The 56,673-nt window shown below is 69.2% G+C and carries 57 protein-coding genes and 1 pseudogene (2 of these 58 only partly in view); 39 read left to right on the plus strand and 19 right to left on the minus strand.

Translation table 11 applies throughout. The annotated features are described in order from the left end of the window. The 3 genes from FN821_RS04245 to nusA form a co-directional block, all read left to right on the plus strand. Positions 1-181: the 3' end of a sulfite exporter TauE/SafE family protein gene (locus tag FN821_RS04245; RefSeq protein WP_131171298.1), read on the plus strand. 611 nt of this gene lie to the left of the window's left edge; the window shows 181 of its 792 coding nt (coding positions 612-792); its start codon lies beyond the left edge, outside the window; the stop codon is at positions 179-181. A 131-nt stretch (positions 182-312) separates the two neighbouring features. Continuing rightward, positions 313-831 (plus strand): ribosome maturation factor RimP, encoded by a 519-nt coding sequence (gene rimP / locus FN821_RS04250; RefSeq protein WP_131171297.1) that lies wholly within the window; start codon positions 313-315, stop codon positions 829-831. A gap of 1 nt (position 832) precedes the next feature. Next, on the plus strand, positions 833-1,804 hold the full coding sequence (gene nusA, locus FN821_RS04255) for a transcription termination factor NusA (protein ID WP_131171296.1): 972 nt from the start codon (positions 833-835) through the stop codon (positions 1,802-1,804). Between the two features lie 206 nt (positions 1,805-2,010). Here the strand turns inward: nusA and FN821_RS04260 are convergent, their stop codons facing one another. Both FN821_RS04260 and FN821_RS04265 read right to left on the minus strand, forming a co-directional pair. Then, on the minus strand, positions 2,011-3,627 hold the full coding sequence (locus FN821_RS04260) for a solute symporter family protein (protein ID WP_131171295.1): 1,617 nt from the start codon (positions 3,625-3,627) through the stop codon (positions 2,011-2,013). After that, a complete protein-coding gene (locus FN821_RS04265; protein WP_131171294.1) occupies positions 3,624-4,094 on the minus strand; it encodes a DUF485 domain-containing protein in 471 nt (156 codons plus the stop codon). Before FN821_RS04265 ends, FN821_RS04260 begins: the two co-directional genes overlap by 4 nt. 149 nt (positions 4,095-4,243) lie before the next feature. Here FN821_RS04265 and FN821_RS04270 point away from each other — a divergent pair, with 149 nt between their 5' ends. From FN821_RS04270 to FN821_RS04300, 7 genes are all read left to right on the plus strand, one after another. Further along, positions 4,244-4,498, plus strand: coding sequence for a YlxR family protein (locus tag FN821_RS04270; protein ID WP_131171293.1), 255 nt, complete (start codon positions 4,244-4,246; stop codon positions 4,496-4,498). Between the two features lie 172 nt (positions 4,499-4,670). Beyond that, positions 4,671-7,553, plus strand: a complete 2,883-nt coding sequence (infB, locus tag FN821_RS04275) for a translation initiation factor IF-2 (RefSeq protein ID WP_131171408.1) — start codon at positions 4,671-4,673, stop codon at positions 7,551-7,553. A gap of 207 nt (positions 7,554-7,760) precedes the next feature. Continuing rightward, positions 7,761-8,207 (plus strand): 30S ribosome-binding factor RbfA, encoded by a 447-nt coding sequence (gene rbfA / locus FN821_RS04280; protein ID WP_131171292.1) that lies wholly within the window; start codon positions 7,761-7,763, stop codon positions 8,205-8,207. Continuing rightward, positions 8,204-9,100 (plus strand): tRNA pseudouridine(55) synthase TruB, encoded by an 897-nt coding sequence (gene truB / locus FN821_RS04285; protein WP_131171291.1) that lies wholly within the window; start codon positions 8,204-8,206, stop codon positions 9,098-9,100. The genes rbfA and truB overlap by 4 nt, the downstream gene beginning before the upstream one ends. A gap of 228 nt (positions 9,101-9,328) precedes the next feature. After that, on the plus strand, positions 9,329-9,664 hold the full coding sequence (locus FN821_RS04290; protein WP_131171290.1) for a DUF2029 domain-containing protein: 336 nt from the start codon (positions 9,329-9,331) through the stop codon (positions 9,662-9,664). After that, positions 9,661-10,584 carry a bifunctional riboflavin kinase/FAD synthetase gene (locus FN821_RS04295; protein ID WP_131171289.1) on the plus strand — a complete coding sequence of 308 codons (924 nt, stop codon included), beginning with the start codon at positions 9,661-9,663 and terminating at the stop codon, positions 10,582-10,584. The genes FN821_RS04290 and FN821_RS04295 overlap by 4 nt, the downstream gene beginning before the upstream one ends. A gap of 145 nt (positions 10,585-10,729) precedes the next feature. Next, the gene (locus FN821_RS04300; protein ID WP_131171288.1) at positions 10,730-11,194 is read left to right on the plus strand and encodes a hypothetical protein; all 465 of its coding nucleotides are present in this window, start codon (positions 10,730-10,732) and stop codon (positions 11,192-11,194) included. Here FN821_RS04300 and FN821_RS04305 read toward each other — a convergent pair. The 3 genes from FN821_RS04305 to FN821_RS04315 all read right to left on the minus strand — a co-directional run bounded on the left by FN821_RS04305 (position 11,174) and on the right by FN821_RS04315 (position 14,849). Next, positions 11,174-11,644, minus strand: a complete 471-nt coding sequence (locus FN821_RS04305) for a GNAT family N-acetyltransferase (protein ID WP_131171287.1) — start codon at positions 11,642-11,644, stop codon at positions 11,174-11,176. The genes FN821_RS04300 and FN821_RS04305 overlap by 21 nt on opposite strands. Positions 11,645-11,816: 172 nt before the next feature. Further along, positions 11,817-13,292 (minus strand): Re/Si-specific NAD(P)(+) transhydrogenase subunit beta, encoded by a 1,476-nt coding sequence (gene pntB / locus FN821_RS04310; RefSeq protein WP_131171286.1) that lies wholly within the window; start codon positions 13,290-13,292, stop codon positions 11,817-11,819. Positions 13,293-13,295: 3 nt separating this feature from the next. Then, positions 13,296-14,849, minus strand: a complete 1,554-nt coding sequence (locus tag FN821_RS04315) for a Re/Si-specific NAD(P)(+) transhydrogenase subunit alpha (protein WP_131171285.1) — start codon at positions 14,847-14,849, stop codon at positions 13,296-13,298. A 280-nt stretch (positions 14,850-15,129) separates the two neighbouring features. Between FN821_RS04315 and rpsO the strand changes: the two genes are divergently transcribed. Then, positions 15,130-15,393, plus strand: coding sequence for a 30S ribosomal protein S15 (gene rpsO / locus FN821_RS04320; protein WP_131171284.1), 264 nt, complete (start codon positions 15,130-15,132; stop codon positions 15,391-15,393). 241 nt (positions 15,394-15,634) lie between these two features. Then, a pseudogene (locus tag FN821_RS04325) lies at positions 15,635-17,815 on the plus strand (polyribonucleotide nucleotidyltransferase); the annotation flags it as partial. Between the two features lie 181 nt (positions 17,816-17,996). Here the strand turns inward: FN821_RS04325 and FN821_RS04330 are convergent. Together FN821_RS04330 and FN821_RS04335 are read right to left on the minus strand one after the other, a co-directional pair. Further along, the gene (locus FN821_RS04330; protein ID WP_131171283.1) at positions 17,997-18,779 is read right to left on the minus strand and encodes an HAD-IIA family hydrolase; all 783 of its coding nucleotides are present in this window, start codon (positions 18,777-18,779) and stop codon (positions 17,997-17,999) included. 105 nt (positions 18,780-18,884) lie between these two features. Beyond that, a complete protein-coding gene (locus FN821_RS04335) occupies positions 18,885-19,178 on the minus strand; it encodes a hypothetical protein (protein ID WP_131171282.1) in 294 nt (97 codons plus the stop codon). 129 nt (positions 19,179-19,307) lie between these two features. Here FN821_RS04335 and dapB point away from each other — a divergent pair, with 129 nt between their 5' ends. After that, positions 19,308-20,042 carry a 4-hydroxy-tetrahydrodipicolinate reductase gene (gene dapB, locus FN821_RS04340; RefSeq protein ID WP_131171281.1) on the plus strand — a complete coding sequence of 245 codons (735 nt, stop codon included), beginning with the start codon at positions 19,308-19,310 and terminating at the stop codon, positions 20,040-20,042. 182 nt (positions 20,043-20,224) lie between these two features. Here the strand turns inward: dapB and FN821_RS04345 are convergent, their stop codons facing one another. The 6 genes from FN821_RS04345 to FN821_RS04370 are packed head-to-tail and all read right to left on the minus strand — an operon-like array spanning position 20,225 to position 27,049. Further along, positions 20,225-21,472 (minus strand): saccharopine dehydrogenase family protein, encoded by a 1,248-nt coding sequence (locus FN821_RS04345; protein WP_131171280.1) that lies wholly within the window; start codon positions 21,470-21,472, stop codon positions 20,225-20,227. 1 nt (position 21,473) lies between these two features. Beyond that, positions 21,474-22,292, minus strand: coding sequence for an ABC transporter permease (locus FN821_RS04350; RefSeq protein ID WP_221929109.1), 819 nt, complete (start codon positions 22,290-22,292; stop codon positions 21,474-21,476). Further along, positions 22,289-23,218, minus strand: a complete 930-nt coding sequence (locus tag FN821_RS04355) for an ABC transporter permease (protein ID WP_241660087.1) — start codon at positions 23,216-23,218, stop codon at positions 22,289-22,291. The genes FN821_RS04350 and FN821_RS04355 overlap by 4 nt, the downstream gene beginning before the upstream one ends. Continuing rightward, entirely contained in the window at positions 23,215-24,357 is a 1,143-nt protein-coding gene (locus FN821_RS04360; protein WP_241660086.1) for an ABC transporter ATP-binding protein, read from the minus strand. The genes FN821_RS04355 and FN821_RS04360 overlap by 4 nt, the downstream gene beginning before the upstream one ends. Further along, positions 24,357-25,589, minus strand: coding sequence for a polyamine ABC transporter substrate-binding protein (locus FN821_RS04365; protein ID WP_131171279.1), 1,233 nt, complete (start codon positions 25,587-25,589; stop codon positions 24,357-24,359). The genes FN821_RS04360 and FN821_RS04365 overlap by 1 nt, the downstream gene beginning before the upstream one ends. 14 nt (positions 25,590-25,603) lie before the next feature. Beyond that, positions 25,604-27,049 (minus strand): gamma-aminobutyraldehyde dehydrogenase, encoded by a 1,446-nt coding sequence (locus FN821_RS04370; protein WP_131171278.1) that lies wholly within the window; start codon positions 27,047-27,049, stop codon positions 25,604-25,606. A gap of 201 nt (positions 27,050-27,250) precedes the next feature. Here FN821_RS04370 and FN821_RS04375 point away from each other — a divergent pair, with 201 nt between their 5' ends. From FN821_RS04375 to gabT, 4 genes are all read left to right on the plus strand, one after another. Continuing rightward, positions 27,251-27,745, plus strand: coding sequence for an Lrp/AsnC family transcriptional regulator (locus FN821_RS04375; protein ID WP_131171277.1), 495 nt, complete (start codon positions 27,251-27,253; stop codon positions 27,743-27,745). Continuing rightward, on the plus strand, positions 27,742-29,160 hold the full coding sequence (locus FN821_RS04380; protein WP_131171276.1) for an aspartate aminotransferase family protein: 1,419 nt from the start codon (positions 27,742-27,744) through the stop codon (positions 29,158-29,160). Before FN821_RS04375 ends, FN821_RS04380 begins: the two co-directional genes overlap by 4 nt. After that, positions 29,160-30,632 (plus strand): NAD-dependent succinate-semialdehyde dehydrogenase, encoded by a 1,473-nt coding sequence (locus FN821_RS04385; protein WP_131171275.1) that lies wholly within the window; start codon positions 29,160-29,162, stop codon positions 30,630-30,632. The genes FN821_RS04380 and FN821_RS04385 overlap by 1 nt, the downstream gene beginning before the upstream one ends. Before the next feature lie 70 nt (positions 30,633-30,702). Beyond that, positions 30,703-32,037, plus strand: a complete 1,335-nt coding sequence (gene gabT / locus FN821_RS04390) for a 4-aminobutyrate--2-oxoglutarate transaminase (RefSeq protein ID WP_206661985.1) — start codon at positions 30,703-30,705, stop codon at positions 32,035-32,037. An 86-nt stretch (positions 32,038-32,123) separates the two neighbouring features. Here gabT and FN821_RS04395 read toward each other — a convergent pair whose 3' ends face one another. From FN821_RS04395 to FN821_RS04405, 3 genes are read right to left on the minus strand one after another with little or no spacing between them, the layout of a single operon-like run. After that, complete coding sequence (locus FN821_RS04395) at positions 32,124-32,654, minus strand: GNAT family N-acetyltransferase (protein WP_131171274.1); 531 nt, start codon at positions 32,652-32,654, stop codon at positions 32,124-32,126. After that, positions 32,651-33,817: a DUF480 domain-containing protein gene (locus FN821_RS04400; RefSeq protein WP_131171273.1), complete on the minus strand. Its 1,167-nt coding sequence runs from the start codon at positions 33,815-33,817 to the stop codon at positions 32,651-32,653. The genes FN821_RS04395 and FN821_RS04400 overlap by 4 nt, the downstream gene beginning before the upstream one ends. Positions 33,818-33,839: 22 nt before the next feature. Continuing rightward, positions 33,840-34,454, minus strand: a complete 615-nt coding sequence (locus tag FN821_RS04405) for an NAD(P)-dependent oxidoreductase (RefSeq protein WP_131171272.1) — start codon at positions 34,452-34,454, stop codon at positions 33,840-33,842. 82 nt (positions 34,455-34,536) lie between these two features. Here FN821_RS04405 and FN821_RS04410 point away from each other — a divergent pair, with 82 nt between their 5' ends. Next, positions 34,537-36,219 (plus strand): ribonuclease J, encoded by a 1,683-nt coding sequence (locus FN821_RS04410; protein WP_206661984.1) that lies wholly within the window; start codon positions 34,537-34,539, stop codon positions 36,217-36,219. Here FN821_RS04410 and FN821_RS04415 read toward each other — a convergent pair. Beyond that, positions 36,206-36,649, minus strand: coding sequence for a hypothetical protein (locus tag FN821_RS04415; RefSeq protein ID WP_131171271.1), 444 nt, complete (start codon positions 36,647-36,649; stop codon positions 36,206-36,208). The two genes, FN821_RS04410 and FN821_RS04415, sit on opposite strands and share 14 nt — an antisense overlap. 214 nt (positions 36,650-36,863) lie before the next feature. On the opposite strand from FN821_RS04415, the gene rpmB reads away from it, so the two are divergent. Further along, the gene (rpmB, locus tag FN821_RS04420; RefSeq protein ID WP_131171270.1) at positions 36,864-37,049 is read left to right on the plus strand and encodes a 50S ribosomal protein L28; all 186 of its coding nucleotides are present in this window, start codon (positions 36,864-36,866) and stop codon (positions 37,047-37,049) included. Between the two features lie 238 nt (positions 37,050-37,287). Further along, positions 37,288-39,483, plus strand: coding sequence for an ATP-dependent DNA helicase RecG (locus tag FN821_RS04425; protein WP_131171269.1), 2,196 nt, complete (start codon positions 37,288-37,290; stop codon positions 39,481-39,483). Positions 39,484-39,486: 3 nt separating this feature from the next. Here the strand turns inward: FN821_RS04425 and FN821_RS04430 are convergent, their stop codons facing one another. After that, positions 39,487-39,927: a pyridoxamine 5'-phosphate oxidase family protein gene (locus FN821_RS04430; RefSeq protein ID WP_131171268.1), complete on the minus strand. Its 441-nt coding sequence runs from the start codon at positions 39,925-39,927 to the stop codon at positions 39,487-39,489. Between the two features lie 61 nt (positions 39,928-39,988). Here FN821_RS04430 and FN821_RS04435 point away from each other — a divergent pair, with 61 nt between their 5' ends. From FN821_RS04435 to FN821_RS04505, 14 genes are all read left to right on the plus strand, one after another. Continuing rightward, positions 39,989-40,576 carry an RsmD family RNA methyltransferase gene (locus FN821_RS04435; RefSeq protein ID WP_131171267.1) on the plus strand — a complete coding sequence of 196 codons (588 nt, stop codon included), beginning with the start codon at positions 39,989-39,991 and terminating at the stop codon, positions 40,574-40,576. After that, positions 40,573-41,064, plus strand: coding sequence for a pantetheine-phosphate adenylyltransferase (gene coaD / locus FN821_RS04440; protein WP_131171266.1), 492 nt, complete (start codon positions 40,573-40,575; stop codon positions 41,062-41,064). Before FN821_RS04435 ends, coaD begins: the two co-directional genes overlap by 4 nt. Further along, a complete protein-coding gene (locus tag FN821_RS14170; protein ID WP_165489234.1) occupies positions 41,061-41,531 on the plus strand; it encodes a hypothetical protein in 471 nt (156 codons plus the stop codon). The genes coaD and FN821_RS14170 overlap by 4 nt, the downstream gene beginning before the upstream one ends. Positions 41,532-41,665: 134 nt before the next feature. Further along, complete coding sequence (locus FN821_RS04450) at positions 41,666-42,154, plus strand: YceD family protein (RefSeq protein WP_131171265.1); 489 nt, start codon at positions 41,666-41,668, stop codon at positions 42,152-42,154. A 42-nt stretch (positions 42,155-42,196) separates the two neighbouring features. Further along, positions 42,197-42,388: a 50S ribosomal protein L32 gene (rpmF, locus tag FN821_RS04455; RefSeq protein ID WP_131171264.1), complete on the plus strand. Its 192-nt coding sequence runs from the start codon at positions 42,197-42,199 to the stop codon at positions 42,386-42,388. Continuing rightward, the gene (gene rnc, locus FN821_RS04460; RefSeq protein ID WP_206661983.1) at positions 42,385-43,140 is read left to right on the plus strand and encodes a ribonuclease III; all 756 of its coding nucleotides are present in this window, start codon (positions 42,385-42,387) and stop codon (positions 43,138-43,140) included. The genes rpmF and rnc overlap by 4 nt, the downstream gene beginning before the upstream one ends. Then, complete coding sequence (mutM, locus tag FN821_RS04465) at positions 43,140-43,988, plus strand: bifunctional DNA-formamidopyrimidine glycosylase/DNA-(apurinic or apyrimidinic site) lyase (RefSeq protein WP_131171263.1); 849 nt, start codon at positions 43,140-43,142, stop codon at positions 43,986-43,988. Before rnc ends, mutM begins: the two co-directional genes overlap by 1 nt. 302 nt (positions 43,989-44,290) lie before the next feature. Beyond that, positions 44,291-44,803: a GtrA family protein gene (locus FN821_RS04475; RefSeq protein ID WP_241660085.1), complete on the plus strand. Its 513-nt coding sequence runs from the start codon at positions 44,291-44,293 to the stop codon at positions 44,801-44,803. 27 nt (positions 44,804-44,830) lie between these two features. Beyond that, positions 44,831-48,394, plus strand: coding sequence for a chromosome segregation protein SMC (gene smc, locus FN821_RS04480; protein ID WP_131171262.1), 3,564 nt, complete (start codon positions 44,831-44,833; stop codon positions 48,392-48,394). Between the two features lie 43 nt (positions 48,395-48,437). Further along, the gene (locus FN821_RS04485) at positions 48,438-48,956 is read left to right on the plus strand and encodes a hypothetical protein (RefSeq protein WP_131171261.1); all 519 of its coding nucleotides are present in this window, start codon (positions 48,438-48,440) and stop codon (positions 48,954-48,956) included. Between the two features lie 48 nt (positions 48,957-49,004). Further along, entirely contained in the window at positions 49,005-50,159 is a 1,155-nt protein-coding gene (ftsY, locus tag FN821_RS04490; protein WP_131171260.1) for a signal recognition particle-docking protein FtsY, read from the plus strand. Beyond that, complete coding sequence (locus tag FN821_RS04495; protein ID WP_131171259.1) at positions 50,156-50,671, plus strand: GNAT family N-acetyltransferase; 516 nt, start codon at positions 50,156-50,158, stop codon at positions 50,669-50,671. The genes ftsY and FN821_RS04495 overlap by 4 nt, the downstream gene beginning before the upstream one ends. A 146-nt stretch (positions 50,672-50,817) precedes the next feature. Next, on the plus strand, positions 50,818-52,416 hold the full coding sequence (gene ffh, locus FN821_RS04500) for a signal recognition particle protein (protein ID WP_131171258.1): 1,599 nt from the start codon (positions 50,818-50,820) through the stop codon (positions 52,414-52,416). Between the two features lie 59 nt (positions 52,417-52,475). Beyond that, entirely contained in the window at positions 52,476-53,663 is a 1,188-nt protein-coding gene (locus FN821_RS04505; protein ID WP_131171257.1) for an amidohydrolase family protein, read from the plus strand. Between the two features lie 9 nt (positions 53,664-53,672). On the opposite strand, the gene FN821_RS14175 is transcribed toward FN821_RS04505, so the two are convergent. Then, entirely contained in the window at positions 53,673-53,828 is a 156-nt protein-coding gene (locus tag FN821_RS14175) for a hypothetical protein (protein WP_165489233.1), read from the minus strand. A 384-nt stretch (positions 53,829-54,212) separates the two neighbouring features. On the opposite strand from FN821_RS14175, the gene rpsP reads away from it, so the two are divergent. From rpsP to FN821_RS04530, 5 genes are all read left to right on the plus strand, one after another. Further along, a complete protein-coding gene (gene rpsP / locus FN821_RS04510; protein ID WP_131171256.1) occupies positions 54,213-54,650 on the plus strand; it encodes a 30S ribosomal protein S16 in 438 nt (145 codons plus the stop codon). Between the two features lies 1 nt (position 54,651). After that, positions 54,652-54,906, plus strand: a complete 255-nt coding sequence (locus FN821_RS04515) for an RNA-binding protein (protein ID WP_131171255.1) — start codon at positions 54,652-54,654, stop codon at positions 54,904-54,906. Positions 54,907-54,988: 82 nt separating this feature from the next. Continuing rightward, positions 54,989-55,519 carry a ribosome maturation factor RimM gene (gene rimM / locus FN821_RS04520; protein ID WP_131171254.1) on the plus strand — a complete coding sequence of 177 codons (531 nt, stop codon included), beginning with the start codon at positions 54,989-54,991 and terminating at the stop codon, positions 55,517-55,519. Continuing rightward, on the plus strand, positions 55,519-56,268 hold the full coding sequence (trmD, locus tag FN821_RS04525) for a tRNA (guanosine(37)-N1)-methyltransferase TrmD (RefSeq protein WP_131171253.1): 750 nt from the start codon (positions 55,519-55,521) through the stop codon (positions 56,266-56,268). The genes rimM and trmD overlap by 1 nt, the downstream gene beginning before the upstream one ends. Before the next feature lie 89 nt (positions 56,269-56,357). Then, positions 56,358-56,673, plus strand: partial view of a succinate dehydrogenase cytochrome b subunit gene (locus tag FN821_RS04530; RefSeq protein WP_221929110.1) — the start only. 410 nt of this gene lie beyond the right edge of the window; only the first 316 of its 726 coding nucleotides appear in the window; it begins with the start codon at positions 56,358-56,360; its stop codon lies off the right edge, out of view.

Below are 56,673 nucleotides of genomic sequence, written 5' to 3' on the forward strand. Positions count from 1 at the left end.
GTCGGGCAACATCCTGTGGGGCCTGGCCCTGTGCATGGGCGTCGCCAACCTCACCGGCGGCTTCCTCGGCTCGCGGACGGCCCTGCGCAACGGCAACGCCTTCGTCCGCAAGGTGTTCCTGGCGATGATCGTGATCCTGGGCGCCAAGCTGGCGTGGGACACGATCGCGCAATTCGTCTGACACACCAGACCGGCTTGGGGTTGCCCTGGCCGCCCGATATGCTGCGCTGATCGTCCGCCAGGATGGTTTTGAAAACTGCACCGCACAACTGGATCCCCTTCGCGGCGGTGCCGTCATCGAAGGAGTGGGTCATGCGCGTTGCCGACATCGAAGACGTGATCGCGGCCGCTGCCGCCGCGTCCGAGCTGGAGATCGATCGCATCGAGACCGCTGCCGCCGGACGCCGCACGGTGCTGCGGATCTTCCTCGACGGTGACGGTCCGGACGGCCGCGGGCCCAGCCTCGACCAGATCGCCCAGGCCACCCGCGCGATCTCGGCGGCCCTCGACGAGTCCCCGAAGGTCGGCGATGCGCCCTACGTGCTGGAGGTCTCCTCCCGCGGCGCGACCCGGCCCCTGACCGATCCGAAGCACTTCCGCCGCAACCTCGGACGCCTCGTCGAGCTGTCACTGGCCGACCACAGCAAGGCGAGTGGCCGCATCAAGGCAGCCGACGCCGACGGCGTCCGGCTCGACGTGGCCGGCGCCGAGCGTGACGTGCCCTTCGCCGACATCACCAAGGCGGTCGTTCAACTCGAACTGACCAAGCTCCCCGACGAGGACGAGTCCGACGTCTTCGACGACGACACTGACGACACAGAAGAGGTGTGACGTGGACATCGACATGACGGCCCTCCGCAGCCTGGAACGCGACAAGGACATCCCGCTCGACGTGCTGGTGGACGCCCTGGAGGACGCCATCCTCAACGCGTACGCCAAGAGCACCAACCCCGTGAAGGGAGCCCGCGTCTCGCTCGACCGCAAGTCGGGCAAGGTGACCGTCTGGGCGCCGGAGCTTGACGACGAGGGCAACGCCATCGGCGAGTACGAAGACACCCCCGAGGGCTTCGGACGCGTCGCCGCCGCGACCGCCCGCCAGGTGATCTTCCAGCGCCTGCGCGAAGCCGAGGACGAGCAGAAGTTCGGGCACTTCTCGGCCAAGGAGGGCGACATCCTGATGGGTGTCATCCAGGCCGACCGCGACAGCCGCACGGTCCGGGTCGACCTGGGTCCGCTCGAGGCGATCATGCCGCTGGCCGAGCAGGTGCCGACCGAGGATTACGCCCACGGCAAGCGCCTGCGCGTCTACGTGGTGTCGGTCCGGCGCGAGCCCAAGGGGCCGGTCGTCGTCGTCTCCCGGACGCACCCCAACCTGGTGCAGCGGCTGTTCAAGATGGAGGTCCCCGAGATCGAGACGGGCGTCGTCGAGATCAAGGCCGTCGCTCGCGAGGCCGGACACCGCACCAAGATCGCCGTCGTCTCGAACGACAACAACGTCTCGGCCAAGGGCGCCTGCATCGGCCCGATGGGGCAGCGGGTGCGCGCGGTCATGAACGAGCTGAACGGCGAGAAGATCGACATCATCGACTGGTCGGCCGACGGCGCGACGTTCGTCCGCGAGGCGCTCTCGCCGGCGAAGGTGGCGTCGGTGACGGTCACCGATCAGTTCGCCAAGGCCGCCCGCGTCATCGTCCCCGATTACCAGCTGTCGCTCGCCATCGGACGCGAAGGCCAGAACGCCCGCCTCGCCGCGCGCCTCACTGGCTGGCGTATCGACATCCGTCCTGACACCGCTCAGGACTGACGCCGACAGGCCCAGAGCCGCCCTTCGACAAGCTCAGGGATCGTTGGCTGGGCTTGTCGAAGCCCTCTGGCCCCGCCGTTGGCTGAGCTTGTCGAAGCCCTCCGCCGCCGTCTGGCCCCTGCGGCGTTCGATCTCGATCGTGGACGCCGACGCGAACGAAACCGGCCGCCTCCTGACGGGGACGGCCGGTTCGTTGTTGGTCGAGGCTAGTGCGCGATCGCCTTGCCGGCGCCGGCGCCGGTCATGGACCGGACCTCCATCTCCTTGGCGAGTTCCTCGTCGCCGCGGACCTTGCTGGTGAGGGTCCCGATGTAGCCGGCCAGGAAGGCCAGCGGGATGCTGACCAGGGCCGGGTTGTCCAGCGGGAACCACGCGAAGTTGATGCCGTCGCCCAGCATGGCCGTCTTCGCGCCCGAGATGGCGGGGGAGAAGACGATCAACACGACGGCCGAGATCAGGCCGGTGTAGATGCTCCACACCGAGCCGCGGGTGTTGAACCGTGGCCAGTAGAGCGTGTAGAGGATCGAGGGCAGGTTCGCGGACGCCGCCACGGCGAACGCCAGCGAGATCAGGAACGCGATGTTTTGGCCGTTGGCGAAGATGCCACCGACGATCGCCAGGACGCCGATCACGACGCTGGTGATACGCGCGACCTTCACCTCCTGCTCGGGATCGGCCTTGCCGTCTTTCAGGATCGAGTTGTACACGTCATGGGCGAACGACGCGGACGCCGTGATGGTGAGCCCGGCGACGACGGCCAGGATCGTGGCGAAGGCCACGCCCGAGATCACGCCCATGAAGACCTCGCCGCCCAGGTTGAGCGCCAGCAGCGGGGCCGCCGCGTTCGCGCCGCCCGGAGCCGCCATGATCGTCTTCTGACCGACCAACTGGGCAGCGCCCATGCCAAGGATGAGCGTCAGCAGGAAGAAGACGCCGACCAGGATGATCGCCCAGACCGCCGAGCGGCGGGCCTCCTTGGCCGTGGGGACGGTGTAGAAGCGCATGAGCACGTGCGGCAGACCGGACGGGCCAGCGATGAGCGCGAGGGAGAGCGACAGGAAGGAGAGCTTCGTCCAGTCGGTCGTGCCGTACTTCATCATGGGCGACAGGATGTCCTTGCCAAGACCGGTGTTCTTGTCGAGGCCAGCGGTCTGAGCGGAGACCAGCAGGTGGTCGAGGCTGAATCCGTTGTGGAACATGACCAGCGCGGCCATGATCACGGCGCCGCTGATGAGCATCACGGCCTTGATCATCTGCACCCAGGTCGTGCCCTTCATGCCGCCGATGAGCACGTACGTGATCATCAAGACTCCGACCAGCCCGATCACCAACGATTGCATGTTCTTGTCAGAGACGCCGAGGAGAAGGGCGACCAGGCCGCCCGCGCCGGCCATCTGGGCGAGCAAGTACACGAACGAGATCACGAGGGTGGACGTGGCTGCAGCGGTTCGGACCGGCTTTTGCTGCATCCGGAAGCTCAAAACGTCGGCCATCGTGTACTTGCCGGTGTTTCGCATCGGCTCAGCCACGAGGTACAACGCCAACAGCAGGGCGACGAAGAAGCCGACCGAGTAGAGCATGCCGTCGTAGCCGGAGATCGCGATAGCGCCGGTCACTCCGAGGAAGGCGGCCGCCGAGAGGTAATCGCCCGTGATCGCGAGGCCGTTTTGGCGTCCGGAGAAGGCTGCTCCGCCGGTGTAGAAGTCGGACGCCTTGGACTTTTGCCGCGTGACGATGATGACGATGGCCATCGTGGCCACGACGAACAAGGCGAAGACGATGATGTTGATCGTCGGATTGCCGTAGGTGGCGAGCGGGGTCATGCCGCGGCTCCCTTCTCGAGCTTGGTGCGGAGGGCGGACGATGCCTTGTCGAGCTTGGTGTTGGCGAAGCGGACGTAGAGCCAGGTCCACAGCCAGACGACGACGTACTGGACGAGACCGAAGGCGAACCCGACGGTCAGGCCCTTCATGCCGAAGAACGGCTGCTTCATGAAGCCGACGGCGTAGATGGAGAGCACGACGTAGGTGAAGTAGACGACCAGGGCGGCGATCGTCATGGGGAAGGCGAAGTTGCGGAAGGTGCTGCGCAGCTTGGCGAACTCGGGCGAGCCGTGCACCGCGACGAACTGCGACGTGGACGGCTCCGCGTGCGGGGCGTCCAGGTGGACCAGCGCCGGCAGCGGCCAGTGGTCGGCGGGCAGGTGGAACTCGGTGCCGTCCTCGGCGTAACCGCCGCCGGGATGGTAGGGCTGCGAGGCGTGCGCCTCGTCGGTGCGTTGATCCTGCATGGGACCCCCTCGTTGGGATGTAGGACTGCATGGATGCGCCCCCGGAGATGGTGCTGGGTGAGGGGCTCAGGCAGGAGGCTATTGTCTCGACGTCAAGATTGACTAGATCGAGAGATATCGGGTTGATCACGTTCCGTTAAGCTGAACGGATGCCGACCAGGACGTGCGTCGGCTGCCGCGTAGCAGCCGAGCAGGACGAGTTGACCCGCATCGTCGTCAGCGACGGGGTCTTCATCGTGGACGCCGCACGTCGCCTCCCCGGACGCGGGGCCTACGTCCACCCGGGCTGCGTCGCGCAAGCGATCCGCAGCCGCGGCGTCCAACGAACCCTCAAGGTGGCGGCGGTTCCGTCCGACCAGCTGGACGAGCTGCTCCGAGGCCTGGCGGCCGGTTCGGCCGTTTAGGCCAAACGGCGTCCGTCGCCTTAGACTTGGCCCGCGCTTCGCACGCTCAGGTGTGAACACAACCGACGAAAGTGAGCTCCGCTCATGAACGCTCGATGAGTACCCAGAAATGAGCACAAACTAAACCGGTCCGCGCACTGACGCGGACCTGAAGGGAACATACCTCGTGGCCGTGTCCAAGGTCCGCGTTCACGAGCTCGCCAAAGAGCTCGGGATCGAGAGCAAAGTCCTACTCGCCGACATTCAGGCGATGGGCGAGTACGTGAAGTCAGCGTCCTCCACGATCGAAGCGCCGGTCGTCCGGCGCGTCACCGACAAGTACAAGGCTGCGCGCGCCGCGGCCGAAGCCGCCGCTGCGCCCGCACCCGCGGCGCCCGCCGCTCCGGCCCAGCCGCAGCGACCCGCCGCGCAGCCGGCGGCACCGTCCGCCCCTGCCGCGCCTGCTGCGTCGACCCCCGCGCCGTCCGCTGCGCCTGTGACAGCGCCCGCGCCGACGGCCCTCGCGGCGCCGCGCGTTGCTGCGCCGACGGCCAGCCCGGAGGCCTCGGCGGCTCCCGCGGCCCCCGCCCAGCGTCCGGTGCCCGGACGTGTTCCGCCGGCTCCGTCCGCCCCGGCACCCCGTGCGCCCCAGCCGCCGGCTGCGGCGTCCGCTGCGCCGTCGGCGCCCGGTCCGCGCCCGGTCACCCCGGGTCCGCGCCCCGGCCCGCGGCCCGCGGGCCCCGGTTCGGGCAGCCCGTCGGCGTCCGGCCAGCGGCGTCCCGGTGGCGCACCGCGTCCCGGCAACAACCCGTTCGCTCCGTCCCAGGGCATGGGCGTTCGTCGCCCCCGTCCCGAGGGTGCAGCGCCGGCCGACGGACGCCCCGCGCCCCGTCCCGGCGTCCCCGGCATGCCTCGCCCGCAGGGTGGGGTCGCCGGCATGCCGCGTCCGAACCCCGCGATGATGCCGCGCCGTCAAAACGACGGCGTCGTCGCCCCCGGTCGTCCAGGTGCTCCCGGACGCCCCGGCGCCGCCGGTGCCGGACGCCCCGGTCGTCCCGGTGCTCCCGGACGCCCCGGCGCGCCGATGGGCGGCCCCGGGGGTGCACCCGCTGGCGGTGGCCGCGGTGGCCGCGGTGGCCGCGGTGGCTCAGGCACCCAGGGTGCGTTCGGTCGCGCAGGCGGCCCGAACAAGCGCGGAAAGAAGAGCCGTAAGCAGCGCAGGCAAGAGTTCGACCAGATGGAGGCGCCGTCGATTGGCGGCGTCCGGATCAGGCAGGGCAACGGCGAGACGATCCGTCTCCGCCGCGGCGCTTCGCTGACCGACCTGGCCGAGAAGATCGGCGTCGACGCGGCGTCCCTGGTGCAGGTGCTGTTCGCCCAGGGTGAGATGGTCAACGCGACCCAGTCGGTCTCCGACGAGACGCTGCAGATCCTGGGCGTCGAGCTCAACTACGACATCGAGGTGGTCTCGCCCGAAGACGAGGACCGCGAGCTGCTGTCGAGCTTCGGTGTCAGCTTCGGCGAGAACGAGGGCGACGAGGACGACCTCGAGGCTCGTCCGCCGGTCGTCACCGTCATGGGTCACGTCGACCACGGCAAGACCAAGCTGCTGGACGCCATCCGGCACACCAACGTGGTCGCCAAGGAGGCGGGTGGCATCACCCAGGCCATCGGCGCCTACCAGATCGACACCGAGGTGGACGGCCGCGAGCGTGCCATCACCTTCATCGACACCCCGGGCCACGAGGCGTTCACCGCCATGCGCGCCCGTGGCGCGAAGTCGACCGACATCGCGGTGCTGGTGGTCGCGGCCGACGACGGCGTCATGCCCCAGACGATCGAGGCCTTGAACCACGCGAAGGCGGCCGATGTGCCGATCGTCGTCGCGGTCAACAAGATCGACAAGGAGACGGCCGACCCGGTCAAGGTCCGCGGTCAGCTGACCGAGTACGGGCTCATCCCCGAGGAGTACGGCGGCGACACCATGTTCGTCGACGTCTCCGCGGTCAGCCGCCTCGGCCTCGAGGAGCTGCTGGAGGCCATCGTCCTCACGGCCGACGCCTCCCTGGACCTGCGGGCCAACCCGGACATGGACGCCGAGGGCGTCGCGATCGAGGCGCATCTCGACAAGGGCCGTGGCCCCGTCGCGACCGTCCTGGTGCACCGCGGAACCCTCCGCATGGGCGACTCGATCGTCGCCGGCTCGGCCCACGGCCGCGTCCGCGCGCTGATCAACGACCAGGGCGAGACCGTCACTGAGGCACCGCCGTCCATGCCCGTCCAGGTGCTGGGCCTGACCTCCGTCCCTGGAGCCGGCGACAACTTCCTGGTCGTCGAGGACGACCGGATGGCTCGTCAGATCGCGGACAAGCGTCAGGCGCTGCAGCGGGCGGCCATGCTGGCCAAGTCCACCCGTCGCAAGACGCTGGAGCAGCTGTTCGCCGAGCTCGAGTCGGGTCAGACCCAGGAGCTCAACCTCATCCTCAAGGGCGACTCCGCCGGTGCCGTCGAGGCGCTGGAAGATGCGCTGTTGCAGATCGAGATCAACGACGAGGTCGCGCTCCGCGTCATCGACCGCGGTGTCGGTGCCATCACCGAGACCAACGTCATGCTGGCGGCGGCGTCCAACGCGGTCATCATCGGCTTCAACGTCCGTCCGCAGGGCAAGGCGACCCAACTGGCGGACGCCGAGGGCGTCGACATCCGCTACTACTCGGTCATCTACGCGGCGATCGACGACGTGGAGGCGGCGCTCAAGGGCATGCTCAAGCCGATCTTCGAGGAGAAGACCGCTGGCACGGCCGAGATCCGCGAGGTGTTCCGCAGCTCCAAGTTCGGCAACATCGCCGGCTGTCTTGTCATGTCGGGTCACATCCGCCGCAACGCCAAGGCGCGGCTCGTCCGCGACGGCGTCGTGGTGCACGAGACGTCCATCGGATCGCTGCGTCGTGAGAAGGACGATGTCACCGATGTCCGCGAGGGTTACGAGTGTGGCATCACGCTCCACAACTACAACGACATCCAGATCGGCGACATGATCGAGACGTACGAGATGGTCGAGAAGGCGCGGGATTAGTCGATTCGGCAGCTGAATCTGAGTGGGGCGGGGCCGGGACACCCCGGTCCCGCCCCCTCCAGATGATCCGGACGAGGCCCTCGTCCGCATCATCTTCCGGACGCCCGACCGAACCCTGACCGGGGTGTCCCGGCCCCTTATTCGCCGTGGAGGCTTCCGCTGCCGGGTGCGGTGGGGATGGAAGTCAAGAAAGAAAGGGCTTGTCACATGGGAAACCCTCGGTACATCAAGACCGGTGAGCAGATCAAGCAGATCGTGGCCACCTACATCGAGCGACGCCTGAAGGACCCGCGCCTCGGCTTCGTGACCGTCACCGACGTGCGCATGACCGGGGACGGGCGCGAGGCGTCCATCTTCTACACCGTCATGGGCGGCGAGCAGGAGCGGACGGACACGGCGGCAGCGCTGGAGTCCGCGCGCGGAATGATCCGCTCGACGGTCGGCAAGCAACTGGGGATGAAGTTCACCCCGAGCATCACCTTCATCCTGGACGCCATCCCCGAGACCGCCGCCGAGATCGAGGCGGTTCTGGCCAAGGCGCGCGGGCTGGACGCCGAGGTCGCGGCGAAGGCCGAAGGCGCGGTCTACGCGGGCGAGGCCGACCCGTACAAGAAGCCGCACGTCGACGACGAAGACGAGGACGACGAGGAGTGACCTCGGGCTTCCTGGTCGTCGACAAGCCGCAGGGCTGCACGTCGCACACCGTGGTGGCGCGCGCTCGGCGCGCGCTCGGCACCAAGAAGATCGGCCACGCCGGGACGCTCGACCCGTTGGCGACCGGCGTGCTCCTGCTCGGCGTTGGCGCCGGGACGCGCCTGCTCGGTCACCTGACGCTCGCTGACAAGACGTACGAGACGACGATCCGGCTGGGCGTCTCGACCGTCACGGACGACTCCGAGGGCGAGATCACCGCCGCACCCGGGGCGTCCGGTCTGGATCGCGGCCGACTGGACGCAGCCGTCGCCGCCCTGACCGGCGACATCGTCCAGGTGCCGAGCGCGGTCTCGGCGATCAAGGTGGACGGCAAGCGCGCCTATGCCCTCGTCAGAGCTGGCGAGGCGGTCGAGCTCAGGGGCCGCCCGGTGACGGTCTCGGCCTTCGACGTCCTGGCCGTCCGCGAGACCGACGCCGACGGCGTCCGCGTCATCGACATCGACGCCCGGATCGACTGCACGTCCGGCACGTATGTGCGGGCCTTGGCGCGCGATCTCGGGATCGCGCTCGGGACCGGCGGGCACCTCACCGCCCTGCGCCGGACGCGCGTCGGCCCCTTCAGCATCGACGACGCGACCTGGGACGCCGCCCCCCACGACCCAGGGGCGGGGGAGTGGCCCCGCCCGGCCCTGATGGATCTCGCGGACCTGGCGCGCCGTTGCTTCCCCGTCGTAGAGGTGGACGCCGACGCGGCCCGCGACATCGGCTACGGACGCCCGCTGGCCCTCGAGGTGCCGGCCGACCCGACGGCACTGATCTACGACGGACGCTTGTTGGCCCTCTACCGGCCCGCGGCTGGCGGTTCGGTTCCGGTGGCGGTGCTCCCGGGGTGAGGCCCACGGAGCCCCTGAGCCGTGCCGTGCTCGGCACGGCTTCGGCGCTCGCGGCTGCGCTGGGGGTGGCGGTCTTCGAGTTCATCGCGGTGGTCGAGCGCGGCGCTCGCGAACAACTCGTAGACCTCACGTTGTACCGGGACGCGCTCGCGTCCCTGTTCGCGCTGGCTCTACTCGGCTCGTGGCCGGTGGTGAACAACATCATCTCGGGGCAGGGCAGCGCAACTCGTGGGCCTGGCCGTGTTCCCGGGCGACTCGGTCGCCTACTGGACGCGCTATCTCGTGGACGGCCTTCGCGGCGGTCCGCCGGCCAGCTTCGACAACCGATCGATCCTGGCGTTTTGGCTGCGTCGCGGCCTGGATCAGCCGTGGCCGATGATCCTCGCCGGGGCGTGCGGGGTCCTCGTGGCGATCGTGGCCTTCCGGCACGCGACCCAGCTGTTCAAGGCCGGACACGCCGCGCGGGCCGCAATCCTGGTGGGCTGCCTGGGCGGACCGTGGACGCCGGTGAGGTTGGTAGTGTTCTCCAGGCGCGCCGACGGCGCGGGATCGGGGATGAGGTGAGCCAGTCAGTCGTCGTGATCGGCAACTTCGACGGCGTCCACCCCGGACACCGCGAGGTGCTGAAGGCCGCCCGCCAGGCTGAGCCTGGGCTGCCGCTGATCGTCGTCACGTTCTGGCCCCACCCGCTGGCCGTCCTGCGGGCGACCGGCGCGCCGCTGCTGCTGACGCGGCTGGCGGAGCGGGTCGCACTCCTCAAAGAAGCCGGGGCGGACGAGGTCCGGGTCATCGACTTTACGCCCGCCTTCGCCGCCTTGACCCCGGAGGCGTTCATCACCGACGTCATCGCACCGCTCGACCCGGCGCGGGTGGTGGTGGGGGAGAACTTCCGCTTCGGCCGGGGGGCGTCCGGCAACGTCGAGACCCTGCGGCAGCTCGGAGCCGGGCGGTTCAAGGTCACGGGCCTCGGGCTGGTCGGCCACGAGGACGTCGACACGTGCTCGACCCTGATCCGGACGGCCTTGGCGGACGGCGATGTCGCCCTGGCCGCCGAACACCTGGGGCGTCCGTTCCGGTTCAGCGGGGTCGTGCGGACCGGCGACAGACGCGGACGCCAGCTCGGCTTCCCGACCGCGAACCTGCCGGTGCCCGCTGAACTGGCCTGCCCGCTCGACGGCGTCTACGCCGGCTGGGTCACGCGGCTTGACGGCCTGGACGCCCACGGCGCGGCGCTCGCGCCCGGCGCGGGTCCCGAGCGGTGGCCGGCGGCCATCTCCGTCGGGACGAACCCGACGTTCGACGGCATCGACCGCCGGGTGGAGAGCTACGTGCTCGATCGCACCGATCTGGAGCTGTACGGGGCCCCCATCGCCGTCGACTTCGTCGATCGCATCCGCGGTCAGGTCCGGTTCGACGGCATCGAGGCCCTGATCGTCCAGATGGACGACGACGTCCTGCGCTGCCGGGAGATCCTCGGTTCCTGACGGGCCCCGGCCGGAGTCTCGTCAACGTTCGCGTTCTCGATGCACGCATCGGCGCGGACTCGACTCATCGCAGCAATCCAGCCCCCGACACATGGCGGCGTGCCCGACCTCGGCGCCGCACACCCGGTGGACGCACCATGGGTCCGTGGAGTACCTGGCAGTCCTGCTGATCGGCGCGGTGGCGCTGACCTGGGGCCTGCTCGCCGGCCGTCGGCGTCCGCCACTGCCGGTCGACCCACAGGACGCCGACGAGCTTGATCGGCTCGGACGCGAGGTCCTGCTGGAGGAGCACCTGAACCGCGCCGCCGCGCTGGTGATGGCGCTCACCCGCATCCACGCTCGGCGCGTCCCGCTCGAACACGTTGACCCTGACCCCGGCATCAAGGGGCAGGGCTACCTGCGGTTTGCGGACTCCACCACGATCCTGGCACGCTCGTCCGACACGGGGGACCTGGGCATGGTGGCGTCCGCGTTGCTCCTCGGACGCGTCCTCGTCGCGACCTGGGCAGACGACGGAACGGCGGTGAAGATCAACCTCGCCTGGGCGTCCGGAAGCCGAACGGTCCAGGCCGTGGCCCTCGCGGACCCGTCAGCGGTTGATCGTGAGTGACTTGCGGAAGATGGCCTCGCGGGTCTCGGCGCCGTCCTCGTCGGTGACGACCCGGTGGTCGCCGGTCGGCGTGTAGTCGAGCCCGATGTACATCGGGATGGCCGCGGGGTTCTCCGGGTCGACGCCCAGCTTGACCGAGTTGAAGCCCTGCTGGGCGGCGATGCCCTCGATGAACCGGGTCAGCTTCACGCCAAGGCCCTGGCGCCGGTACTCGGGGTAGACCCACAGCGTCAGCATCTCCGGACGCAGTTCGTTGTCGGCCCTGCAATCCAGGGCCACATAGCCGGCGACTTCGTCAGGCGTGAAAGCGCCGACGAAGAAGAAGTCGCCCGAGGCAGCCAGAGCCAGGTTGCGTTGGGCGAAGTTCGAGCCGGGCCGCACCTCGCGACTCTCCAGCAGGGCAAGGTCGTCCGGAGTGCACAGGCGCACGTCAACGGGATGATTGCTCATCGGTTTGCTCCTCGTGGGTGATGTGCTCGTGAGCCCTCAGTCTCCTCGCTCCGGCGCGAGGCGTCCAACTGAGGGCTTGCCCAGCGAGTGCACGGAGCCTCCCTCAAGCGGACGCCCCAGGCGCGCCGAGGGCCCGCCCCGCCGAAGCGGAACGGGCCCTGCGGCGTCCGGACTAGGACTGCGTGTTCAGCGCGGTCAGGATGTCGGTGACGGCGTTCTTGGCGTCACCGAACAGCATCTGCGAGTTCTCCTTGAAGAACAGCGGGTTCTGGACGCCGGCGTAGCCGGTCGCCATCGACCGCTTGAACACGATCACGTTCTCGGCCTTCCAGACCTCGAGCACCGGCATGCCGGCGATCGGGCTGGTCGGGTCGTCGAGGGCCGCCGGGTTGACCGTGTCGTTGGCGCCGATGACGAGCACGACGTCGGTCTCGGGGAAGTCCTCGTTGATCTCGTCCATCTCCAAGACGATGTCGTACGGCACGTGCGCCTCGGCGAGCAGGACGTTCATGTGGCCCGGGAGGCGTCCGGCGACCGGGTGGACGCCGAAGCGCACCGTGACGCCGTGGGCGCGCAGCTTGGAGGTGAGCTCCGCGACCGCGTGCTGGGCCTTGGCGGTGGCCATGCCGTAGCCGGGCGTGATGATGACGCTCTTGGAGTTCCACAGGAGCTCTGCGGCTCCGGCGGCGTCGATCTCGCGGTGCTCACCGGTGACCTCAGCTCCGGACGACACCGGCGTCGCGCCCTCGCCGAACCCGCCCGCGATGACGGACACGAACGACCGGTTCATGGCCTTGCACATGATGTAGCTCAGGATCGCGCCGGAGCTACCGACGAGCGAGCCGGTGATGATCAGCAGGTTGTTGTTGAGCATGAAGCCCGCTGCAGCCGCGGCCCAGCCCGAGTACGAGTTGAGCATCGAGACCACGACCGGCATATCGCCGCCGCCGATAGCCGCCACCATGTGGAAGCCGAGCAGGAAGCCGATGACAGCAATGGCGATGATCAGCGCCCAGCCGAGCGGTGTGGGTCCGTGCTCGCCGCCGGCGCCGATGACGACGAACCAGATCATCAGGGCGAAGAACGCCAGGAACCCGATCAGGTTCAGCATGTTGCGTCCCGGCAGCATGAGCGGCTTCGAGTTCATCTTGGCCGACAGCTTGAGGTACGCCACGACGGAGCCCGTGAACGTGTAGGCGCCGATCAGGACGCCCAGCGCCACCTCGACGAGGTGCACGGTGGGACTGGTCTGCTCGCCGGCGCCCGGGGGCACCGCGAACGAGTTGAAGCCCACCAGGACGGCCGCCATACCCACGAAGGAGTGGAAGATGGCGATCAGCTCGGGCATCTGGGTCATCTCGACCTTGCGCGCGATCGGGGTACCGATGATGGCCCCGATGGCGAGGACCGCGATGATCAGGCCGGCGGTGACCAGCACCGACTGCCGCTCACCCGGCAGGGCGGTGGCCGACCGGTGCAGGGAGTCGATGATGACGGCCGAGAGGCCGAGGACCATGCCGACCATGCCGGCCTGGTTGCCTGCGCGGGCGGTGGTCTGCTTGGACAGCCCGGCGAGCGACAGGATGAACAGGATGCCTGCGATCAGGTACAGGCCGTTGATGAATCCCTGAATCAACGTTGCATTCATGGCTCAGGCCTCCTTCCGGAACATGCTGAGCATCCGGTACGAGACCAGGAAGCCGCCGAAGATGTTGATGGCCGCGATGGACGCCGCGATGAACGACATCGCCAGCACCGCCGGATTGGTCGAGCCCAGCTGCAGGATCGCGCCGACCAGGATGATGCCCGAGATCGCGTTGGTCTGGGCCATCAGGGGCGTGTGCAGCGAGTGCGCCACGCCGCTCACGACGTAGAAGCCCACCGCCACGGCGAGGCAGAACACCGTGAAGTAACCGCCGAAGGTGGCCGGCGAGAACGCGACGCCAGCGATCACCAGCAGCGCAGCGATCACGCTGCCCGTCAGGGTCCGCTGGGACGCCTTGGCCGCCTTCGCGGCCTCCTGCAGCGCCTTCTGAGCCGGGTCGACCGTCACGAGTGCGGCGACGGGTGCGGCAGCCGCGGAGACCTGCACCGGCGGCGGCGGCCACATGACCTCGCCATCGCGGGTGACCGTCATGCCGCGCAGAACGACGTCATCGAGGTCGAGCACGACCTCGCCGTCCTTGCCTGGTGTGAGCAGCTTGAAGAGGTTCACGACGTTGGTGCCGTAGAGCTGGGACGCCTGCGTGGGGAGGCGTCCGGGCAGATCGGTGTAGCCCAGGATCTTGACGCCGTTGGGCGTGACGACGACCTCGTCGGGCTTCGATCCCGCGACGTTGCCGCCGTTGGACGCCGCCATGTCGACGATGACCGAGCCGGGCTTCATCGACGCCACCATCTCTTCGGTGATCAGGCGCGGGGCCGGCTTTCCGGGGATCAGGGCCGTCGTGATGATGATGTCGACGTCCTTGGCCTGCTCGGCGTAGAGGCGCTCGGCAGCCTTCTTGAAGTCGTCGCCCATCTCCTTGGCGTAGCCGTCACTCGACACCTCGGTCTTGACGTCGACCTTGAGGAACTCGCCGCCCATCGACTCGACCTGGTCGGCGACCTCGGGGCGGGCATCCGTCGCGCGGACGATGGCGCCCAGCGACTTGGCCGTTCCGATGGCGGCGAGGCCGGCGACGCCGGCGCCCGCGACGAGCACCTTGGCTGGCGGGACCTTGCCCGCGGCGGTCACCTGGCCGGTGAAGAAGGAGCCGAACTCGCCGGCGGCCTCGATCACGGCCCGGTAGCCCGCGATGTTCGCCATGGAGGACAGCACGTCCAGGGCCTGCGCGCGGGAGATGCGCGGGACGGCGTCCATCGCCAACGCGGTCAGCTTGCGGGCGTTCAGCTTTTCGACCAGCTCAGGGTTGCGAGCGGGGGCGATCAGCGAGATCAGCGTCGCGCCCTCGCGCAGCTGCTGGATCTCAGCGTCGCTGGGCGCGTTGATCTTGGCGACCACCTCGGATGCCCACGTCGTGTCCTTGTCGGCGATCATCGCTCCGGCCGCCTCGTAGTCGGCGTCCCGGTAGGAAGACTTGTGTCCAGCTCCCGCCTCGATGATCACCTCGTATCCCAGCTTCATCAACTGGGCGACGGTCTTGGGGGTCGCGGCGACGCGCGTCTCACCCAGGTTCGTCTCCAGTGGGATTCCGATCCTCATCGTTGAGTTCCTCCACTCCTGCGGCCGACCTTGGCCACCGCTTCCGAAGCCTAACCCGTGCGCTCGCCGCCCGTGGCGAACCCGGTATCTCGATGCCGACATTTTTTACGGGTTCAGTTCTTTCGACCAAACGGACGCCGCGGCGTCCGATTTAGTCGCCACGACAGCCGTCCGGTAGAGTTCGTCACTGCCGTCTGAACGGCCGCGGAAGCCCAAGAGCCTCCCCGCTGAAGAAGGGGAAGCGCCGCGCAACGGGAAACCGAGAGGAGTGCCTCCTTCAATGGACGCCGAGACCAAGAAGAAGATCATCGACGAGTACGCGACCAAGCCGGGAGACACCGGGTCGCCCGACGTTCAGATCGCCCTGCTCACCAAGCGCATCGCGCACCTGACCGAGCACCTCAAGGAGCACAAGGGCGACCACCACAGCCGCCGGGGTCTGCTGATCCTGGTCGGCCAGCGTCGCCGCCTGCTCAACTACGTCATGAAGGCCGACGTCGAGCACTACCGCGCGCTCATCGCGCGCCTGGGTCTGCGTCGGTGACCTACAGCCTCCGGTAAGGGAGTGGCCAACAACGGCCACTCCCTTACCTGCATGTCCGGGGCCCGCCCCGGTCGACAACTCAACAAGCAACAAACCACCGCTCACCGGGCCCCGCGCCCCGGCCGGTCCTCGGTAGTGGCTTTCGGGATGCGACACGGTCGTTCCCGCGGGCCTCGATCGAAGACCGACATCCACGACGCGGGTCCCGCCGGGCACTTTCGAAAGGAGTGCTTCCATGGCTATGGAAGGACCTGACGTTCGCTTCACAGAGGCGATCATCGACAACGGTAAGTACGGCAAGCATGTCGTCCGGTTCGAGACCGGCCTGCTGGCCCGCCAGGCGTCCGGCTCGGCCGCCGTCTACCTGGACGGCGACACGATGCTGCTGTCCGCCACCACCGCCGCCAAGAACCCGCGCGACGCCATCGACTTCTTCCCGCTGACGGTCGACGTCGAGGAGCGCATGTACGCCGCGGGCCGCATCCCCGGCTCGTTCTTCCGCCGCGAGGGACGCCCCAGCGAGGGCGCCATCCTGGCGTGCCGCCTCACCGACCGCCCGCTGCGTCCGTGCTTCGTCAAGGGCCTGCGCAACGAGGTCCAGGTCGTCATCACGGTGATGGCGCTCAACCCCAACGTCCGCTACGACGTGCTCGCGATCAACGCGGGCTCGGCGTCCACGACCCTCGCCGGACTGCCCTTCTCGGGCCCCGTCGGCGGCGTCCGCGTTGCCCTCATCGCTGATCAGTGGGTCGGCTTCCCGACCGTCGAGCAGAGCCAGGACGCCACCTTCGAGATGGTCGTCGCCGGCCGCGTCCTCGAGGACGGCGACGTCGCGATCATGATGGTCGAGGCCGAGTCCACCGAGTACACGTGGAACCTGGTCAAGTCCGGACGCACCGCCCCGACCGAAGAGGTCGTCGCGGCGGGCCTGGAGGCGTCCAAGGCGTTCATCAAGGCCCTGTGCGACGCGCAGGCCGAGCTGGCGGCGCAGTGCCCCAAGGCGAGCGCCGATCTGCCGATCTTCCGCGACTACGAGCCCGACGTGTACGCGGCCGTCGAGGCGGCGGCGTCCGATCGCCTGAAGGCCGTGATGAGCATTGCCGGCAAGGCGGAGCGCGAGACGGCGACCGAGGAGCTCAAGGCCGCCATCAAGGCCGAGCTGGCGAGCCAGTTCGAGGGCCGCGAGAAGGAGATCTCGGGCGCTTTCTACGCGATCACCAAGAAGGTCGTCCGCCGCAAGGTGCTGACCGAAGAGGTGCGCATCGACGGCCGCGGCGTCCGCGACATCCGGACGCTGTCCGCCGAGGTCGGGGTCATCCCGCGCGTGCACGGCTCGGCGCTGTTCCAGCGCGGCGAGACCCAGATCCTGGGCGTCTCCACGCTGAACATGCTCGACATGGAGCAGAAGCTCGACACGCTGGCGCCCGAGACGACGAAGCGTTACATGCACAACTACAACTTCCCGCCCTACTCGACCGGAGAGACGGGCCGCGTCGGCTCGCCGAAGCGGCGCGAGATCGGCCACGGCGCCCTCGCCGAGCGTGCGCTGGTGCCGGTGCTGCCCGGGCGCGAGGAATTCCCCTACGCCATCCGTCAGGTGTCGGAGGCGCTGGGCTCGAACGGCTCGACGTCCATGGGCTCGGTCTGCGCGTCCACGATGTCGCTGCTGAACGCGGGCGTCCCGCTGAAGGCTCCCGTGGCGGGCATCGCCATGGGCCTCATGTCCGAGGAGATCGACGGCCAGATGCGCTACCTCGCGCTGACCGACATCCTCGGCGCCGAGGACGCCCTGGGCGACATGGACTTCAAGGTCGCCGGCACGCGTGACTTCGTCACCGCGCTGCAGCTGGACACCAAGCTCGACGGCATCCCCGCCGACGTGCTGGCGTCCGCCCTGCTGCAGGCCAAGGAGGCGCGCCTGACGCTGCTCGAGGTCATGAACGAGGCCATCGATGTTCCGGACGAGATGTCGCCGTACGCTCCGCGGATCATCACGGTGCACATCCCGGTCGACAAGATCGGCGAGGTCATCGGCCCGAAGGGCAAGATGATCAACCAGATCCAGGCCGACACGGGCGCCAACATCTCGATCGAGGACGACGGCACGATCTACATCGGCGCCGACAACGGCGAGGCCGCAGAAGCCGCCCGCCAGATCATCAACGGCATCGCCAACCCGACGATGCCCGAGAAGGGCGAGCGCTACCTGGGCACGATCGTCAAGATCATGCCGTTCGGCGCGTTCGTGTCGCTGATGCCCGGCAAGGACGGCCTGCTGCACATCTCGAAGCTGCGGGGGCTCAACAAGGGCAACCGCGTCGAGAACGTCGAGGACGTCGTGAGCGTGGGCCAGAAGGTCCAGGTCGAGATCTCCGAGATCGACGAGAAGGGCAAGCTGTCCCTGATCCCCGTCGAGGACGAGAAGTCGGACGCCGCCGCGGAGGCGCCCTCCGAGGCGTCCGCTGAGGTCGAGTCCGAGGGCCGCTCCGAGGGTCGGACCCGCGTCCGCCAGCGTCGCGAGGACTGAGCTTCGCTCGAGCTGAACGCAACGGCGCCGCCCCGGTTTGGGGCGGCGCCGTTTGCGTTGGTCGGTGGGTGCGGGCTCAGCCGAGCAGCGGCGTCAGGTCGGCGATCGAGTTCAGCACCCGCGAGGGGCGGTACGGGAACGCCTCGATGTCCTCGGGCTTGGTCGAGCCCGTCAGCACCAGCACGGTGTGCAGGCCGGCTTCCATCCCGGCGACGATGTCGGTGCTCATGGTGTCGCCGATCATGCCGGTCGTCTCGGAATGCGCCTGGATGCGGTTCAGGGCCGTCCGGAACATGATCGGGTTGGGCTTGCCGACCACGTAGGGCTTCCGTCCGGTCGCCGCGGTGATCATGGCCGCGAAGGCGCCCGTCGCGGGGACGAGACCGTCGGCGTCCGGACCGGCGACGTCGGGATTGGTGCTGATGAACCGAGCGCCGCCGAGGATCAGCCGGATCGCTCGCGTCGCCTGCTCGAACGACATGCCGCGGGTCTCACCCAGCACCACGAACTCGGGGTCGACGTCGGTCAGGACAAATCCCGCCTCGTGGAGCGCGGTCGTCAGCCCGGCCATGCCGAGCACGTACGCCGTCTTGGCACCGTTCTGGTTGGCCAGGAAGGCTGCGGTGGCCGTGGCGGACGTCCAGATGTGGTCCTCGTCGACGTCGAGGCCGGCGCGGGCCATCCGCGCCGACAGGTCGCGGGGCGTCTGGATCGAGTCGTTGGTGAGCACCAGGAAGCGGCGCCCTGTGTCGCGGAGCCGTTGGATGAACTCGCGAGCTCCGGGCACGGGCACGTCCCCGTGCATGAGGACTCCGTCCTTGTCGCACAGCCAGCACTCGAGATCTTTCGGGTCACGCATGGCTTCAGCCTTTCATGCCCCCATGACGAGCAGGTAAACCGGACGCCGATGGCGTCCGGATCGCCTGCTGCCGAGTTGGGCGGGGGTCAGGGATACCCAGACGGGTCAGGGCTGGCACGCCTGGTCGCTGCGCAACGTGGCGCTGATCAGGTCGTGGTTGGCCGGGGTCAGCCCGTCGCCGCCGTCGGTGGTGCCGGTGAAGAAGAAGCTGTGCGCGCACCCCGCGGGGAGCGTCGCCCACGTGAGCGTGATCGACGAGTCGGCGTTGTAGGTCACGGTCGGGGCGGGCATCTCCACGGCATACTTTTGGTCGCCCTCGAAGCGCCAGAACCAGGACAGGCCGAGCGCGCTCAGGTCCTTGTTGAGGGTGACGTTGGTGCTGGCCGGGCGCAGGGTCACCTTTGCAGTGGTGCGGGCGGCCCGCCACGGGAGGGGTCGTTGTTGCGCGTGGTGAGATTCGGTGCGGGGTCACGGTTGTCTCCCGAGCAGGGGACGGCGCCGGACCGTCCGCCGCCTACGATGACTGCCATGAAGGTCGGTGTCATCGGATCCAAGGGACGCATGGGCGTCGAAGTGTGTAACGCGGTTCGGGCCGCCGACGACCTGGAGTTGGTGGCAGCCGTCGACGCCGGCGACGACTTCGGCCCGCTGCTTGACGCCGACGTCGTGGTGGAGTTCACGGTTCCGGACGCCTCGATGGGCAACATCGCGTGGTGCATCGATCACGGCCTTGATGTCGTGGTGGGCACCACGGGCTTCGACGACGCCAAGCTGGACCAAGTCAGGGCGTGGCTCGACGGCACGTCCTCGCGCGTGCTGATCGCGTCCAACTACAGCATTGGCGCCATCTTGATGATGGAGTTCGCCCGGCAGGCCGCCCCGCATTTCGAGTCCGTGGAGATCATCGAACTGCATCACCCCCACAAGGTGGACGCCCCGTCCGGTACGGCTGCCACGACGGCCCGCAAGATCGCGACCGCGCGGGCGGCGTCCGGTCTCGGTGAGGTCCCGGACGCCACCACGCACGATCCGCACGGGGCGAGGGGCGCCGACATCGACGGGATCCGGGTGCACTCTGTGCGCCAGCGCGGCCTGTTCGCGAACCAGCAGGTGCTGTTCGGCAACCCAGGGGAGGCGCTCACGATCACGTGCAACAGCTTCGACCGGGCGTCCTACATGCCGGGTGTGCTGACGGCGGTCCGGGCGATCAAGGGCCTGTCGGGGCTCACCCTGGGCATCGAGGGTCTGCTCGGTCTCGCCTGAGTGGGGGGCGATTCTGCCTCGATCGCGTTCGACCCGCTTGGATCCCACGCCTGGTCGTCAGGCGACCAGAAGCGCGTCTTGGCTGCGCTTTGCCGCCCAGAAGGGGCCTTTCGCAGGCATGAAGCGCCTGCGGCGTCGGACGTCGTCGCCCCGGCAATGAAGCGCGCTCAGGCCTCAGCCGATCAGCGCTCGTCCATGCCCCACGCGGAGCCGTAGCCAGCGGGCTTCGGCGCAGCGAGCAGGTCCAGGAACGGAGCGGCGTCGAAGGCCTCCGGTCCGAGGACGCCGGCGCCGGACCACACCCCGGACGCGAGCAGCTCGAGCGCCACGACCGGGTTCACGGCCGTCTGCCACACGACGCACTGCGCGCCGTACTCAGCCATCGAGGTCTGGTTGTCGACCACGTGGTAGAGGTACACACGCCGGGGGCGTCCGTCCTTGCCGGTGCCGGTGACGTACAGGCCGGCGCACGTCTTGCCCTCCATGCGGGGGCCGATGGTCGCCGGATCAGGCAGACACGCCGCCACGACGTCGCGGGGCGACACCTCGACGCCCTTGACTTTCACCGGACGCGTCGAGTCGAGCCCGAGCGTGTGCAGCGTCTTGAGCACCCCGATGAACTCGTCGCCCAGGCCGTACTTGAAGGTGACGCGCTTCGCGTCCACCCAGCGCGGCATCAGCAGCACTTCCTCGTGCTCGACGTTCACGCACTCGACCGGACCGATGCCCTCGGGGAAGTCGAAGACCTCGGGCTCGCTGAACGGGGGAGTCGTGTACCAGCCGCGGCCCTTCTCCCAGATCACGGGCGGGTTCAGGCACTCCTCGATCGTGGTCCAGATCGAGAACGACGGCGCGAAGATCTCGTTGCCAACCTCGTCGCGCACGACGAGGTTGGCCCCGTCCCGCGTCCCGAGCTCGTCGATCTCGCTGAAGAGGTGATCGGCCGCGTAGCGGGCGAAGACGTCCGAGAGGCCCGGCTCGACGCCGATGCCGACCAGCGCGAGGCGTCCGGCTTCTTCCCAGTCGGACGCCGCCGCGAACTGCTCGTCGCCCAGCTTCACGCCCGACTGGGCGTGGGGCTCGTCCGGATGGGGCTGCGACAGGCTCATCGCCATGTCGAGGTAGTCGGCCCCGGCGGCCTTCGCTCCGTTGAAGATCGGCATGACGAAGCGGGGGTCCACGGCGTTGAATACGTGCGTAGCCCGGTGTTCGCGGGCGAGCGCGGCGACTGCGTCGGCGGACGAGGCGTCCACCTGCGCCGCCACGAACCGGCTCTCACCCGGACGCCTCGCAGCGACGGCGTCCACCGTGCGTTGCGCGCGACCCAGGTCGTAGTCGGAGACGATCCAGGACTCGAAGAAGTCCCGCTCGGAGGCGATGCGGGCGGCGGCGTCCCCGACGCCACCCGAGCCGATCATGAGGACGCGCACGTCAGACTCCCTTGGCCGCACGGTTTTGGATGAGCTGGCCGGCCACGGTCAACAGCACCGCGATGACGAACATGGAAAAGCCGACCACGTTGGCTTCGGCTGGGATGCCGCGCAAGTAGCTGACGTAGACGAACTTCGGGAACGTCGAGGCGTCGCCGGAGACGAAGTTGGTGATGATGAAGTCGTCGAAGCTCAGCGAGAACGACAACAGGGCCGCCGCGGTGATGCCCGGCAGGGCCAGCGGGAAGGTCACCTTCCAGAACGTGGTGCGGGGGTCGGCGTACAAGTCGGACGCCGCCTCCTCCAGTTTGGGATCCATGCTCAGCAGTCGCGCTTTGACGTTCACCACGACGAAGCTGATGCAGAACATGATGTGGGCGATGAGGATCGTCCAGAAGCCCAGCTCCAGGCCGACGCGGTAGTAGCCCTGGACGAAGATCGTCAGCAGGGACGCCCCCAAGACGATCTCGGGCGTCGCCATCGGCAGGAACACGAGGGTGTTGGTGGCGCCGCGTCCGAAGAAGTTATGCCGGACGAGGGCGAACGCGATCATCGAGCCCAACACGGTGGCCACCAGCGTGGCCAGCGCGCCGATCTGCAGCGAGTTCACCAGCGACTGGCACAGGCCGGGCGGACCGCACGGGTTGAGCCAGTGCTTCAGGGTCGGGCTGCCCTCGGGCACCCAGGCGATGTTCGACTTGCCGTGGTTGTTGAAGCTGAACACGAACGTGTACGCGACCGGCAGGAACAGGTACAGCAGGACCAAGATCGCCGACATCATCACGAAGTTGTCCGCGATCCAGTAGCGAAGCCTTCTCACAGCAGGTTCTCCGTTCCGAACTTGCGCGTGTAGGCGAAGAGCATCACGAGGATGATCGCCATCAGCGTGAACGACAGGGCCGCGGCGGTGGGATAGCCGCCCGGCACCCGGAAGAACTGGCTCTCGATCGCGTTGCCGACCATCTTGGTCGAGATGTCCGAGCCGAGCAGTTCGGCGTTGACGTAGTCGCCGGACGCCGGGATGAACGTCATCAACGTGCCGGCCAGCACGCCGGGCATCGACATCGGCAGCGTGACCTTGTGGAACGTGGTGAAGCCGTTGGCGTACAGGTCGCCGCCCGCCTCGATGATCTTCGGGTCGATGCGCTCCAAGGAGGAGTAGATCGGCAGCGTCATGAACGGCAGGAAGTTGTAGGTCAGGCCGGCCACGACGGCCACCCAGGTCTCGGTGATGTGCCCGCCGGGCAGTAGGTGCAGCGCGTTGAGCGTCGAGGCCACCGGGCCCTCGTCCGCCAGGATCTGCCGCCAGGCGATCGTGCGCAGGATGAACGAGGTGAAGAACGGCGCGATGACCAGGATCATCATCACGTTGCGCCACTTGCCCGCCTTGAAGGCCATCGCGTAGGCGAGGGGGTAGCCGATGATGAACGCCAGGATCGTCGCGACGCCGGCGAACACGAACGACCGGATGATGTGCGGCCAGAACTCGCTCAGGGCGTCGCGGTAGTTCCAGACGGCCAGGTCGAGGTAGTAGTAGCCCGGGTAGCCCGGGAACTTGCTCTCCAACGACACGACCGCCAGCTGCACCATCGGCACGATGAAGAACAGCACCAGCCACGCCAGGCCGGGGATCAGCAGCAGGTAGGGCGTGATCTTCCGAGCGCCGACAGCCCGGGCCTCGTCGGGCTGGTCTGCGGCCGGATGTGAGCCCGTGGCGTGCTGGGTCGCGGACGCCAGCGCGGTCACTTCTGCTCCTCCGGGGCGACGGCGAAGGCGTGGCTAGCGTTCCAGCGCAGCCAGACCTCGTCGCCCACGTGCGTGACGATCGGGTCGACGTCCAGGTTCTGCTCGAACACGGACGCCGGCGGGAAGCCGGGCACCTCGACGATGTACTGCGTCGAGACGCCCGTGAACGACACGTCGGTGACGCGTCCGGGGCCGACCAGGCACTCGTTGGGCCTGAGGTCCGTGGGCTCCGTCTCGTCGAGCCGCAGCTTCTCAGGCCGGACGCCGTAGCTGACCGTCCCCGAGGTCACGGTGGAGCGGGACTTCTTCACCCCGAAGCGCTGACCCGCGTTCTCGACGATCAGGTAGTCGCCGTCGGTCCCGACGATCGGGGCGTCGAACAGGTTCGCCTGGCCGAGGAAGCGGGCGACGAAGCGGGTGCGGGGGAGGTCGTACAGTTCCGCCGGCGCGCCCTGCTGCTCAATGCGGCCATGGTTCATGACGGCCACGGTGTCGGCCATGGTCATGGCTTCTTCTTGGTCGTGCGTGACGTGGATGAACGTCAGGCCGACCGAGGTCTGGATGCGCTTCAGCTCGACCTGCATCTCGCGGCGGAGCTTGAGGTCGAGCGCGCCCAGCGGCTCGTCCAGCAGCAACACCTCGGGACGGTTGACCAGCGCGCGGGCCACGGCGACGCGCTGCTGCTGGCCGCCGGACATCTGCGGGGGCTTGCGTCCGGCGAGGTGCGACATCTGCACCAGGGCGAGCGCCTCGTCCGCCTTGGCCATCGCGCCCGACTCGCCGCGCCGCTTCGGGCCGAACGCGACGTTCTCGCGCACCGTCAGGTGCGGGAACAGGGCGTAGCTCTGGAACACGGTGTTCACCGGACGCTGGTACGGACGCGAGCCCGTGAGGTCGACGTCGCCGATCATGACGCGGCCTGAGGTGGGCTGCTCGAGGCCGGCGATCATGCGCAGGTTCGTGGTCTTGCCGCAGCCGGAGGGGCCGAGCAGGGCGAAAAACGAGCCGCGCGGCACCGTGAGGCTGAGATCGTCGACGGCCACGAAGTCGCCGAACCTCTTCGTCACGCGGTCGAGGTGCAGGTCACCCTTCGCCGTCCGAAGCTCACCCATCGAGGAGGAGGAGAAGAAGCCGGCCATCAGTTGCCCATCACTTTCGCCCAGCGTCCGGAGAAGTCCGCGTCCTCTTCAGGGGTCAGCGCGCGGAAGGACTGCACCTTGTGTTCGGTCAAGAAGGATTCGCTGGGGAAGATCAACGGATCCTTGGCCAGCTCGGCGTCCGTCTTGGCCAGTTCATCCTGAGCGCCGATCACCGGACAGATGTAGTTCACGTAGGCGGCGACGAGGGCGGCAACGTCCGGCTGGTAGTAGTAGTCCATCAGCTTCATCGCGTTGGCCTGGTGGGTCGACGTGATCGGGATCATCAGGTTGTCGGTCCACAGCGTCGCGCCCGAGTCGGGCAGCACGAACTCCCAGTTCTCGTCGCCCGTGTCGGCCTTGAGCATCGACACATCGCCCGACCAGCAGATGCAAGCGATCGCGTTGCCCGACTTCAGGTCCTCGATGTAGGAGTTGCCCTTGATGCGCCGGATGTTGCCGTCGCTCACGCGCTTGCTGACCTCGTCCAGCCCCTTTTGGAACTGGTCGGCGGTGAACTTGCTGGTGATGTCAACGCCCTGGCTCTGCATGATGACGCCCACGGTGTCGCGGAACTCGCTCAGGACGGTCACCTTGCCCTTGAGGTCCGGCGCCCACAGGTCGGCGATGCTCTTCAGCTCGCGTCCGACCTTGGCCTTGTTGTAGCCGATGCCGCCGTAGCCGCCCTGCCAGGGCAGCGAGAAGCGGCGTCCGGGATCGAACGACACCTCGCGCAGCGACGGAATGAGGTTCGGGGCGTGCGGCATCTGGATCAGATCCAGCGGCTGGGCGAGGTTCTGCTGCAGGACGCGGTTCGCCATCCAGTCCGTGAAGACGAAGATGTCCTTGTCGATGCTCTGGCCCTGCCGCAGCTGCGGCGCGATCTTGTTGAAGTACGAGTCGTTGTCGTCGATCGCCTCGTCGTAGCTGACCTTGATCCCGGTGGCTTTGGTGAAGGCGTCCAGGCTCGGGTGGTTCTTGTTGTCGTCCACGTCGAGGTACAGGGTCCAGTTGGCCCAGTTGACGATCTTCTCGCTCGCGGAGACGTCCTTGGGGTACTTGATCTCGGTCTTGTTGGCGGCCGGTGGCGGCGGCGGGGCGCAGGCGCTGAGCGCGGCCAACGCCGCGGCGGAGCCGCCCAGGCCCAGCATCCGGCGCCGGCTGAAGCCGGATTGGGCCAGCTGGATCAGGGCGCGGACGGCCGGATCCGCGGGCGGTGGGACGTGCTTGGTCATCTTGCTCCTCTGCGTCAGGACTCGATGTTGGCCATCACATGCTTGATGCGCGTGTAGTCCTCGAAGCCGTACATGGACAGGTCCTTGCCGTAGCCGGACTTCTTGTAGCCGCCGTGGGGCATCTCGGCCACCAGCGGGATGTGGGTGTTGATCCAGACGCAGCCGAAGTCGAGCTTCTTGGAAGCCCGCATGGCGCGTCCGAAGTCTTTGGTCCAGACGCTGGACGCCAGCGCGTAGTCGACGCCGTTGGCCAGCGCCAGCGCCTCGTTCTCGTCGCTGAAGCGCTGGACGGTGATGACTGGCCCGAAGATCTCGCTCTGGATCAGCTCGTCGTCCTGGCGCAGGCCCGCGATGACGGTGGGCTCCAGGAAGTAGCCCTTGCCCAGCGCAGCGATGCGGTTGCCGCCCGCGACGACGGACGCGTGCTTCGGCGTCCGATCGATGAAGCCGGAGACGCGCGCGAGCTGCGCGGCGTTGTTGACCGGGCCAAACAGGGCATCCTCGTCGTCCGGCAGGCCGACCTTGGCCGAGTTCTTGGCGTACTCGGCGAGCGCCGCGACGAAATCGTCGTAGGCGGCGTCCTGGACGAGGACGCGGGTCGCGGCGGTGCAGTCCTGGCCGGCGTTGAAGTAGCCCGCGATGGCGATGCCCTCGACGGCGGCGTCCAGGTCGGCGTCCGCGAAGACGATGACGGGCGCCTTGCCGCCGAGCTCCAGGTGGACGCGCTTCACACCGGACGCCGCGCCGCGCGCAACCTCCATGCCCGCGCGGACGCTTCCGGTGATCGACACCATGGCCGGCGTCGGGTCGGCGACCATCGCCTCGCCGGTCGTCCGGTCGCCGGTGATGACGTTGAAGACGCCCGCCGGCAGGAACTCCGACGCCACCTCGGCGAGCAGCAGGGTGGTCTCGGGCGTGGTGTCGGACGGCTTGAGCACGACCGTGTTGCCGGCCGCGATCGCGGGGGCGAACTTCCAGGTGGCCATCAACAGCGGGTAGTTCCAGGGCGTGACCTGGCCGCAGACGCCCACGGGCTCGCGGCGGATCCAGGACGTGTGGCCCTTCATGTACTCGGCCGAGCCGCGGCCCTCCAGGACGCGCGCGGCGCCAGCGAAGAAGCGGATCTGGTCGACCATGGGCGGAAGTTCCTCGGACGCCGTCAGCCCCCACGGCTTGCCGGTGTTCTCCGCCTCGAGCTTCACGAACTCGTCGGCCCGGGCCTCGACGGCGTCCGCGATCTGCAACAGGGCGTGCTGGCGCTCGGACGGGGTCGTCTCGCGCCACTCCTCGAAGGCCTTCGCGGCGACCGCGTAGGCGTCCGCGACGTCGGCCGCGGACGAGATGGGCGACGTGGCGACAGTCTCGCCGGTCACGGGGGAGACGACGTCGATCGTCTCGCTGCCGCTGGCTCGGCGGTGCTCGCCGCCGACGAAGTTGGACAGGACCCGAACGCTGCTCATGGGGCGCACCTTCCGTCGAGGAGAGGCTGGAACGCGACGTCAGCGGTCCGGCCGTTTGGGGGAGCCTAGGGGGCCAGGTTGCGGATTGGCTAGGCTCAAATCTTGACTACCTTCGGAATCCGTTGTTGCAGATCGATAACGCGACGGTTTCCGTCGGTTCTCCCTTGCTTCCGTGACGCTTCCGGGCAAGGATGCTGAGCCATGGACACCCAGGGCACAGCGGACGCGCGGCAGTCGCGCGGCGCCAACGGCGTCCTCGATGACCTCAGCAAGCGGATCATCGAGCAGTTGCAGGTCGACGGCCGCCGCAGCTACGCGTCCATCGCCAAGGACGTCGGCCTTTCGGAGGCCGCCGTGCGCCAGCGCGTGCAGCGGCTGGTGGAGACGGGGGCCATGCAGATCGTGGCCGTCACCGACCCGCTCCAGGTGGGCTTTCAGCGGCAGGCCATGATCGGCGTCCAGTGTTCGGCGGACCCGGTCGTCCTGGCCGACCAGATCGCCCAGATCGAGGCGGTCGACTACGTCGTCGTCACGGCCGGACGCTTCGACCTGCTGGTCGAGGTGGTCTGCGCCGACGACGCGGAGCTGCTCGACCTGGTCAGCCACCGCATCCGTTCGCTGCCGGAGGTCGAACGCAGCGAAATCTTCGTCTATTTGAAACTCGTCAAACAGCACTATGACTGGGGAACACGATGACTGAAACCGACGCACTCGGTACCACGGCGTCCGGGCAGTCGTACGCGGATGCCGCGCGCGACCACCTGTGGATGCACTTCACCCGCCACTCGGTCCTCGAGCCGGTGGCGTCCGGGGGGCTCGGCGCCAAGGTGCCGATCATCGTGAAGGGCAAGGGCCACCTCATCTACGACGACGCCGGCCGCGAGTACATCGACGGCCTGGCTGGGCTGTTCGTCGTGCAGGTCGGCCATGGCCGCGAGGAACTGGCCGAGGCCGCCGCCAGGCAGGCGCGCGAGCTCGCCTTCTTCCCGCTGTGGAGCTACGCGCACCCGCGCGCCATCGAGCTGGCCGACCGCTTGGCGGCCAACGCGCCCGGCGACCTCAACCGCGTCTTCTTCACCACGGGCGGCGGCGAGGCTGTCGAGTCGGCCTGGAAGCTGGCGAAGCAGTACCACAAGCTGACGGGCAATCCCGGCAAGTACAAGGTCATCTCCCGCTCGATCGCCTACCACGGGACGCCGCAGGGCGCATTGTCCATCACGGGCATCCCGGGCGCTCGGACGCCGTTCGAGCCGCTCGTCCCGGGCGCGTTCAAGGTGCCGAACACCAACATCTACCGCGGTCCGGAGCACCTGCGCGACGACGAGGAGGCCTTCGGCCGCTGGGCCGCCGACCGCATCGCCGAGGCGATCGAGTTCGAGGGCCCCGAGAGCGTGGCCGCGGTCTTCCTGGAGCCGGTGCAGAACTCGGGCGGCTGCTTCCCGCCGCCGAAGGGCTACTTCCAGCGCGTCCGGGAGATCTGCGACGAGTACAACGTGCTGCTGGTCTCCGACGAGGTCATCTGCAGCTTTGGACGCATCGGCTCGATGTTCGCCTGCGACGACTTCGACTACGTCCCCGACATCATCACCTGCGCCAAGGGCATGACCTCGGGCTACAGCCCGATCGGCGCGATGATCGCCTCGGATCGCCTGTTCGAGCCGTTCAAACACGGCACGACCTACTTCCCGCACGGCTACACGTTCGGCGGGCACCCGGTGTCGGCCGCCGTCGCGATGGCCAACCTCGACATCTTCGAGCGCGAGGGCCTCAACGACCACGTGAAGCAGAACGCGCCGGCGTTCCGGGCGTCCCTCGAGACGCTGCTGGATCTGCCGATCGTGGGCGACGTCCGCGGCGCGGGCTACTTCTACGGCATCGAACTGGTCAAGGACAAGGCGACCCGCGAGACGTTCAACGACGCCGAGTCCGAGCGCCTGCTGCGCGGCTTCCTGAGCAAGGCGCTGTTCGACGCCGGCCTCTACTGCCGCGCCGATGACCGTGGTGACCCCGTCATCCAGCTCTCGCCGCCGCTGACGATCGGTCCGGCCGAGTTCGCCGACATCACCTCGCGTCTGCGTTCGGTGCTCACCGAGGCCCAGAAACTGCTGTGATGTCGGGCATGGACATCGCCGAGCTCCTGGGACGGGTCGAGAAGCGGCTGCTGATCGGGGGTGAGTGGCGGGACGCCTCGGACGGCGGCACGTTCGACGTCGAGAACCCGGCCACCGGCCAAAGGATCGCCACGCTGGCGTCCGCGACGGCGTCCGATGCCAAAGACGCCCTGAACGCGGCCTGTGCTGTGCAGGACGACTGGGCGCGGACGCCGACGCGCAAGCGCTCGGACATGCTGCGGGCGGGCTTCGAGCTGGTGCGCGCGCACGGCGAGGAACTCGCGTGGATCATGACCACCGAGATGGGTAAGCCGCTGGCCGAGGCCCGGGGCGAGGTCACCTACGGCAACGAGTTCCTGCGCTGGTTCAGCGAGGAGGCGCCGCGGCATGACGGGCGCTACGTGGATACGCCCGAAGGCAACCTGCGGATGGTCGTCCGGCACAAGCCGGTGGGTCCGTGCCTGCTGATCACGCCGTGGAACTTCCCGCTCGCGATGGCGACCCGCAAGATCGCTCCGGCGCTCGCGGCTGGCTGCACGATGGTCGTCAAGGCCGCCAAGCTCACGCCGCTGACGACGCAGTACTTTGCGCAGCTGATGATCGAGGCGGGGGTGCCGGCGGGCGTCCTCAACGTGCTGCCCGGCTCGGACGCCGCTGCGATCAGTTCGACGCTGATGGCCGACCCGCGGCTGCGCAAGGTGTCGTTCACGGGATCGACTCCGGTGGGCAAGTCGCTGCTGAAACTGGCCGCTGACAACGTCCTTCGTACGTCCATGGAGTTGGGCGGCAACGCCCCGTTCCTGGTCTTCGCGGACGCCGACCTGGACGCCGCCGTCGAGGGCGCCATCGCCGCCAAGATGCGCAACATCGGCGAGGCCTGCACCGCCGCCAACCGCTTCCTGGTCGAGGAGAGCGTGGCCCAGGAGTTCGGCTCGAAGCTCGCGGCCCGCCTCGGCGCGCTGGCCGTCGGGGACGGTACCGCCGACGGCACCCAGGTCGGACCCCTCGTCGAGGGCAAGGCACGCGACAACGTCGACCGACTCGTCCAGGACGCGACCGCGCGCGGAGGCCGGGCTCTGGCGGGCGGGCGTCCGGTGGACGGCCCCGGCTACTTCTACGAGCCCACCGTGCTGCTGGGCATGGGCACGGACGCCGGAGTCTTCCGCGAGGAGATCTTCGGCCCGGTGGCGCCGATCTTCACCTTCCGCGACGAGGACGAGGCCGTGGCGATGGCCAACGACACCGAGTACGGGCTGGCGTCCTATGTCTACACGTCCGACCTGAAGCGGGCGCACCGCATCGGTGACCGCCTCGAGTTCGGCCTGCTGGGCCTCAACGCGGGCGTCATCTCTAACGCGGCCGCGCCGTTCGGCGGGGTCAAGCAGTCCGGTCTCGGACGCGAGGGCGGAGCTGAAGGCATCGCTGAGTACACGACCATCCAGTACATGGGGATGGCCAACCCTTGGGCCTAGCCGCCCAATCCCGACTTGTGCATGGTTGTCCAGGCAGAAGTCGGGAATGAGATCGCCTGCAAGGAGAATCATGAGCATCACCTATCGGCTGCCGCAGGTCCGCAACCTGGTGACGGCCTTCCCCGGACCCAAGTCGGCCGAGTTGGCGACCCGCCGCAAGGCCGCGATCGCCGCGGGTGTCGCGTCCTCGCTGCCGGTGTACGCAGCGGACGCCGACGGCGGCGTGATCCTCGACGTCGACGGCAACTCGCTCGTCGACCTCGGGTCCGGCATCGCGGTGACGACCGTGGGGGCGTCCAACCCGGGCGTCGTCGCGGCGGTTCAGGAGGCGGTGACCCACTTCACCCACACCTGCTTCATGATCGCCCCCTACGAGGGCTACGTCGCGGTCGCGGAGAAGCTGATCGAGCACACGCCGGGCGATCACGCCAAGAAGGTGGCCCTGTTCAACTCCGGCGCCGAGGCGGTCGAGAACGCCGTCAAGATCGCGCGCATCGCCACCAAGCGGCAGGCGATCGTCGTCTTCGATCACGCCTACCACGGACGCACCAACCTCACGATGGCCATGACCGCCAAGGTCATGCCCTACAAGCAGGGCTTCGGACCGTTCGCGGGCGAGGTCTACCGGGTTCCGATGTCGTACCCGTACCGCGACCCCGAGGGCCTGACCGGCGCCGAGGCCGCTGCCCGGGCTCTGCTGCTCGTCGAGAAGCAGGTCGGAGCCGAGAACGTGGCTGCGGTGGTCATCGAGCCGATCCTGGGCGAGGGCGGTTTCGTGGTGCCGGCCGAGGGCTTCCTGCCGGCGCTGTCGGCCTGGTGCACCGCGAACGGGGCGGTGTTCATCGCGGACGAGATCCAGTCGGGCTTCGCCCGGACCGGCGCCTGGTTCGCCTGTGATCACGAGGGCGTCGTGCCCGACCTGATGACGGTCGCTAAGGGCCTCGCCGGCGGCATGCCGCTGTCGGGCGTCGTCGGACGCGCCGAGTTGATGGACGCCTCGCACGCGTCCGGCCTGGGCGGCACCTACGGCGGCAACCCGGTGGCCTGTGCGGCGTCCGTGGCGGCGTTCGAGGCCGTCGAGGAGCTGAGGCTGTTGGAGCGGGCCCGGCACATCGAGGGGCTCATCCGTCAGGAACTGGGCGACCTCGTCGGCGCCGGCGTCGTCGGCGAGCTGCGCGGACGCGGCGCCATGATGGCGCTGGAGTTCGTCAAGCCCGGCACGTCCGAGCCGAATCCGGACGCCGCGAAGGCCGTCGCCGGAGCGTGCCTCGCCGAGGGCGTCCTGATCCTGACGTGCGGCACGTTTGGCAACATCGTCCGGCTCCTGCCGCCGCTGGTGATCGGAGACGACCTGCTGACCGACGCCCTCGGCGTCCTGAAGAAGGAGATCCTGGCCGCGGGCTAGCCCTGATCACGGATCCGTAGGCTGAGCCTGTCGAAGCCCCGAGCCGTTCGGCGTCGACACGGGTCAGCCAGCACGATTCGTCCTTCCTAACTCAGGGCGGTCACGAGTCGGACGAGCTTGAGGCTGGGGGCGTCGTCGTCGAGGGCCCACTGGGTGTGGGCGCCGTCGGCGATCCAGCCTGACTCGGTGACGAAGGCCCGCAGCGGGTCGTTTTTGGACGGAATCCACCAGGAAGCGCGCCGGAAGCCGTCGGTGCGCAGGGTGTCTGCCACGGCGTTCAGCAACCGCGAGCCGTGACCCTGGCGCTGGGCCTGGGGGTCGATCGTGAACTCGGCGACCTGACCGTCTTCGGACGCCACCGCGTCCGGGTCGCCGGACGGGCCGACGGCCGCGAAGCCGACGATCCGCTCGTCGCCGACGGCGACCAGCACCCGGTGCTGCGCCAGGGGCGGCTTGACGATGGCCGCGATCCAGGCGTCCGTCATCTCGGCCAGCGTGATCGAACGCTGCAACGACGTCGCGACGCCCGGCAGCGTCTGCTCCCAGGCTCGGCGCTGGATGGCTGCGATGGCCGCCGCCTCGCCGGGCAGGGCCAGCCGAACGGAATCGGCGATCATGAGAGTCCTCCCGGTTGTCGAGCGAGTACGTGGAGGCGCTGTTCGGTGTCAGCCCCGCCACGCAGGTACCACTCGGTCAGTTCCAGCCCCGCCGAGCGCACCGCCGCGCGGACGGCGTCCGGCTCGTGGTTGACGAACACGAGGTCCACGGAATGTCCGAACCAGTCGTCGACGTGCCGGACGCCTCGGCCGGTCGGCAGCGACAGGCTCAGCCAGCCGCCCGGACGCAGCCGCGCCGCGAGACTGGCGACGGCGTCCGGCAGCTCAGTCGCCGCGAGATGGACGAGCGCGTCATGAGCGACGATGACGGCCCAGCCACCGTCGGGCTTGGGCAGGTGTCGCAGGTCGGCGACTTCGAAGCGGACGCCAGGGTGCTCGGCCCGGGCCCGCTCGACCATCGCGGGGGATAGGTCGAACCCGATGATCTTGGCCCCCAGCGACTTGAGCTGGCTGGTCTCGCGGCCCACCCCGCAGCCGACGTCGGCCATGGGTCCGCCCTCGGCCAGCCCGACCAGGCGACCCAGCAGCCAGTCGCCGAAAGCGTCGTCATGCACCGAGTAGTCGCCCGCAACCTCGGCGTAGGCGGCCAACACCTTGGCGTCGCGCGCGTCCGGCCCATCCACGAGGACGTCGACGGCTGGCTCCGCGCCGACCGGCAGGTCGACCGGACCCAGCAGGTGGATCCATCGCGGGTCGTGCTGGCCGGGCAGCCGAGGAAGCTCGCGCACCAGCGGCGGATCAGCCACGGCCATCGCGGCCAGGCACGACTCGACCTCGCCGCGATCCGCGAACGGGTGCAGCCGCTCGGTGCGCGTCTTCAGCTCGCCGCCCGACTGCGCGCCGCGAAGCAGGAGCACGGTCAGGAGGGACCGCTCGGGTCCGTCGATGCCCATCGTCTCGCTCAGTCGTTGGGCGTACTTGACGGTGCGTCCGCCGTGTTCACGGACCAGCCGGATCAGCCGCCGCTCCTGCAGGCGCAGGCACACGGCGCTCAGCTCAGCCTCGTCGTAGGCCGTCACGGGCTCGCGGCTGCTGGTCTGGTTGCAGCCCGACCGCAGGCCGTTCAGCGACAGGGGATAGGTCGCCGGGACGGTGATCTCCTTCTCGAGCAGCGTGCCGAGGACGCGCTGTTCGGCGGCGTCGAGGGTGGGCAGGTCAGGCATGAGGCCTGATGCTACCCGGGGATCAGGCGGGCATCCCGAGGGCGAACGACCTGCCCGCGGTGGCCGGGTCCTCGATGCAGTCCAGGATGAAGGACGCCACGTCCGCGCGCGCGACGCGCGACTGCAGCGGTCCTGGCGTTTCCAGCGCGAGGGCGCGTCCGGTCGCGGGCCCGTCGGTCAGCCCGCCGGGGCGGACCAGCGTCCAGTCGAACCCGGATGCCTGCACCAGCTTCTCCTGCCCGGTGTGGTCGGCGAGCGCCTTGCCCAGCAGCAGTTTGATGACCGGACGCGAGAGGGCGGGCAGGAACACCTCGGAGCCGTCCGCGCCGATGGACGAGTGCACCACGATCCTGCCGACCGAGCCCCGTTCGAGGGCGGCCAGGACGCCCCGCGTCGCGTCCGTTCGGGCGGTGGGGGAGCCCTTGGTGCCACCGAACGCGAGCACGACCGCGTCCGCGCCCTCGCCTACGGCGCGCCGGACGACGGACGCGTCGCCGGCGTCCCCCGTGATGTTCTCGGCTCCACCGAAGGCCGTCCCGCGGCGGGACACCGCGACCAGCTCGTGCCCGCGCGCCAGCCCCTGCTCGACCAACAACGCGCCCGTGCCACCGCTGGCGCCCATTACGATGATTCGCATGGGGTCATCCTGCCTGCCTTTGAGGCTGGTGGCGATCGCCCCTGATGCGGGCGCTGTCCGAGGCACGGCCTAGGGTGGCCTCGTGCGTGAGAATCTACGAACCCCGCCCGAGCTGGCCCCCGGCACCCTCCGCGTGACCCCGCTCGGAGGCTGCGGCGACGTCGGCCGCAACATGACCAGCTTCGAGATCGACGGACGCATCCTGCTGGTGGACGCCGGCGTCCTGTTCCCGGACGACTCGCAGCCGGGCGTCGACCTGATCCTGCCGGGCCTGCATCTCATCTCGGACCGACTGAACGACATCGAGGCCCTGATCCTCACCCACGGCCACGAGGACCACATCGGCGCGGTCCCGTACCTGCTGCGCCGGCGTCCGAACATCCCGATCTTGGGCACGCGGCTGACGTTGGCGCTGGTCCGCAGCAAGCTCAAGGAGCACGGCATCCGCAACCACGACCTGCGCGAGGTCGCGGACGGCGAGCACGTCACCCTCGGCGGCTTCGCGTGCGAGTTCCTGCCCGTCAATCACTCGATTCCGGACGCCGTCGCGGTCGTCATCACCACCCGCGGCGGGACCGTGCTGCACTCGGGCGACTTCAAGATGGACCAGCTGCCGCTCGACAAGCGCCTCACCGACCTGCGCGGCTTCGCGCGGGCCGGCGAGAAGGGCGTCGACCTCATGCTGGTCGACTCGACGAACGCCGAGACGCCGGGTTTCACGACCTCCGAGATCGACGTGGCCCCGGCCATGGAACGGGTCTTCGCGAAGGCGTCCGCGAAGATCATCGTGGCCTGCTTCAGCTCGCACGTGCACCGGGTGCAGCAGGTGCTCGACCTCGCCCACGCCACCCGCCGCAAGGTGTGTTACGTCGGCCGCTCGATGGTCCGCAACATGACGATCGCTGCCGAGCTGGGCTACCTGCACGTGCCCGGCGACACCCTGATCGCGCTCGACGACCTCGACCGCTACCCGGACGATCGCGTCGTCATCGTGTCGACCGGCTCGCAGGGCGAGCCGCTCAGTGCGCTGTCGCGGATCGCCGCCAAGGAGCATCCGGTCATCGAGGGATGCCCCGGCGACGTCGTGCTGCTGGCGTCCTCGCTGATCCCCGGCAACGAGATGTCGGTGTCGCGGGTGATCAACGGGCTCACGCGCAACGGCGTCAAGGTCGTTCACAAGGGCAATGCGCTCGTCCACGTCTCGGGCCACGCCTGCGCCGGCGAGCTGCTGTACGTCTACAACATCGTCAAGCCGCGCAACGTGATGCCCGTCCACGGCGAGCTGCGCCAGCTGAAGGCCAACGCCGACCTGGCGATCGCCACGGGCGTCGAGCCGCGGCACGTGTTCGTGGTCGAGGACGGCACGGTGGTCGACCTGCGCAAGGGCCGCGTCCAGGTCGTCGGACGCCTCGAGTGCGGCTACATCTTCGTCGACGGTTCGACCGTCGGCGACATCACCGACGCCGAGCTCGAACACCGCCGGATCCTCGGCGAGGAGGGGTTCATCTCGGCGATCGCCGCCGTGAACCTGCACTCGATGGAACTGGTCAGCGAGCCGCAGATCACCGCGCGCGGCTTCGTCGAGGGCGATGCCGTCTTCGACGAGATCGCGGCCGAGCTGTCGGACGCCCTCCGCGCGGCCCTGGCCGACGGCGCGGAGGACACTCATGAGCTGCAGCAGCTGATGCGCCGCCGGATCGGACGTTGGGTGAGCCGGACCTACCGGAGGCGTCCGATGATCGTGCCGGTCGTCATCGCGACCTGAGCCCAATGACGGCCACCCTCGGGGCGGGGGGCGGCGGTGGCGCAGGAACCGGGGCCAAGTGACGCCACCAGCTACCCAGGACCACCCCCATCAGCGCCAGCAGGCCGTAGGCGAACCCGTAGGGCAGGGCTGACTCGTTCAGTGAGCTGAGCGCAGCGGGAATCCAGAGCAGGGCGCTGGCGAGGACCAAGGGCCAGACCCAGCCTCGTTCGCGCCCGGCGACCCCGCCGATCACGAGCGCCGCCAGCGGGCACACGACGAACAGGTAGGTGAGCTGCAGCCCGAGCGAGTCGAGTTCGGCACCGGCCTGTGGGGCAACCAGTTCAGTGAGCTTGGCTACCAGGGGCAGCGAGAAGTAGACGCCCGCGAGGACCAGGGACGGGACGATCGCGTCGCGTAGCGCTCGAGTGTGTCGTTGCATGGTGTGCATTTGAGGCTCCTTCGTGGGGGTGATGGCCACGCTATGGAGTCGTCGCGCGGCGCATCAGAGTCGGTGACCGCCGGGGAACCTGGGGCCGGGCAGGCGTCCCCCTGATTTCGCCACGGCTGGCCGCATCGGATACCATCGACCGGTTCCCTGTCGTGGGGAGCCAATCCCCATCGGCCCCTCGGGCCGGTTCCGAGACTGCAAGGAGAGCTCCGAAGTGGCTGCCGTGTGTGACATCTGTGCCAAGGGCCCGAGCTTCGGGCACAACGTGCCTTGGTCGAAGAAGAAGACCAACCGTCGTTGGGATCCGAACATCCAGCGCGTCCGCGCCGTCGTGAACGGCACGCCGGTGCGCATGCACGTCTGCACGTCGTGCATCAAGGCTGGCAAGGTCAGCCGCTAGTTCCCAGTCGACAAGGGCCCGCTCGTCTGAGCGGGCCCTTGTCGCGTCCGGACGGCGCCGCGCGGTCGGCGTCCGCCTGACGCCCGTGCCGCCGCGGAGGAATCCCGGGCCGCCGCGGACGGGAGGACCGCGGAGCGCGGGACGGGTCTGACTGTCCGAGCCACCCCATAAACTCAGCCGCGTGAGACCCGCGTTGAGGCTCGTTGAGGACGCCGCCCTGTCGCCTTGGCGTACCGAGATGTTTCGACGCCTGAACGCGCCGCTCGCGCTCACGGTCGGCGCGAAGGCGGCGAAGGCGTTCGAGTCGGTTCGGGTCCAGACGGTGGGCGATCTGCTCAAGCATCTGCCGCGCCGCTACCTCGCCGGCACCGAGCTCACGGACCTCAGCTCGCTGGAAGAGGGCGAGCTCGTGGCCGTCATGGCCAAGGTCACGCGCGTCGAGGTGAAGACGGCGAAGTACGGCTCCCAGGGGCGTCCGAGCAGCCGCGTCGAGGCGGTGTTGAGCGACGGTCACGGAGTCCTGACGGCCACGTTCTTCGGCAAGCCGCACCTGTGCGAGTGGTGGCGCAAGCAGCTCGGGCACGGCGTCCGCGGACTGTTCGTCGGCAAGGTCGGCAGCTTCCGCGACGCGCTTCAGATGTCGCATCCCAAGTTCATCATGTTGGACGCCGACGGCTCGGTCGTCGGACGGTCCGAGGAGGACGAGCGCATCGTCGAGCTGTCGCGTTCGGGGCTGGTGGGCATGTACCCCGCGACCGCCAAGCTGCCGACCTGGACGATCGCCGAGTGCGCGCGCATCGCGCTGGAGACGGTGCAGGACGCCGACGACCCGTGGCCCGAATGGGTGCGCCAGGAGGGCCACGTGATTGGCTTATCGGACGCCTTCGCCGGGGTGCACCGTCCGCGTGGGATGGGCGACGTAGACGCCGGGAGCGACCGGCTGCTGTTCGACGAGGCGTTCAGCGCTCAGCTGACGATGGCCTACCGGCGGGCCGAGAACGCCCGGCATTCCGCGGGGCCGCGCCGACGGCGTCCGAACGGGCTCTTGGACGTCTTCGACGCACGGCTGCCGTTCACGCTCACGGCGGGCCAGGTGGAGGTGAGCGAGGCGATCTTCGCCGACCTGGCGCGCGAGCGTCCCATGCAGCGGCTCCTGCAGGGCGAGGTCGGGTCGGGCAAGACCCTCGTGGCACTGCGGGCGATGCTGGCGGTCGTGGACGCCGGCGCGCAGTGCGTCCTGCTGGCGCCCACCGAGGTGCTCGCGCACCAGCACTTCCGCACGATCACGGGCCTGCTCGGCGACCTGGGTGCCGGACGCACCCTCGGCGCGGCCGACGAGGCCACCGATGTCGTCGTCGTGACCGGCTCGATGACCGCGATCGCCAAGCGCAACGCCCTGCTGAAGGCTGCCTCGGGCGAGGCGGGCATCGTGATCGGCACGCACGCGCTGCTGAACGAGCGCACCCAGTTCGCCGAGCTGGGGCTCGTCGTCGTCGACGAGCAGCACCGCTTCGGCGTCGAGCAGCGTGCCCAGCTGACCGACCGGGCCGAGGCGCGTCCGCACGTGCTGGTGCTGACGGCGACCCCGATCCCGCGCTCGGTGGCGATGACGGTCTTCGGAGACCTCGAGGTCTCGACCCTGGCGGAGCTTCCCGGGGGCCGGGCCGACGTCTCGACGACGGTGGTCGACGGGCTGCGGCAGCCGGCTTGGGTCGAGCGCGCTTGGGGGCGCGTCCGGGAGGAGGTCGCCCAAGGCCGTCAGGTGTTCGTCGTCGCGCCGCGGATCGCGTCCACCGACGACAAGCTGGGCGACGGCACCACGCGGCACTACCTGGGGGTCGCCGAACTGCACGAGCGCCTCAGCGTCGGCGAACTCGCGGGGCTTCGGGTCGGCATGCTGCACGGCCAGCTGCCCACCGACGACAAGGACCGGGTGATGGCCGAGTTCGCCCGGGGGGCCCTCGACGTCCTCGTGGCCACGACCGTCATCGAGGTCGGCGTGGACGTCCCGAACGCGGCGATGATGATCGTCTGGGACGCCGATCGCTTCGGCATCTCGCAGTTGCATCAGCTGCGCGGACGCATCGGCCGCGGCGAGCACCCGGGCGTCTGCCTGCTGGTCAGCCACGCGCCGTCGGACGCCGACAGCTGGCTCCGCCTCCGGGCCGTCGCGTCCACCCGCGACGGCTTCGAGCTCGCCGAACTCGATCTCGCCCAGCGCCGCGAGGGCGACGTGCTCGGCGCGGACCAGTCGGGCGGCCGATCGTCGCTGCGCCTACTGAGGGTTCTCGAGCACGGCGAGGTGATCGCCAGGGCGCGCGCGGTGGCCGAGAGGGCCGTGGCTCTCGACCCGGACCGGACGACTCCTGGCTTCGCCGACGCCGTCACCTACACCGAGCAACTGTCCGACGGTGACTGGATCGACCGCAGTTGAGTTCTAGCCGCTGGTGAGCGAGTAGTCCTTCTCGGGTTCGGGGCCGAAGTGGAACTGGCGTCCGGTGACCTCGGTCGGCACGATGCGCACCCAATGGGTCTTGACGATAGGCACCCAGGGGCGCAGGGGCAGCGTTTCGAGATGGTCGATCTCGCTGTCGCCGCGGACCTGCTCGGCCGCTCCGCGGGCGATGACGCTCCAGCCCCCCGTGCCGTCCCAGCCGTCCACCTCGAAGGCCACCTCGGAGCCGATGGTGACGGTGAAGAGCTTGGTGCCCTCGGCGGTCCGGAAGACGATCGAGCGTCCGTCGGTGACGAAGTTGATGGGGAAGATCTCGGGATGGCGGTCGACGCAGGTGACGAGGCGTCCGACCTTGCAGCCGGACAGCACGGCCCAGCACTGGTCGTCGGTGAGGTTGACAACAGGATCTGGGGCAGCGTTCATGGGGAGCTTTCTACTCCGGCTGCGTTCGCCGCGCAGGGTTTCCATCAATAAGCTCACGCCCATGTCCCGGATCGTTGCGGGTCGCCGCGGCGGCCAACGGCTGGTCATGCCGCCCCACGACCGCACCCGGCCGACGTCCGACCGCGTCCGGGAGTCCGCGTTCAACCTCATCGCAGCCTGGGCCGGGACCGCGGGGGAGCCCGCCGACACCCAGCTCGACCGGTTCTCGTTCCTCGACCTGTTCGCCGGCTCGGGCGCGGTCGCCCTCGAGGCCGCCAGCCGAGGCGCCGGGCCGGTCGTGGCCGTCGAGAAGGACGCGCCCACGGCGTCCGTCGCTCGCCGGAATGTCTCCACGCTGGGGCTCGCCGTCGACGTCGTGGTCTCCTCGGTGGACGCCTACCTGGCCGAGCGGGCCCGGCGTCCGTTCGACATCGTCTGGCTGGACCCTCCGTACGCCCTCGACTCGGACGCCGTCGCTCGCGTCGGCGCCCGCATCGTCGAGAGTGGCTGGTTGGCGGGCGACGGGCTGATCGTCACCGAACGGTCCGCGCGGGACGTCGCTCCTCCGTGGCCTACGGTCCTGCGTAACACGTGGTCGCGGCGCTACGGTGAGACCACGTTGTACTTCGCCACCCAGGAGGTCGAATGAGGGCCATCTGCCCGGGCTCGTTCGATCCTGTGACGTACGGGCACCTGGACATCATTGATCGCGCCCACGCCATGTTCGGCGAGGTCCTCGTCGCTGTCGGCCGCAACAGCGCCAAGAACTACCTGTTCGACGCTCAAGAACGGGTCGCCCTGCTCAAAGACGCCCTAGGCGCCCGGGACGGCATCGAGGTCGTCGTGCTGGAAGGCCTGTTGGTCGACTTCAGCAGAGCCCACGGGTGTGGGGTGATCGTGAAGGGCGTCCGGTTCGCGGGCGATTTCGAGTTCGAGCTGCCCATGGCGCAGATGAACAGCCGGCTGACCGGGATCGAGACCGTGCTGCTTCCGGCGACAACTCGCTGGGGAGCCGTGTCGTCGACCATCGTTCGCGAGGTGGCGTCATACGGTGGCGACGTGTCAGAGTTCGTTCCGGCAAGCGTGAACACCGCCATCAGGGACAGGGTCGCCCAACGCAAGGAGGCAAAGTCATGACGCAGTCAGCAGCCGATCTGGTTGCCGCGATCAAGACGCTCGTCGAGCAGGCGAAATCCGTGCCGATGTCGGCGTCCTGCATGGTCAACCGGTCCGAGGTGGTCGGGCTCCTCGACCAGGCCATGTCGGCCGTGCGTGAGGAGCAGGACGCCGCGACCAAGGCGTCCGGTGCCGAGGCGATCGCCGCAGCCCAGGCGGAAGCCCACCAGATCGTGGCGGACGCGCGCGCCGAGGCCGAGCGGATCGTGACCGAGGACGAGTTGCACGCCGAGGCCGTGGCGAAGGCGTCCGAGCTCACGGATCGCACGAAGTCCGAGACGGACGCCCTGAGGCGCGAAGCGGACGCCTACGTGGACCAGCGCATGGCCGAGCTTGAGGCCTACATGTCCAAGACGCTGAACCAGCTGAAGACCATGCGTTCGCGCCTGTCGGAGCGCTCCGGCCTGGACGACCCCACGGACGCCTGAGCCGTTTTGCCGCCCCATCGGCGGCACGGTAGTCTTGCCCCTCGGTTATGGCGCTGTCGTGCCAAGGGTGAAGGGGCGTTACGGTGCATCGCGTTCTTGACCCGCGTTCCGGGCTCGTATTCGACATTCACGATATGGGTCGCCACGCGGGTGGGATGAAGCAGGTGCAACGGGAAACCCCGGCTCCCGAGGGCTTTGGCAACGACGTAATCGGGGTACCCGTGGGCTCTCCCATCCAGCTCGATCTCATGCTCGAGGCGGTCGTGGAGGGCGTCCTGGTCACCGGCGTCGCCGAAGTCCGGCTCGCCGGGGAGTGCGCTCGGTGCTTGAAGCCGCTCGTCTCGTCCGAGACGGTGGACGTTCAAGAACTGTTCCTCTTCCCGGACAAGGACTCCGAGGACGACGAGGCCAGCCGCGTCGAGGGAGACTTCGTCGATCTCGAGCCCGTCCTGAGGGACGCGGTGGTGCTCGACCTGCCGTTCATTCCGCTGTGTTCAGCGGACTGCGCAGGGCTCTGCCCCCGGTGTGGGGCCGACCTCAACGCAGATCCCGAACACGGTCACGCCGGTGAAGTCGACCCTCGTTGGGCCGCCCTCACCGACTGGGCGAACGACAACGGATAGTGATCCCCAGGCCTTCCGGCCGATACGAGGAAAGAGTTTGACGTGGCTGTTCCCAAGCGGAGGATGTCCCGCTCCAACACGCGCTCGCGCCGCTCCCAGTGGAAGATGGCGGCCCCGACGCTCGTGACGTGCGCCAACGCGGCCTGCCGCGAGAAGCACCTGCCGCACACGGCGTGCCCCGCCTGCGGTCAGTACGGCCCCCGCGCGTCGCGTCGGCAGATCCTCGAGCCGTGAGCGACGCGGCTGACAGCCGCATCCAGATCTTGCTAGGCGAGCTGGGGATCGGAGTCGATCCCCAGCTCGTTGAGCTTGCCCTGACACACCGTTCGTGGGCGTTCGAGCACGACGCTGCTCCGCACAACGAGCGTTTGGAATTCCTCGGTGACTCCGTGCTCGGGCTCGTGGTCACCGAGCACCTGTACCGCCACTACCCCGACTACACCGAGGGTCGCCTGGCCAAGTTGCGCGCCGCGGTCGTGTCGACCGCGGCCCTCGCCGTGCGGGCTCGTGAGTTGGACCTGGGCCGCCTGATCCGCCTCGGCCGCGGCGAGATCCTGACCGGCGGTGCGAACAAGGATTCGATCCTCGCCGACACGATGGAGGCCCTGATCGGGGCCGTCTACATCTCGGCCGGCCGGGACGCCGCGACGACGTACGTCCACAGCATCGTCGACGAGATGATCACGGTCGCTGACACCAAGGGCGCCGCTTTGGAGTGGAAGATGTCGCTCCAGGACCTCTGCTCCGAACTCGGTCTGGCGATGCCCACGTACGTGCATGAGGCGTCCGGACCAGACCACGACAAGCGCTTCGAAGCGCGGGCGTCCATCGGGGGCGTCCTGTACGACGGTTCCATCGGTCGCTCGAAGAAGGAGGCTGAGCAGGGGGCTGCTCAGTTCGCCTACGAGGCCATTCTGGCCGGCCGCGCGAAGGCGTCCGAGTTGGATCAGACGGACGTCCTGCAGGACGCCGCCACCGACGGCTGATGCCTGAGCTGCCCGAGGTCGAGACCGTCAGGCGCGGTCTCGCGTCCGTCGTCACGGGCCGTCGGGTGGACGCCGTGAGCGTCCTCCATCCGCGTCCGGTTCGGCGTCACGCTGCCGGGCCCGAGGACTTTGCCGCCACCTTGACCGGACGCCGCTTCGGCGAGCCGCGCCGGCGCGGCAAGTACTTGTGGTTGCCGCTGGAGGACGGCGATGCGGTCCTGGCGCACCTCGGGATGAGCGGCCAGTTCCGGGTGGACGCCCCCGCCGCCGAGCTGCCGCGCAACACGCGCGTCCTGTTCAACCTGGACGACGGGCGTCAGCTGCGCTTCGTCGACCAGCGGATGTTCGGCGGCCTGTCGGTGAGCCCGGGCGGCGCGGAGCTACCGGACGAGGTGGCCCATATCGGACGCGACCTGTTCGATCCCGACCTCGATGTCGACGCGTTGGTCGCCCGCATCCGGCGGCGGGGGAGCGGCATCAAGCGGGTGCTGCTCGATCAGACGGTGACGTCCGGCATCGGCAACATCTACGCGGACGAGGCGCTCTGGCACTCGGGCGTCCACTACGACCATCCGGCGGACGGACTCGCGCCGCGTCGCGTCCGGGCACTGCTGGACGCCGCGCGCGACGTCATGTCGGACGCCCTCACCGTCGGCGGCACGTCGTTCGACGCGCTGTACGTCAACGTGAACGGCGAATCGGGCTACTTCGATCGGACGCTGAACGCCTACGGACGCGAGGGCCTGCCGTGCGCGCGCTGCGGGACGCCGATCGTCCGCGAGCACTTCATGAACAGGTCGTCCTTCTTCTGCCCACGCTGCCAGACCGTGCCCAGGCGCGAGAGCTGACTTCGTCCAAACACCAGCACCACGCAGCGATGCAGTTCGTCGCGGTGAGGCTCACTGTTGATGAAGTGGCCGCCCTGGACGCCATCGCGGGTCGGGACAGCGTCAGCCGCTCTGAGGCGATCCGACGCGAACTGGCTCACGTCGCGGCGTGAAGGTCCACCCGAACGCACTCAAGCACGGCGTCAGTCACGAGGACGCGGTGCAGGCGGCCGACGGGGGACGAACTTGCGCCGACGGCGTCCACAGGAGGCCACCGCTAGACTCTCGCGCTTGTGAGGCGCCTCTACGACCAGCATGGGATCGTGCTGCGCCAGTTTGTGAAATTCGGACTGGTCGGCGGCGCCGGCGTCGTGGTGAACATGATCGTCACGGTGATCCTCAACAAGCTCAACGGCGGCACCGTCAACGCTCAGCGCGTCCTCATCTCGCTGCCCGGCACGCCGTACAACATCCGCTACACCACCTTCGTCTGGATCGGCGCCTTCTGCGTCGCCGTGGTGTTCAACTTCGTGCTGAACCGCTACTGGACGTTTAGGCACGGCGACAAGGCGCCCTTCTGGCACGAGTTCTGGCCGTTCGTCGCGGTCGGCTCGGTGGCGGCCGTCGTCGGGATCTTCATCAAGATCGCGCTCACGAACCCGATCTCGCCGCTCGTCCTGCCCGAGCCGTACTGGCACGAAAACGCCGGCCTGCAGTCGCGCGAGTATTGGAGTCAGCTCATCACCATCGTCGTCACGATGCCGATCAACTTCATCGTGAACAAGCTCTGGACGTTCACCTCGGTCCGCGACCGCCACTCGGCGAAGTCCGCCTGACGGCTCGCGATCGTTAGGGTGTGAGCCGTGTATCTGAAGAGTCTGACGCTGCGGGGATTCAAGTCCTTCGCATCGGCGACGACCCTGCTGTTCGAACCGGGGATCACCGCCATCGTCGGGCCCAACGGATCCGGTAAGTCCAACGTCGTGGACGCCCTGAGCTGGGTCATGGGCGAGCAGGGCGTCAAGTCCCTACGCGGCGGCAAGATGGAGGACGTCATCTTCGCCGGCACGGCCGGACGCGCCCCCCTCGGCCGCGCCGAGGTTGCCCTCACCATCGACAACTCCGACGGCGCCCTGCCGATCGAGTACACCGAGGTCACGCTCAAGCGCACGATGTTCCGCTCGGGCGGCTCCGAGTACGCGATCAACGGCCACCCCGCCCGCCTCCTGGACGTCCAGGAACTCCTGTCCGACTCCGGCATCGGACGCGAGATGCACGTCATCGTCGGTCAGGGCCAGCTGGACGCGATCCTGCAGGCCACGCCCGAGACCCGCCGCGGCTTCATCGAGGAGGCCGCCGGCGTCCTGAAGCATCGCAAGCGCAAGGAGCGCGCCCTCCGCAAACTGGAGTCGACCCAGGTCAACCTCGATCGCCTCCAGGACCTGTTGGCCGAGATCCGCCGCCAGCTCAAACCTCTTGGACGCCAAGCCGAGGTCGCGCGCAAGGCGGCGGTCGTCCAGGCCGAGCTGAGGGACGCGAAGGCGCGGCTGCTCGCCGATGACTACGTGCTGGCCACCCTGGCGCTGGAGTCCGAACTGGCGGCGGAGGCGTCCCTGCGTCAGCAGCGACTCGACCTCGAGGCCGCCCTGGAACGCGCCCGCGACGACGAGGCCGCCGCCGAGCGGGCCGCTCAGGCGTCCGCTCCCGCGGTCGCCCGCGCGCAGGAGACCTGGTACGCGCTGGCAGCCCTCAAGGAGCGCATCTCGTCGACCCGCGCGATCGCGTCCGAGCGCGTCCGCAACGCGGCGAACGTGACCATCGATGATCGCCGCGGACGCGACCCGGAGGCGATCGAGGCGGAGGCGTCCGAGATCAAGGCCGCCGAGGACGCCTTGGCGGCCGAGATCGCCCAGCTCGCCGAGGCGCTGAAGGCGGCCACCGCGGAGGTCGTCGCCACGGAGTCGGCCCATGCGGCCGCCGAGAAGACGTACGCGGCCCAGGTCCGGGCCATCGCCGACCGCCGCGAGGGCCTCGCCCGGCTCACCGGCGAAGTGAACTCGCTCAAGTCGCGCACCGACGCTGCCGAAGGCGAGATCGGACGCCTCGCAGCGTCCGCCGCCGAGGCGCGCGATCGCGCCGGGCTGGCCCGCAAGCGGTTCACCGACCTCGAAGTCCAGATCGCGGGGCTCAGCGAGGGCGAGTCCAGCCTGGACGCCGACTACGAGGCCGCCGAAGCTGAGCGGGGCGCGGCCGAAGCGCAGCTCACCGAGCTTCGCCACGCCGAGCAGCGGGCAGCCCAGGAGCGCGCCGCGCTGGCCGCCCGGCTGGACGCTCTCAAGCTGGGCCTCGACCGCAAGGATGCCTCGGCCGCGCTGCTGGCGGCGTCCGACCGGGTCGGGGGCGTCCTCGGCTCCGTCGCGGCCCTGTTGACCGTGCGGAACGGCTACGAACAGGCCGTCGCGGCCGCGCTGGGCGGCGCCGCGGAAGCCGTCGCCGTCGTCGGTCTCGACGCGGCCGTGACCGCGTTCGACCACCTCAAGGCGGACGACCTGGGGCGCGCGGGCCTGCTCGTGGGCGGCGCCCGCGCCGCCGACGATCGCGCGTCGTGGCCGGTTCTGCCCGCGGGGGCGTCCTATGCCGCGGATGCTGTCGAGGTCGACGAGGGGCTGCGGCCGAGCGTCGTGCGGCTGCTGCGCAAGGTGGCCGTGGTTGACGACCTGCCCGCGGCCCGCGCGCTGGTCGCCGCCCTTCCGGACATCTCGGCGGTGACGAGGGACGGCGACCTGCTCAGCGAGTGGTTCTCCTCGGGTGGGTCGTCGGCGAAGCCCTCGCTGATCGAGATCCAAGCAGCCGTCGATGAGGCGTCCGAGCGCCTCGTCGCCGCCCACAACGAGGTCGAACGGGTCGGCTTCGCGCTGGCCGCCGCGAAGGTCGTCCTGGACGCCGCCGCCGAGCGGTCGGAGGCGGCCCTCGCGCGCCTCAACGAGTCGGACGCCGCCTTCTCGGCCCTCGCCGAGGAGTTCGGACGCCTCAAGCAGACGATGGCCGCCGCCGTCGCCGAGGCCGAGCGCTTTGACGCGGCCATCGCCAAGGCCGAGGCGTCCAGGGTCGCGGACGCCGAGCGCCTGGCTGCGCTGCAGCTGCGCCTCGAACTCGCGTCCGAGCAGACCGAGGTCGCCGAGGCGGACCCGACCGAGCGCGACCGGCTCGCCAAGGCGTCCAGCCAGAAGCGCCAAGCCGAAATGGAGGCGCGGCTCGCCCTCCGCACCACCGAGGAGCGCGCCCGCGCGCTCGCCGGACGCGCCGACTCGCTGATCCGCGCGGCCCAGGCCGAGCGCCAGGCCCGCCAGCAGGCGGCGCAGCGACGGGAGCAACTGCTGCGCGAGGCCGAGGTGGCGAAGGCCGCGGCGGCGGCGTCCGACTGGCTGTTGACGATCGTCGCCTCCTCGCAGCTCGCCGCCGGCGAGGTGCGCACGGCGGCCGAGCGCGAGCGGCAACAGGCGGACGCCCACGTGACGGCCGCGCGCCAGGCGTCGCGCGAGCTCGCCAAGCAGTTCGAGTCGCTGGTCGACACCGTGCACCGCGACGAACTGGCCCGCGCCGAGCAGCGGATGCGGGTCGAGGCGCTGGCGTCCAAGGCCCTCGACGAACTCGGTCTGACGCCCGAGGTGCTGACCGACGACTACGGTCCGGACAGCCTGATTCCCGTGCTGACCAGGCCGGACGGGTCCGCTCTGACCGATGAGGACGAGACGCCGGATCCGGTGCCCTACGTCCGCGAGCAGCAGGAGAAGCGGCTGCGCGCCGCCGAACGCAACCTGCAGACCCTCGGGCGGATCAACCCGCTGGCGCTCGAGGAGTTCGACGCCATGCAGGAGCGCCACGCGTTCCTCGCCGAGCAGCTCGAGGACCTCCGCCAGACCCGCTCCGACCTGGCCGGGATCATCGACGAGGTGGACGCCCGCGTTCAGCAGGTGTTCGCAGAGGCCTACGCCGACGTCGAGGCGGCCTTCGCGGCGTCCTTCGCGCGCCTGTTCCCGGGCGGCGAGGGACGGCTCATCCTGACCGAGCCGGGGCAGTGGCTGACGACGGGCGTCGACGTCGAGGCGCGTCCGGCGGGCAAAAAGGTCAAGCGCCTGTCGCTGCTGTCGGGCGGCGAGCGATCACTGGTGGCCGTGGCTTTCCTGGTGGCGCTCTTCAAGGCCCGCCCGAGCCCGTTCTACATCCTCGACGAGGTCGAAGCCGCCCTGGACGACGTCAACCTTGGCCGCCTGCTCGCCATCTATGAGGAATTGCGCGAGAACAGCCAGATGCTGATCATCACCCACCAGAAGCGCACGATGGAGGTCGCCGACGCTCTCTACGGCGTCACGATGCGCGAGGACGGAGTGTCGACGGTCATCAGTTCGCGGCTCCGCGACGGGTAGCAGGTAGAATGACCGTCGAAATCCTTCGAAGGAGCTTTGTTTCGTGCTGCCCACCATCGTCGCGCTGATCTTGATCGTGCTGCTGGCCATCGCCGTCGTCGCCATGGTCGTTGTCGGCATGGAGGGCGCAGGCCGGCACCGCATCCCCGAGGTCGCACACACGCTGGCCCGCGCCGGCAAGCACCTGAACGGTGAGGCTGATCCGCCCGCTGGCCTGGTCGCGTTCTTTGAAGAGGTGGAGGACAGCGCCGAGGCGCTGCGCCGTCGTACGGCGTCCGCGCGCTCCGCATTGTCGGCCAAGTCGGCCAGCACGGCGCGGTCTGCTCGGACGGCGATCTCGGCTCGCTCGGCCGCGTCGGCGCGGTCCGCCGCGCGTCCGGACGAGGATCCGGTCGAGCGGCCCTCGGTCACGTCCGATGCCTCTCCGGCTCCCCGGACCTGGGCGAAGGTCGCTGACCCGGCTGTGCAGCCGACCGTCGCGTCCGTGACCGGCGAGGCGGCCGAGGCGGCCGCACCGGCGTCGTCGAACGCCTGGACCACCTGGACCGCCGAGAACTCCTAGCCCTTGGCGGCGCCGGGCCCTGCCCTCCCGCTCGCCTAAGCTGACCGCGTGGAACTGCCTCTGCTGATAGCCGCGATCGTCGCGGTCGCCCTCGTGATCGTCGTCGCGGGCGTGATCGTCTCGATGAACCGAACCCGTCGACTCGCGTCCCGACGCCCGTCTGAGCTTCCGTCCGCGAGCGTCCCGTCGGTCGAGCCGGACGCCGACGCGCCGGCTACGTCGTCGGCTGAGGAGCGCGCCCCCGAGCCTGCCCCGGACGCCCCTTCTATCGAGGCTCCCGAACGTGCCAGCACCCGGATGTCGCGGCTGCGCCGTCGGCTGGCCGGCAGCAACAACGCGCTGGCATCCGCGCTGCTGGGCCTGCTCGCCCGCGACCGCATCGACGAGTCCACGTGGGACGACGTCGAAGAGACGCTCATCACCTCTGACCTCGGTGTAGGACCCACCACAGAACTGATGGGCAACCTGCGCCGCGAGCTGTCGATCGACGGCGTCCAGGATCCGGCCGTCGCCCGCGCCAAGCTGCGCGCCGAACTCATCAAGCTTGTTGACCCGACCCTTGACCGCGGCCTGCGCATCACCGGCGCGGACGGTCAGCCCGGCGTGGTCATGGTTGTCGGGGTCAACGGCACCGGCAAGACCACCACCATCGGCAAGATCGCCCGTCTGCTGGTCGCCGAGGGCAGGACCCTGGTGCTCGGCGCGGCCGACACGTTCCGCGCGGCGGCGGCCGATCAGCTGGCCACGTGGGGATCGCGCGTCGGCGTCCAGACGGTGCGAGGCCCCGAAGGTGGGGACCCGGCGTCCGTGGCGTTCGATGCCGTGGCCCAAGGCGTCGCGCAGGGCGTCGATGTGGTGCTGGTCGACACGGCCGGACGCCTCCACACCAAGACGGGCCTGATGGACGAGCTCGGCAAGATCAAGCGCGTCATCGAGAAGAAGGCACCCGTGACCGAGGTGCTGCTGGTGATCGACGCGACGACGGGCCAAAACGGCCTCATCCAGGCGCGCATCTTCTCCGACGTCGTGGCCGTGACCGGCATCGTGCTGACCAAGCTGGACGGCTCCGCCAAGGGCGGCATCGTCGTCCAGGTGCAGCGGGAGCTGGGCGTCCCGGTGAAGCTGATCGGGCTGGGAGAGGGCGCCGACGACCTGGCGCCGTTCACCGCCGAGGGCTTCGTGGACGGGCTGCTCGGCGCGTGAGCGTCGTGATCCGGCGAGCGACCCGGAACGATGTGCCCGCCATTTTGGCCATCTACAACGACGCCGTCGCGACGACGACCGCGACCTGGGACCACGGGCCGGTGACCCTCGACGATCGGCTTGCCCGGTTCGACGCCGCCCAGGCCAACGGCTGGGCCCTCCTCGTCGCCGAGCAGGCCGGACGCGTCGTCGGCTGGGGCGCGTGGGCGCCGTTCCGCGCCAAGGCGGGCTGGTCGAAGACCATGGAGCACTCGGTCTACCTCGCCCCGGACGCCCGCGGCGCCGGCATGGGACGCCTGATCATGGAGGCCCTCATCGACGCCGCCCGGGCGTACGGCGTCCACGTTCTGATTGGTGTCCTGGACGCCTCGAACGAGGCGTCCGTGCGGCTGCACGAGCGCCTAGGCTTCGTCGAGGTCGCCCGGATGCCTCAGGCCGGCTTCAAGTTCGGACGTTGGCTGGACGCCACGTTCGTCCAGATGATCCTGGACGCCGACGCGCCGCCCGCCTGAGCCCGTCGACCCTTGACTGGGCGCCGTGACGTCCGCTCTGGGTGATCGGGACGCCGTCCGGCTCCACGGGTGGAACCGAGCAGATCGGAGCGTCAGCGCCCGGCCGGTAGGATGTGCGCGATTCGACCGCTACCACGAGGTGCCCGTTGTTCGACACACTGCAAGATCGCCTAACAGCCACGTTCCGCAACTTGCGTGGCAAGGGACGCCTCAGCGAGTCCGACGTGAACGAGGCGCTGCGCGAGATCCGCTTGGCCCTGCTCGAGGCCGACGTCAACCTCTCGGTCGTCAAGGAGTTCATCGCCGCCTGCCGCGAGAAGCTCACCGGCGCCGAGATCTCCCAGGCGCTCAACCCCACCCAGCAGATCGTCAAGGTCGTCAACGAGGAGCTGATCGGCATCCTCGGCGGCCAGACGCGCGAGGTGCGGTTCGCGAAGAACCCGCCCACGGTCATCATGCTGGCTGGCCTGCAGGGCTCGGGCAAGACGACCCTCGCGGGCAAGCTCGGCAAGTGGCTCAAGGATTCCAAGCATCACCCGCTGCTCGTCGCCGCAGACCTCCAGCGTCCGAACGCCGTCAACCAGCTGCAGGTCGTCGGCCAGCGCGCCGGCGTGGCCGTCTTCGCTCCCGAGCCGGGCAACGGCATCGGCGACCCGGTGGCCGTCGCGCGGGCGTCCATCGAAGAGGCGAAGCGCAAGCTGTACGACGTCGTCATCGTCGACACCGCCGGACGCCTCGGCGTGGACGCCGAGCTGATGCAGCAGGCGATCGACATCCGCAACGCGGTCAACCCGGACGAAGTGCTGTTCGTCGTCGACGCGATGATCGGCCAGGACGCCGTCAACACGGCCCAGGCCTTCGCGCAGGGCGTCGGCTTCGACGGGGTCGTCTTGTCCAAGCTGGACGGCGACGCCCGCGGCGGCGCGGCGCTCTCGATCGCGCGCGTGACCGGCAAGCCGGTCATGTTCGCGTCCAACGGCGAGAACCTCAAAGACTTCGACCTGTTCCATCCCGACCGGATGGCCTCGCGCATCCTCGACATGGGCGACCTCCTCACCCTGATCGAGCAGGCCGAGAAGACGTTCGACGCCGGGCAGGCGCAGAAGGCCGCCGAGAAGCTGATCTCGGGCAAGCAGTTCGGGCTCGACGACTTCCTCCAGCAGATGCAGGCCGTCCGCAAGATGGGTCCGATGAGCAAGATCCTCGGGATGATGCCCGGGATGGGCCAGTACAAGGACCAAATCGGCAACATCGACGAGAAGGAGATCGACCGCATCGAGGCGATCATCTACTCGATGACGCCAGCCGAGCGCGCCAATCCAGACATCCTGAACGGCTCGCGGCGCACCCGCATCGCGAAGGGCTCCGGCACGACGGTCGCCGAAGTCAACGGGCTGGTCAACCGGTTCGCCGAGACCCGCAAGATGATGTCTCAGCTCGGCGCCATGGGCGCCCTGGGCATGCCGGGGATGGGCCGCAAGGGCAAGCAGGCGCCGCAGGCCAAGAAGAAGAGCTCCAAGGGCGTCTCGGGCAATCCGCTCAAGCGGGCCCAGCAGGCAGCAGCGGCGCAGGCCGCGCCGGCGGCGTCCGAACAGCCGAAGGCCGTCGCGCACGACGAGTTCGGGCTCCCGAGCAGCAAGGCGCCGGGCGTCAACCCATTCGGCTTCGGCGGGGGTGCTTCGCCCGGCATGGACGAGTTCCAGCTGCCGCCCGAGCTGGCCAAGCTGTTCGACCAGAAGAAGTAGGTTCTCAGCCCGACGAACGGGTCCTTGTGCGCTGACTCGGGCATCGTCAGGCTGGGTCCATGTCGCACAGTCACGAGCCCGCCCTGGACGCCCTCGGTCAGCCCATCAGCGCCGTCACCCATACCCACGACGGCCACACGCACACCCACGTGCAGGCTGAGGTGTCGGCGTCCGGGCCCGCTCCGCGGCTGCATCTGCAGGGCACGTTCCTGCCGTCCGGCGAGGTCCGGGACGCCTGGATCGTCGACGGACGCCTGACGTTCAGCCGCGTCCCGGACGCCGTCACGGTCGCCACGGACGCCTGGATCCTGCCCGGCCTCGTGGACGCCCACTGTCACGTCGGCCTGGATCATCACGGCGCCGTCGATGAGGCGACGGCCGAGACGCAGGCCCTCACCAACCGTGACGCGGGCACGCTGCTGATCCGCGACGCCGGCAGTCCGGCCGACACCCACTGGATTGACGACCGCGAGGACCTGCCCCGCGTCATTCGCGCCGGACGCCACATCGCGCGTCCGAGGCGCTACATCCGCAACTTCGCCGCCGAAGTCGAGCCGGACGCCCTGGTCGACGAGGTCCGGACGCAGGCTGCTCGCGGCGACGGCTGGGTGAAGATCGTGGGCGACTGGATCGACCGCGACAAGGGTGACCTGGCACCCCTGTGGCCCGCCGACGTAGCCAAGGCGGCCATCGACGCCGCGCACGAGGCCGGTGCTCGGGTGACCGCCCATTGCTTCGACGAGCAGTCCGTCGCCGAGCTCGTCGATGCCGGCATCGACGGGATCGAGCACGGCACGGGCCTGGGCGACGCCACCATCGCCGCGATGGCCGAGCGCCAGGTCGCCCTGGTGCCGACCATGGTCAACCTCGAGACGTTCCCCGACATCGCCGCTGCGGGCGAGGAGAAGTTCCCGACCTACGCCGCCCACATGCGCGACCTGCACGCACGCCGCTTCGAGACGATGAGCAAGGCCGTCGAGGCGGGCGTCCCGGTGTACGCCGGCACGGATGCCGGGGGAGCCCTGGCCCACGGGCTGATCCCGGACGAGCTGCTCCTCTTGGCGATGGTGGGCGGCAACGAGTTCGCCCTCGGTGCGGCGTCCTGGCGGGCCCGCGAGTGGCTGGGCGTCGAGGGACTGGACGAAGGGGCGTCCGCCGACCTCGTCGTCTTCGACGAGGACCCACGCTCCAACCTCGCGATCGTGCGCGAACCGAGACTGATCATCCTGCGCGGGCGCGTGAGCTAGCTCCCTGAATCAGGGCTGCATCAACATGATGCAGCCATGAGAACGACCGTCGACGTGCGCTTCCAGCATGTCGTCGGAGACCGCGACGACGACGAGCCCGACGTCCGGACGCGCGCCCGAGAGGGGCAGTCCCGGGCAGCCCAGCCGCCCGGCGAGGGCGGACACGCGCGTCGGCGTCCGACCGGCGACCCAGCCCACCCGGACGCCCGCCGCGAGCGCGGCAGCACCCCAGGGCGGACGCCACGCGGCCCGCTCCGACGAGTCCGATGCTGCTCGGCAGGGAGTCGCTCATGGCCGCCATGGTGCCGCCCAAGGCCCGACAAGCAGCCAGCCATCCCGGACGGCTCCCGGCGGCGGCAGTCCGGTTGGGTGTCCAAGCGAAAGGTGTGGAAGAATGACCGGCGCATCTGTGTCCGGATGGTGCCCTCTCTAGCCCTCCGGATGCGGTTCACCCGAGGACCCGCGTTCGGTACACCCACGCCGCACGAGGAGAATCACCCGCTCGCCCAGGCACGTGTCTGGGCTGTTCCAACAGGAGTAACCACAAACGTGGCTGTCAAGATTCGCCTGAAGCGGATGGGCAAGATCCGCTCCCCGCACTACCGCATCGTCGTCATGGACTCGCGCAGCAAGCGTGACGGCCGTGCGATCGAAGAGATCGGCATCTACCACCCGAAGAACGACCCGTCGGTGATCCGCGTCGATTCTGAGCGTGCGCAGTACTGGCTCGGCGTGGGCGCTCAGCCCACCGAGACCGTCATCGCGCTGTTCAAGGCGTCCGGTGACTGGCAGAAGTTCTCCGGCGACAAGTCGCCGTCGGGCATCAAGCCGCAGCCGGAGCCCGTCGACAAGGTCGCGCGCTTCAACGCCGCCCTGGCCGAGGCCGACGACGAGCCGGCGACCGGGGCCATCTCGACCAAGAAGAAGAAGGCCGCCGAGGCCGAGGTCGAGACCGAGGCTGTCGAAGCTGTCGCCGACGAGGCCTGAGATGCTGGCCGACGCGTTGGAGCACCTCGTCCAGGGGCTGGTTAGCCGCCCGGACGACGTGTCCATCTCTGATTCCGAGCGGCGTCGGGTGCGCACCCTTGAGGTGCGCGTCCACCCCGAGGACATCGGCAAGGTCATCGGACGCCAGGGCCGAACGGCCTCCGCGCTGCGGACGGTCATCGGCGCCCTGGCTGGGCGGGATCAGGTCCGGGTCGACTTCGTCGACGTCGACCGCGCCCCCCGCCGCCGGCACTGACGTACCAACTCTGGCGCCCCGCGCCCGGACGCCTCGTCCGGACGTGGGGCGTCTGCCGTTCACGAGGAATTGAGGACGCCGCATGGCCACACCGACCGAACGCGTGCTGATCGGCACCCTGGGCAAGCCGCACGGACTCCGGGGCGAACTCACCGTCTACCTGCGCACCGATGAGCCGGAGCGCCGGTTCGCGCCCGGGGCGTCCATCGAGGTCGGCCAGGGCGGCAAGCCGATGACGGTCGCCGCCACCAAGTGGCACTCCGGCGTGTTCCTGCTCTCGCTGACGGGCGTCAGCGATCGAACGGCCGCCGAGGGTCTGCGCGGAAGCGACGTTTGGGCGCGGGTCGCGTCCGATGAGGTGCCGGACGCCGACGGCGAGTTCTACGATCGGCAGCTCATCGGGCTGTCCGTGCGGGACGCGTCCGGGGCCACGGTCGGCACGGTGGCGTCCGTGCTGCACAACCCCGGCCAGGACCTCCTGGTCATCGACATCGCCGGCGACGAGCGATTGGTGCCTTTCGTCGAGGCGCTCGTCCCCGTGCTCGATCCGGACGCCGGCTATCTGCAGGTCGCCGACGTCCGCGGCCTGTTGAGCGATGACGAGGACGCCTGATGTCCCCGGCCGCGCCCGTCCTCCAGCTGGACATCATCACGATCTTCGGTGACTACTTCGCCCCGCTCGAGCTGTCGCTGCTCGGCAAGGCGCGCGAGCAGGGGCTGCTGGCGTGGCGCGTCCACGATCTGCGTGACTGGACGCACGACCGCCACCGCACCGTGGACGACACCCCGTACGGCGGCGGGGCCGGCATGGTCATGAAGCCCGAGCCGTGGGGCGAGGCGCTGGACGCCGTGCTGGACGCCCACCCGGACGCGCGACCCACGATCGTGGTGCCCACGCCCGCCGGTGAGCCGTTCCGCCAGGCCACCGCCCACGAGCTGGCCGGCGCCGGGCACCTGATTTTCGCCTGCGGGCGCTACGAGGGCATCGACGCCCGCGTCCTCGAGTACGCCCGGACGCGCGCCGCCGTGCGCGAGATCTCCCTGGGTGACTACGTGCTCAACGGGGGAGAGGTGGCCGTCTTGGCGATGGTCGAGGCCATCGGGCGCCTCATCCCCGGCGTCGTCGGCAACCCGGAGTCCCTGGTCGAGGAGTCCCACGCGGCCGACACCGACGGCCTGTTGGAGTACCCCGTCTACACCAAGCCGGCCTCCTGGCGCGGCCTCGACGTGCCGGAAATCCTGTTGTCGGGTCATCACGCCGCGATCGCTGCTTGGCGGCGCGAGTCCTCGATCGAGCGGACGCGGCAGAGGCGTCCGGACCTGCTCGGCGAGGCGTCCGAACCGGACCCGACCGGGGAATAGCGGGCTCGCTGCCTCGGACGCCGTCGATGTTGTTCCATTACTCGGCGTCGTAGGCCCGCGACGCGACTTCTTTGTCTAGGGTGGGCTCCGTGGCGACAACTACTCTGACCCCTCACCAGAAAGCAGTGCGGTCAACGGTCGCGATGAAGGCCCTCATGGCCGTCACCGGGATCATTCTGATCGTCTTCCTGCTCATGCACATGGTCGGCAACCTGAAGATGTTCGTGGGTGCCGATTCCTTCAACCACTACGCCGAATGGCTCAAGGGAATGACCGAGGACGGCGGCATCGCCTACCCGATTCTGCCCCAGGGCACGTTCATCTGGCTGTTCCGGCTGGTCCTCCTTGCGTGCATCGTGGCGCACATGGTGTCGGCCTGGCAGCTCACCGTGCGCGACCGCGCGG

The organism is Propioniciclava tarda, from assembly GCF_900182665.1.
In the GTDB taxonomy this organism is placed as follows: domain Bacteria; phylum Actinomycetota; class Actinomycetes; order Propionibacteriales; family Propionibacteriaceae; genus Propioniciclava; species Propioniciclava tarda.

Coding starts and splice junctions, on each gene's coding strand:
- coaD (WP_131171266.1), top strand. CDS start 40,573: ATGAGGGCCATCTGCCCGGGCTCGTTCGATCCTGTGACGTACGGGCAC.
- FN821_RS04405 (WP_131171272.1), bottom strand. CDS start 34,454: ATGCGAATCATCGTAATGGGCGCCAGCGGTGGCACGGGCGCGTTGTTG.
- pntB (WP_131171286.1), bottom strand. CDS start 13,292: ATGAATGCAACGTTGATTCAGGGATTCATCAACGGCCTGTACCTGATC.
- FN821_RS04430 (WP_131171268.1), bottom strand. CDS start 39,927: ATGAACGCTGCCCCAGATCCTGTTGTCAACCTCACCGACGACCAGTGC.
- FN821_RS04450 (WP_131171265.1), top strand. CDS start 41,666: ATGGGTCGCCACGCGGGTGGGATGAAGCAGGTGCAACGGGAAACCCCG.
- trmD (WP_131171253.1), top strand. CDS start 55,519: ATGTCCCCGGCCGCGCCCGTCCTCCAGCTGGACATCATCACGATCTTC.
- FN821_RS04265 (WP_131171294.1), bottom strand. CDS start 4,094: ATGCAGGATCAACGCACCGACGAGGCGCACGCCTCGCAGCCCTACCAT.
- rpsO (WP_131171284.1), top strand. CDS start 15,130: ATGGACGCCGAGACCAAGAAGAAGATCATCGACGAGTACGCGACCAAG.
- FN821_RS04400 (WP_131171273.1), bottom strand. CDS start 33,817: ATGCCTGACCTGCCCACCCTCGACGCCGCCGAACAGCGCGTCCTCGGC.
- mutM (WP_131171263.1), top strand. CDS start 43,140: ATGCCTGAGCTGCCCGAGGTCGAGACCGTCAGGCGCGGTCTCGCGTCC.
- rbfA (WP_131171292.1), top strand. CDS start 7,761: ATGGGAAACCCTCGGTACATCAAGACCGGTGAGCAGATCAAGCAGATC.
- rimM (WP_131171254.1), top strand. CDS start 54,989: ATGGCCACACCGACCGAACGCGTGCTGATCGGCACCCTGGGCAAGCCG.
- FN821_RS04270 (WP_131171293.1), top strand. CDS start 4,244: ATGCCGACCAGGACGTGCGTCGGCTGCCGCGTAGCAGCCGAGCAGGAC.
- FN821_RS04305 (WP_131171287.1), bottom strand. CDS start 11,644: ATGAGCAATCATCCCGTTGACGTGCGCCTGTGCACTCCGGACGACCTT.
- gabT (WP_206661985.1), top strand. CDS start 30,703: ATGAGCATCACCTATCGGCTGCCGCAGGTCCGCAACCTGGTGACGGCC.
- FN821_RS04385 (WP_131171275.1), top strand. CDS start 29,160: ATGTCGGGCATGGACATCGCCGAGCTCCTGGGACGGGTCGAGAAGCGG.
- rimP (WP_131171297.1), top strand. CDS start 313: ATGCGCGTTGCCGACATCGAAGACGTGATCGCGGCCGCTGCCGCCGCG.
- FN821_RS14170 (WP_165489234.1), top strand. CDS start 41,061: ATGACGCAGTCAGCAGCCGATCTGGTTGCCGCGATCAAGACGCTCGTC.
- FN821_RS04515 (WP_131171255.1), top strand. CDS start 54,652: ATGCTGGCCGACGCGTTGGAGCACCTCGTCCAGGGGCTGGTTAGCCGC.
- FN821_RS04435 (WP_131171267.1), top strand. CDS start 39,989: ATGTCCCGGATCGTTGCGGGTCGCCGCGGCGGCCAACGGCTGGTCATG.
- FN821_RS04315 (WP_131171285.1), bottom strand. CDS start 14,849: ATGAGGATCGGAATCCCACTGGAGACGAACCTGGGTGAGACGCGCGTC.
- dapB (WP_131171281.1), top strand. CDS start 19,308: ATGAAGGTCGGTGTCATCGGATCCAAGGGACGCATGGGCGTCGAAGTG.
- FN821_RS04360 (WP_241660086.1), bottom strand. CDS start 24,357: ATGGCCGGCTTCTTCTCCTCCTCCTCGATGGGTGAGCTTCGGACGGCG.
- FN821_RS04365 (WP_131171279.1), bottom strand. CDS start 25,589: ATGACCAAGCACGTCCCACCGCCCGCGGATCCGGCCGTCCGCGCCCTG.
- FN821_RS04260 (WP_131171295.1), bottom strand. CDS start 3,627: ATGACCCCGCTCGCCACCTACGGCAATCCGACGATCAACATCATCGTC.
- FN821_RS04415 (WP_131171271.1), bottom strand. CDS start 36,649: ATGCACACCATGCAACGACACACTCGAGCGCTACGCGACGCGATCGTC.
- FN821_RS04425 (WP_131171269.1), top strand. CDS start 37,288: ATGTTTCGACGCCTGAACGCGCCGCTCGCGCTCACGGTCGGCGCGAAG.
- FN821_RS04395 (WP_131171274.1), bottom strand. CDS start 32,654: ATGATCGCCGATTCCGTTCGGCTGGCCCTGCCCGGCGAGGCGGCGGCC.
- FN821_RS04330 (WP_131171283.1), bottom strand. CDS start 18,779: ATGCGTGACCCGAAAGATCTCGAGTGCTGGCTGTGCGACAAGGACGGA.
- FN821_RS04505 (WP_131171257.1), top strand. CDS start 52,476: ATGTCGCACAGTCACGAGCCCGCCCTGGACGCCCTCGGTCAGCCCATC.
- FN821_RS04375 (WP_131171277.1), top strand. CDS start 27,251: ATGGACACCCAGGGCACAGCGGACGCGCGGCAGTCGCGCGGCGCCAAC.
- FN821_RS04370 (WP_131171278.1), bottom strand. CDS start 27,049: ATGAGCAGCGTTCGGGTCCTGTCCAACTTCGTCGGCGGCGAGCACCGC.
- FN821_RS04380 (WP_131171276.1), top strand. CDS start 27,742: ATGACTGAAACCGACGCACTCGGTACCACGGCGTCCGGGCAGTCGTAC.